At 59.8% G+C, this 55,128-nt stretch carries 57 protein-coding genes, 1 tRNA gene and 1 pseudogene (1 of these 59 only partly in view); 23 read left to right on the forward strand and 36 right to left on the reverse strand.

The window, feature by feature from the left end:
- Positions 1-266 precede the first annotated feature (266 nt).
- The 4 genes from HHJ18_RS00005 to HHJ18_RS00025 all read right to left on the reverse strand — a co-directional run bounded on the left by HHJ18_RS00005 (position 267) and on the right by HHJ18_RS00025 (position 2,926).
- Positions 267-698: a GNAT family N-acetyltransferase gene (locus HHJ18_RS00005; RefSeq protein ID WP_296910254.1), complete on the reverse strand. Its 432-nt coding sequence runs from the start codon at positions 696-698 to the stop codon at positions 267-269.
- Positions 699-805: 107 nt separating this feature from the next.
- A complete protein-coding gene (locus HHJ18_RS00010; RefSeq protein WP_296910256.1) occupies positions 806-1,180 on the reverse strand; it encodes a VOC family protein in 375 nt (124 codons plus the stop codon).
- Positions 1,181-1,225: 45 nt separating this feature from the next.
- Entirely contained in the window at positions 1,226-1,834 is a 609-nt protein-coding gene (locus HHJ18_RS00015) for an ankyrin repeat domain-containing protein (RefSeq protein WP_366558788.1), read from the reverse strand.
- A 723-nt stretch (positions 1,835-2,557) separates the two neighbouring features.
- Positions 2,558-2,926, reverse strand: coding sequence for a hypothetical protein (locus HHJ18_RS00025; protein WP_296910262.1), 369 nt, complete (start codon positions 2,924-2,926; stop codon positions 2,558-2,560).
- Between the two features lie 83 nt (positions 2,927-3,009).
- Here HHJ18_RS00025 and HHJ18_RS00030 point away from each other — a divergent pair, with 83 nt between their 5' ends.
- The 6 genes from HHJ18_RS00030 (at position 3,010) to HHJ18_RS20915 (ending at position 7,756) form a co-directional block, all read left to right on the forward strand.
- The gene (locus HHJ18_RS00030; protein ID WP_296910264.1) at positions 3,010-3,414 is read left to right on the forward strand and encodes an AbrB/MazE/SpoVT family DNA-binding domain-containing protein; all 405 of its coding nucleotides are present in this window, start codon (positions 3,010-3,012) and stop codon (positions 3,412-3,414) included.
- 121 nt (positions 3,415-3,535) lie between these two features.
- Entirely contained in the window at positions 3,536-4,225 is a 690-nt protein-coding gene (locus HHJ18_RS00035; protein WP_296910266.1) for a DUF2145 domain-containing protein, read from the forward strand.
- Between the two features lie 96 nt (positions 4,226-4,321).
- Positions 4,322-4,774, forward strand: coding sequence for a gamma-glutamylcyclotransferase family protein (locus HHJ18_RS00040; RefSeq protein WP_296910268.1), 453 nt, complete (start codon positions 4,322-4,324; stop codon positions 4,772-4,774).
- 165 nt (positions 4,775-4,939) lie between these two features.
- Positions 4,940-6,328: a CoA transferase gene (locus HHJ18_RS00045; RefSeq protein WP_296910270.1), complete on the forward strand. Its 1,389-nt coding sequence runs from the start codon at positions 4,940-4,942 to the stop codon at positions 6,326-6,328.
- 295 nt (positions 6,329-6,623) lie between these two features.
- Positions 6,624-7,451: a sensor histidine kinase gene (locus tag HHJ18_RS00050; RefSeq protein ID WP_366558781.1), complete on the forward strand. Its 828-nt coding sequence runs from the start codon at positions 6,624-6,626 to the stop codon at positions 7,449-7,451.
- On the forward strand, positions 7,451-7,756 hold the full coding sequence (locus tag HHJ18_RS20915; RefSeq protein WP_366558782.1) for a HAMP domain-containing sensor histidine kinase: 306 nt from the start codon (positions 7,451-7,453) through the stop codon (positions 7,754-7,756). Before HHJ18_RS00050 ends, HHJ18_RS20915 begins: the two co-directional genes overlap by 1 nt.
- Before the next feature lie 526 nt (positions 7,757-8,282).
- On the opposite strand, the gene HHJ18_RS00055 is transcribed toward HHJ18_RS20915, so the two are convergent.
- Positions 8,283-8,780, reverse strand: a complete 498-nt coding sequence (locus HHJ18_RS00055) for a hypothetical protein (protein ID WP_296910272.1) — start codon at positions 8,778-8,780, stop codon at positions 8,283-8,285.
- Between the two features lie 29 nt (positions 8,781-8,809).
- Between HHJ18_RS00055 and HHJ18_RS00060 the strand changes: the two genes are divergently transcribed.
- Positions 8,810-9,091, forward strand: a complete 282-nt coding sequence (locus HHJ18_RS00060; RefSeq protein WP_296910274.1) for a hypothetical protein — start codon at positions 8,810-8,812, stop codon at positions 9,089-9,091.
- Between the two features lie 301 nt (positions 9,092-9,392).
- On the opposite strand, the gene HHJ18_RS00065 is transcribed toward HHJ18_RS00060, so the two are convergent.
- Together HHJ18_RS00065 and HHJ18_RS00070 are read right to left on the reverse strand one after the other, a co-directional pair.
- Positions 9,393-9,469 (reverse strand) — tRNA-Pro (locus HHJ18_RS00065).
- A gap of 18 nt (positions 9,470-9,487) precedes the next feature.
- Positions 9,488-10,471, reverse strand: a complete 984-nt coding sequence (locus tag HHJ18_RS00070) for a polyprenyl synthetase family protein (protein ID WP_296910276.1) — start codon at positions 10,469-10,471, stop codon at positions 9,488-9,490.
- Between the two features lie 179 nt (positions 10,472-10,650).
- Between HHJ18_RS00070 and rplU the strand changes: the two genes are divergently transcribed.
- From rplU to proB, 4 genes are all read left to right on the forward strand, one after another.
- Positions 10,651-10,962, forward strand: a complete 312-nt coding sequence (gene rplU / locus HHJ18_RS00075) for a 50S ribosomal protein L21 (RefSeq protein ID WP_296910278.1) — start codon at positions 10,651-10,653, stop codon at positions 10,960-10,962.
- A gap of 28 nt (positions 10,963-10,990) precedes the next feature.
- Positions 10,991-11,248 (forward strand): 50S ribosomal protein L27, encoded by a 258-nt coding sequence (gene rpmA, locus HHJ18_RS00080; protein WP_296910279.1) that lies wholly within the window; start codon positions 10,991-10,993, stop codon positions 11,246-11,248.
- A gap of 108 nt (positions 11,249-11,356) precedes the next feature.
- The gene (cgtA, locus tag HHJ18_RS00085; RefSeq protein WP_296910281.1) at positions 11,357-12,442 is read left to right on the forward strand and encodes an Obg family GTPase CgtA; all 1,086 of its coding nucleotides are present in this window, start codon (positions 11,357-11,359) and stop codon (positions 12,440-12,442) included.
- 125 nt (positions 12,443-12,567) lie between these two features.
- A complete protein-coding gene (gene proB, locus HHJ18_RS00090; RefSeq protein ID WP_296910460.1) occupies positions 12,568-13,692 on the forward strand; it encodes a glutamate 5-kinase in 1,125 nt (374 codons plus the stop codon).
- Positions 13,693-13,718: 26 nt separating this feature from the next.
- On the opposite strand, the gene HHJ18_RS00095 is transcribed toward proB, so the two are convergent.
- A complete protein-coding gene (locus HHJ18_RS00095; RefSeq protein ID WP_296910283.1) occupies positions 13,719-14,231 on the reverse strand; it encodes a CNP1-like family protein in 513 nt (170 codons plus the stop codon).
- Positions 14,228-14,938, reverse strand: coding sequence for an RNA pyrophosphohydrolase (locus HHJ18_RS00100; protein ID WP_296910462.1), 711 nt, complete (start codon positions 14,936-14,938; stop codon positions 14,228-14,230). Before HHJ18_RS00100 ends, HHJ18_RS00095 begins: the two co-directional genes overlap by 4 nt.
- 190 nt (positions 14,939-15,128) lie before the next feature.
- On the opposite strand from HHJ18_RS00100, the gene HHJ18_RS00105 reads away from it, so the two are divergent.
- Positions 15,129-16,886: a proline--tRNA ligase gene (locus tag HHJ18_RS00105; RefSeq protein WP_296910286.1), complete on the forward strand. Its 1,758-nt coding sequence runs from the start codon at positions 15,129-15,131 to the stop codon at positions 16,884-16,886.
- 17 nt (positions 16,887-16,903) lie between these two features.
- The gene (locus HHJ18_RS00110; protein WP_296910289.1) at positions 16,904-17,557 is read left to right on the forward strand and encodes a lytic transglycosylase domain-containing protein; all 654 of its coding nucleotides are present in this window, start codon (positions 16,904-16,906) and stop codon (positions 17,555-17,557) included.
- 150 nt (positions 17,558-17,707) lie between these two features.
- Here HHJ18_RS00110 and HHJ18_RS00115 read toward each other — a convergent pair whose 3' ends face one another.
- From HHJ18_RS00115 to HHJ18_RS00135, 5 genes are all read right to left on the reverse strand, one after another.
- Complete coding sequence (locus HHJ18_RS00115) at positions 17,708-18,205, reverse strand: NUDIX domain-containing protein (RefSeq protein WP_296910291.1); 498 nt, start codon at positions 18,203-18,205, stop codon at positions 17,708-17,710.
- Between the two features lie 6 nt (positions 18,206-18,211).
- Positions 18,212-19,087 (reverse strand): ATP-binding protein, encoded by an 876-nt coding sequence (locus HHJ18_RS00120; RefSeq protein WP_296910293.1) that lies wholly within the window; start codon positions 19,085-19,087, stop codon positions 18,212-18,214.
- A 3-nt stretch (positions 19,088-19,090) separates the two neighbouring features.
- Entirely contained in the window at positions 19,091-20,332 is a 1,242-nt protein-coding gene (gene argJ / locus HHJ18_RS00125; RefSeq protein WP_296910294.1) for a bifunctional glutamate N-acetyltransferase/amino-acid acetyltransferase ArgJ, read from the reverse strand.
- A 97-nt stretch (positions 20,333-20,429) separates the two neighbouring features.
- On the reverse strand, positions 20,430-23,198 hold the full coding sequence (gene secA, locus HHJ18_RS00130; protein WP_296910296.1) for a preprotein translocase subunit SecA: 2,769 nt from the start codon (positions 23,196-23,198) through the stop codon (positions 20,430-20,432).
- Between the two features lie 208 nt (positions 23,199-23,406).
- The gene (locus HHJ18_RS00135; protein WP_296910299.1) at positions 23,407-24,378 is read right to left on the reverse strand and encodes a M23 family metallopeptidase; all 972 of its coding nucleotides are present in this window, start codon (positions 24,376-24,378) and stop codon (positions 23,407-23,409) included.
- 50 nt (positions 24,379-24,428) lie between these two features.
- On the opposite strand from HHJ18_RS00135, the gene HHJ18_RS00140 reads away from it, so the two are divergent.
- Positions 24,429-24,749: a hypothetical protein gene (locus HHJ18_RS00140; RefSeq protein WP_296910301.1), complete on the forward strand. Its 321-nt coding sequence runs from the start codon at positions 24,429-24,431 to the stop codon at positions 24,747-24,749.
- A gap of 96 nt (positions 24,750-24,845) precedes the next feature.
- Here the strand turns inward: HHJ18_RS00140 and HHJ18_RS00145 are convergent, their stop codons facing one another.
- From HHJ18_RS00145 to HHJ18_RS00155, 3 genes are all read right to left on the reverse strand, one after another.
- Positions 24,846-25,319 (reverse strand): hypothetical protein, encoded by a 474-nt coding sequence (locus HHJ18_RS00145; RefSeq protein ID WP_296910303.1) that lies wholly within the window; start codon positions 25,317-25,319, stop codon positions 24,846-24,848.
- Between the two features lie 162 nt (positions 25,320-25,481).
- Positions 25,482-25,709, reverse strand: coding sequence for a hypothetical protein (locus tag HHJ18_RS00150; protein ID WP_296910304.1), 228 nt, complete (start codon positions 25,707-25,709; stop codon positions 25,482-25,484).
- Between the two features lie 112 nt (positions 25,710-25,821).
- Entirely contained in the window at positions 25,822-27,480 is a 1,659-nt protein-coding gene (locus HHJ18_RS00155; protein ID WP_296910306.1) for an MFS transporter, read from the reverse strand.
- 348 nt (positions 27,481-27,828) lie between these two features.
- On the opposite strand from HHJ18_RS00155, the gene HHJ18_RS00160 reads away from it, so the two are divergent.
- From HHJ18_RS00160 to HHJ18_RS00170, 3 genes are all read left to right on the forward strand, one after another.
- Entirely contained in the window at positions 27,829-28,137 is a 309-nt protein-coding gene (locus HHJ18_RS00160; protein ID WP_296910308.1) for a DUF485 domain-containing protein, read from the forward strand.
- A 20-nt stretch (positions 28,138-28,157) separates the two neighbouring features.
- On the forward strand, positions 28,158-29,861 hold the full coding sequence (locus HHJ18_RS00165) for a cation acetate symporter (protein WP_296910464.1): 1,704 nt from the start codon (positions 28,158-28,160) through the stop codon (positions 29,859-29,861).
- A gap of 219 nt (positions 29,862-30,080) precedes the next feature.
- The gene (locus tag HHJ18_RS00170) at positions 30,081-30,377 is read left to right on the forward strand and encodes an EF-hand domain-containing protein (protein ID WP_296910310.1); all 297 of its coding nucleotides are present in this window, start codon (positions 30,081-30,083) and stop codon (positions 30,375-30,377) included.
- Positions 30,378-30,520: 143 nt separating this feature from the next.
- Here the strand turns inward: HHJ18_RS00170 and HHJ18_RS00175 are convergent, their stop codons facing one another.
- From HHJ18_RS00175 to HHJ18_RS00200, 6 genes are all read right to left on the reverse strand, one after another.
- A complete protein-coding gene (locus HHJ18_RS00175) occupies positions 30,521-31,177 on the reverse strand; it encodes a 3'-5' exonuclease (RefSeq protein ID WP_296910311.1) in 657 nt (218 codons plus the stop codon).
- Positions 31,174-33,000: a DUF294 nucleotidyltransferase-like domain-containing protein gene (locus HHJ18_RS00180; RefSeq protein WP_296910314.1), complete on the reverse strand. Its 1,827-nt coding sequence runs from the start codon at positions 32,998-33,000 to the stop codon at positions 31,174-31,176. Before HHJ18_RS00180 ends, HHJ18_RS00175 begins: the two co-directional genes overlap by 4 nt.
- Before the next feature lie 70 nt (positions 33,001-33,070).
- Positions 33,071-33,718 (reverse strand): 2-hydroxychromene-2-carboxylate isomerase, encoded by a 648-nt coding sequence (locus tag HHJ18_RS00185; RefSeq protein ID WP_296910316.1) that lies wholly within the window; start codon positions 33,716-33,718, stop codon positions 33,071-33,073.
- A 58-nt stretch (positions 33,719-33,776) separates the two neighbouring features.
- Positions 33,777-34,523, reverse strand: coding sequence for a YbaK/EbsC family protein (locus HHJ18_RS00190; RefSeq protein ID WP_296910318.1), 747 nt, complete (start codon positions 34,521-34,523; stop codon positions 33,777-33,779).
- Positions 34,523-35,443, reverse strand: coding sequence for a hydroxymethylglutaryl-CoA lyase (locus tag HHJ18_RS00195; protein ID WP_296910321.1), 921 nt, complete (start codon positions 35,441-35,443; stop codon positions 34,523-34,525). Before HHJ18_RS00195 ends, HHJ18_RS00190 begins: the two co-directional genes overlap by 1 nt.
- 232 nt (positions 35,444-35,675) lie before the next feature.
- Positions 35,676-36,623 carry a glyoxylate/hydroxypyruvate reductase A gene (locus HHJ18_RS00200; protein ID WP_296910323.1) on the reverse strand — a complete coding sequence of 316 codons (948 nt, stop codon included), beginning with the start codon at positions 36,621-36,623 and terminating at the stop codon, positions 35,676-35,678.
- Positions 36,624-36,782: 159 nt separating this feature from the next.
- Here HHJ18_RS00200 and HHJ18_RS00205 point away from each other — a divergent pair, with 159 nt between their 5' ends.
- A complete protein-coding gene (locus HHJ18_RS00205; RefSeq protein WP_296910325.1) occupies positions 36,783-37,547 on the forward strand; it encodes a metallophosphoesterase family protein in 765 nt (254 codons plus the stop codon).
- Entirely contained in the window at positions 37,544-39,013 is a 1,470-nt protein-coding gene (locus HHJ18_RS00210; protein ID WP_296910327.1) for a bifunctional serine/threonine-protein kinase/universal stress protein, read from the forward strand. The genes HHJ18_RS00205 and HHJ18_RS00210 overlap by 4 nt, the downstream gene beginning before the upstream one ends.
- On the opposite strand, the gene HHJ18_RS00215 is transcribed toward HHJ18_RS00210, so the two are convergent.
- Genes HHJ18_RS00215 through HHJ18_RS00235 form a run of 5 tightly spaced genes read right to left on the reverse strand, consistent with a single transcriptional unit; the run spans position 39,010 to position 45,852 of the window.
- Complete coding sequence (locus HHJ18_RS00215) at positions 39,010-41,001, reverse strand: acetyl/propionyl/methylcrotonyl-CoA carboxylase subunit alpha (RefSeq protein ID WP_296910329.1); 1,992 nt, start codon at positions 40,999-41,001, stop codon at positions 39,010-39,012. The genes HHJ18_RS00210 and HHJ18_RS00215 overlap by 4 nt on opposite strands.
- A complete protein-coding gene (locus HHJ18_RS00220) occupies positions 40,994-41,665 on the reverse strand; it encodes a DUF4126 domain-containing protein (RefSeq protein WP_296910332.1) in 672 nt (223 codons plus the stop codon). The genes HHJ18_RS00215 and HHJ18_RS00220 overlap by 8 nt, the downstream gene beginning before the upstream one ends.
- Positions 41,666-41,687: 22 nt before the next feature.
- A complete protein-coding gene (locus HHJ18_RS00225) occupies positions 41,688-42,470 on the reverse strand; it encodes an enoyl-CoA hydratase/isomerase family protein (RefSeq protein WP_296910334.1) in 783 nt (260 codons plus the stop codon).
- 3 nt (positions 42,471-42,473) lie between these two features.
- Positions 42,474-44,096 (reverse strand): carboxyl transferase domain-containing protein, encoded by a 1,623-nt coding sequence (locus tag HHJ18_RS00230; protein WP_296910336.1) that lies wholly within the window; start codon positions 44,094-44,096, stop codon positions 42,474-42,476.
- A 28-nt stretch (positions 44,097-44,124) separates the two neighbouring features.
- Complete coding sequence (locus tag HHJ18_RS00235) at positions 44,125-45,852, reverse strand: AMP-binding protein (RefSeq protein WP_296910337.1); 1,728 nt, start codon at positions 45,850-45,852, stop codon at positions 44,125-44,127.
- Between the two features lie 142 nt (positions 45,853-45,994).
- On the opposite strand from HHJ18_RS00235, the gene HHJ18_RS00240 reads away from it, so the two are divergent.
- The gene (locus HHJ18_RS00240) at positions 45,995-47,026 is read left to right on the forward strand and encodes an AraC family transcriptional regulator (protein ID WP_296910466.1); all 1,032 of its coding nucleotides are present in this window, start codon (positions 45,995-45,997) and stop codon (positions 47,024-47,026) included.
- A 45-nt stretch (positions 47,027-47,071) separates the two neighbouring features.
- Here the strand turns inward: HHJ18_RS00240 and HHJ18_RS00245 are convergent, their stop codons facing one another.
- From HHJ18_RS00245 to merT, 3 genes are read right to left on the reverse strand one after another with little or no spacing between them, the layout of a single operon-like run.
- Complete coding sequence (locus HHJ18_RS00245; RefSeq protein WP_296910339.1) at positions 47,072-47,293, reverse strand: GDCCVxC domain-containing (seleno)protein; 222 nt, start codon at positions 47,291-47,293, stop codon at positions 47,072-47,074.
- Entirely contained in the window at positions 47,290-47,586 is a 297-nt protein-coding gene (gene merP, locus HHJ18_RS00250; RefSeq protein ID WP_296910341.1) for a mercury resistance system periplasmic binding protein MerP, read from the reverse strand. Before merP ends, HHJ18_RS00245 begins: the two co-directional genes overlap by 4 nt.
- A 13-nt stretch (positions 47,587-47,599) precedes the next feature.
- Positions 47,600-47,956, reverse strand: coding sequence for a mercuric ion transporter MerT (gene merT / locus HHJ18_RS00255; RefSeq protein WP_296910468.1), 357 nt, complete (start codon positions 47,954-47,956; stop codon positions 47,600-47,602).
- A 57-nt stretch (positions 47,957-48,013) separates the two neighbouring features.
- On the opposite strand from merT, the gene merR reads away from it, so the two are divergent.
- Positions 48,014-48,433 (forward strand): Hg(II)-responsive transcriptional regulator, encoded by a 420-nt coding sequence (merR, locus tag HHJ18_RS00260; protein WP_296910343.1) that lies wholly within the window; start codon positions 48,014-48,016, stop codon positions 48,431-48,433.
- A 573-nt stretch (positions 48,434-49,006) separates the two neighbouring features.
- On the opposite strand, the pseudogene HHJ18_RS00265 reads toward merR, so the two are convergent.
- Positions 49,007-49,213: pseudogene (locus HHJ18_RS00265) on the reverse strand (integrase); the annotation flags it as partial.
- 229 nt (positions 49,214-49,442) lie between these two features.
- Here HHJ18_RS00265 and HHJ18_RS00270 point away from each other — a divergent pair.
- Positions 49,443-51,671: an OsmC domain/YcaO domain-containing protein gene (locus tag HHJ18_RS00270; RefSeq protein ID WP_296910345.1), complete on the forward strand. Its 2,229-nt coding sequence runs from the start codon at positions 49,443-49,445 to the stop codon at positions 51,669-51,671.
- 471 nt (positions 51,672-52,142) lie between these two features.
- Here the strand turns inward: HHJ18_RS00270 and HHJ18_RS00275 are convergent, their stop codons facing one another.
- From HHJ18_RS00275 to HHJ18_RS00290, 4 genes are all read right to left on the reverse strand, one after another.
- On the reverse strand, positions 52,143-52,934 hold the full coding sequence (locus tag HHJ18_RS00275) for a class III extradiol ring-cleavage dioxygenase (protein ID WP_296910470.1): 792 nt from the start codon (positions 52,932-52,934) through the stop codon (positions 52,143-52,145).
- Positions 52,935-53,000: 66 nt separating this feature from the next.
- Positions 53,001-53,495: a hypothetical protein gene (locus HHJ18_RS00280; RefSeq protein WP_296910348.1), complete on the reverse strand. Its 495-nt coding sequence runs from the start codon at positions 53,493-53,495 to the stop codon at positions 53,001-53,003.
- Positions 53,496-53,569: 74 nt separating this feature from the next.
- The gene (locus tag HHJ18_RS00285) at positions 53,570-54,124 is read right to left on the reverse strand and encodes an ester cyclase (protein ID WP_296910350.1); all 555 of its coding nucleotides are present in this window, start codon (positions 54,122-54,124) and stop codon (positions 53,570-53,572) included.
- A gap of 59 nt (positions 54,125-54,183) precedes the next feature.
- Entirely contained in the window at positions 54,184-54,813 is a 630-nt protein-coding gene (locus HHJ18_RS00290) for an NAD(P)-binding domain-containing protein (protein ID WP_296910352.1), read from the reverse strand.
- Positions 54,814-54,952: 139 nt separating this feature from the next.
- Between HHJ18_RS00290 and HHJ18_RS00295 the strand changes: the two genes are divergently transcribed.
- Positions 54,953-55,128, forward strand: the 5' portion of a protein-coding gene (locus tag HHJ18_RS00295; protein ID WP_296910354.1) for a LysR family transcriptional regulator. It continues 727 nt past the right edge of the window; the window shows 176 of its 903 coding nt (coding positions 1-176); the start codon lies at positions 54,953-54,955; its stop codon lies off the right edge, out of view.

Raw genomic sequence — 55,128 nt, forward strand, 5'->3', positions numbered from 1 at the left:
GCCCATCGGATACATTCCCCCTGCCGAGGCTGAAGAAAATTACTATCGGCAATTAGCCAGTCAAGTTGCAGTGTCTGCCTGACTTAACCCAACGGGCCTCCACGGAACCCGGGGCGATTCAACTGCTAGAGCAAGCCAATCTGCGCGCACCACAGTTGTAAACCCGATATTGAGGGAGCCGTCGAGACCATATCGTGGTGCAAAACATTGGGGTACGGGGTAACTGTGAGGTCTGACGTGCGAGCTAATCGGGCGCCAGCGAAGGGTTAGGCATCACTGAGGTGGCCACGCTCGATGGCCTTTGCTGGGTTCTCAAAGATGGCCATAGCGGTGAGCATGCGGAGAAAGCCAAACTTGCGATAGAAGTCTTCTTTGCCAGGCACCGAGTAGAGAATGATTTTCTTGTGCCCACTTGAAAGAGCAACTAAGCGTTTGACGACCTCTCCCCCAAGGCCGGTGCCTTGATGAGTTGGTAGTACTGCGACATCGCAGATGTATGAAGCGTCAGCTCCGTCAGCGAGTGCCCGACCTGCGGCAATTAGCTTGCCGTCTTCGTAGGCAAAGCAGCGGTATCTGCTGTTGGTGAACACTGTTTCCAGGACCTTGGCGTTCTTGATTCCAAGTGGCGCTGCTCGATATAGGGCTTCCAGTTCGGTCCAGTCGAGAGTGGTAATGGATTCGGACCACGAAACGGCCATAAGTGTTCCTTGTGTAATGCGTGACGTTCGAGCTGAGCGGGGCGACGACGGCAGGACGCAAGACCGGGCCTGGTGGCGTGCCGATGGCGCTCCGCCTGAGCGAGGCGTTAGGCCTCGGGTTCTTGGCAAACCACTTCGATGTTGTGCCCGTCCGGACCAATGACGAAAGCTGCATAGTAGTTCGCGTGATAGTGGGGGCGCAGACCAGGCGCACCATTGTCTTTGCCACCCGCCTCCAGCGCCGTGCGATAAAAAGCTTCGACTTGCTGGCGATTCTCGGCCGTGAACGCCAAGTGAAGATGCGCCGGCTTCTCTTCGGTTTGGTAAAGGCACAGTGAAGCCTTAGCCTTTGTGCACAGTTCGACACCGTACGTAGGCGGCCCTTCCGAGCCAGCGGATACGCCGAGCGGTTCGAGTGCCTTGAGGAAGAACGCTTTGCTGGCTGCATAGTCGCTGACTCCGAATTTGACGTGGTCAAACATGAGTTCTCCTAAAGTGTGTGAGCCTGCGCGAGGTCCGGCTGCCTGTTAGTTCGCGCCGGTAACGGCGCCGGCGGCGCGCAAGACCGCAACCATCTCGGAAGTGCCGCTTTGCAGTGCGAAATCAAGCGGCCGTCGCCCGTCGTCATCCTTGGCGTTGACATTGGAGCCGGCGCCAATCAGTATTTTAAGAGCTTCGGCGCTTTTGCTCTTTGCCGCATTGTGGATGGGCTGCTTGCCAGACAGGGCCAGCGTATGAATGTCGGCACCCGCGGCAATAAGCGCCTGGAGCATTGCCGTCTTGCCCCAAAGCGCGGCGAGCTGAATGGGCTGCACTCGGTAGTTGTTTGAAGCGTTGACGTTGCCCCCGGCAGCAATTACGGATGTGAGCAGTTCGACATCGCCAAAGGAAGCAACGGAATGAATCAACTGGTCGTTGTTCGAATCGCATGCGTTCACATTGGCGCCGCTGGCCAACAGCGCACGCACGATGGGCAGCGAATCGGCGTTGAACGCCCGGTCCATGGGCGTCCAGCCGTTTTTATTTGCCACATCTACCTTGGCGCCGGCCTTCAGCAAAGCCTGTACCGTTTGAACGCTGGCGATGTCAGTTGCCAAATGCAAAGGGGTGTTGCCAGCGTCGTCGGTCGCATTAATGCTCGCTTTGGCGGCCAGGAGCATTTGAACGATTTGCGTATGCCCCCCCCCCGCGCGGCCAGATGCAGCGGCTCGCTGCCATCGGTGTCTCGGTGCTTGACCGATGCGCCGCTGACAAGCAAGCGCTTGACGCCCTCGACGTCGCCCTGGTTGGCCTGTGAAGAGAGCGTTTCTGACAAGTCGTGGGTGGCCGAGGAAAAGCCGTATTGCTGACAAACCCAGGGCATGTCATCGAGCCCGCCAGGTCTGGCGGTCGATTCTTGTAATTCGAGCTGCATATTGCTCATGGCGGATTTGTAATCCGCACTCAGGCGGAGCGCGCGAATAGCTTTTCCCCCCTGCGCCGCCTCATAACTTTTTTTGCCCGCCGCGGCCCCGGCACGGTCGATTTTTAAGCAGGCCGAATATAAAAAATCCATGCGCGCGAGAATCAACTCGCTCGACTCTCCCGCGTCGGCCCGGGCACCCGCCGTGAGCGCCGCGCCGGCTGCAAGGAAAAGACAAAAAAGAGATTTTTTCATGAGTGGTGCGAAAAAATGTTTCAGTAATGCAGGGGTGCTAGTAATAAGTTAATTGTGCCGCAGCCGCAGGCGGAAAAGGCGCCACAGCGCTGCCAAAAAAGTTGCGCAAATAGCGTACAACTGGTGCGGAAATGCAACCTGCTTACTAGATGGCCTGCTGTACCCGGCATCGGACCTGCGCTCTAAGGAGCACTGCACCCACTCAGCTGGCTTCACCGACCATGTGTTCTGGCTCGATTCTCGCTAGGACCTCGACGTAAATGGATTTAGTTAGTTCCGTAAATATGGTGAGGCCCGATAGCTTTGCATTTCTACCAGGAGCGGTCATTCGCTCCCATAACTTGAACACGTCAAAAAACCGGTTGCGGTCTTTCGAATTCTGACAAGAGTTATTCAACATTGCCATTCTTGGAACTCCGAGGACGACTCCACTAGTTTCGACATCACGATTAATGCGGGTGAAGCGTCGCGGGAAATGTTGGGCAGAAAGAGTACGCAAGAGGGCACGCTTGCGAAATTTAATGATAAGGGTATCCCTCTTCAAAATACTTTCGGCGAGTAGCTGTTTCAAGGGTCTAGCCTGTATAGTTTCGCTGGCATTCGGTTTAACGCCGCAAGCTATACGAGAACTCAACAACCCCAAGGGACTAACCCATGAAAAAAATCGCCGCCGTTTTGCTTTCCGTATTCTTGCTCGCACCAACCATCGCGTCGGCGGACTCCGTGATAAAGGCCTCTGAGCTCAGCGCCCTGGGCGGCCTGTCCCTTGTGGCGGCCCCGCTCTACATGCTTTCCGGCGCTGCCGTACTGGTCACCGGCGTGGTCACCACCGTTGTTGACGCCAGCAAGGTCAACGTGCTGGTGACCACAGAAAAGGGTAAAGAAACCATCACCTTGCCAAAAAGCGTTGTCGACAAAGCCAACTTGAAGGCTGGCGACCAGCTAACGGTCAAGCCCTCCAAATCCGGCGCGCTGCTTTCCAAGAACGAAACACCCCTGGCCTTCTTGGTCACTCCGGAAAACGCCAAGCTGTCGCGCAGCCATGAACTGGCTAAATAAGTCCGCGCGGACGCTCATCGCCGCGTCCCTTTGCCTGGCTGCCGGTGCCGCAAACGCCGGCCGCGCTTGCGAAGAAACTGTCGTTGACCCGGCTAAGACTCAAATTGCTTTTGATACCGCGATGACTTTGGGCAACGTGCTCGATGCCAGCGGCCAAAAGCTGGTCATCCTGGCCAGGCGCGGCCAAGACCTCGAAAAGTACGGAGTCACGTTCTCGCATGCAGCATTTGCGGCCAGAGAAGCGGGCGGCTGGGCCATTTACCACGACCTTAACGTGTGTGGTAGTGCGCTGTCGAAGCTTTTTGTTCAGGGGCTGGCCGAGTTCTTGGCCGATGACCTGATTTCGCAAGACGTTGCAGTGGTCACGCCCGAGCCTTGGCTGCAAGACCGATTGATTCAGGTACTGGCATCAAAGCAAGAGCAGTTTCGGATGCACGAGTCGGCGTACAGCGCCGTGGCTTATCCTTTTGCCCTACGCTATCAGAACTCGAACGGCTGGATTCTCGAAACCTATGCCAGGGCTGCTTCCGAGACGCTGCTGCCCACGCGGGATGAAGCGCAAGGCTGGCTGAAGTCGCAGGGATACACCCCGAGCATTATTGAGCTGGGGACGCTGACGCGTCTTGGGGCGCGCATGTTCAAGGCCAACGTCGCGTTCGATGACCAGCCCGCAGAATTACGGTGGGCCGGCAAAATCACGGCCAGCACTGGTGACTCGGTGCTGAGGTTTGTTGCCAAAAATGGCATCAAGCAGCCCGGCTGCACACACGGGAAGTTTGCCGAGGCTGTTTGCCTGGTAAAAAACCAGTAGTCCAGCCCGTCGGACGCGTTACCCTGTGAGCTGACGCGGACCGACCAACAGCGGCCGTTGAGATGACCTTTGCAATGCCTCATGCTCAGGAGCCCGATGTCACAACTCGTCTTCGTTTTCGGAACCTTGAAAGAGGGCTTCCCTAACTTCGCCACCAACAAAGGCGCACGAGTCGGGGGGAGCTTCATTACCGTGGAGCGCTATCCGCTGTACCTGGTCGGAGAGCGCTTCTCGCCATGGTTGATTCACGCTGCAGGGGAAGGTGAGCGAGTTGTCGGCCAGGTCTTCAAAGTCGACCAGGTAACGCTCAAAGCCATGGACGTCCTTGAGCGAATCACCGAGCCCGATGGGTACCGACGGGTAGCGATTGACGTGGAGGAGCTGGAGGACGCATCGAAGGGGAGGCTCAGCGTCCATGCATACGTCAAGGACCGGGAGCTCTTTCGTCGTTCAGACGCACAGCTTGGGCCGCTGCGCGAATACGCACATGTGCACGCTGCGCTGTATCGAAGCAGAGCATTGCCGCCCCAGTGTGGCAGCCTTCAGTGAACCGCGCGGGGGCGTAGCATCGCACGGACCGACTACATTCGCTTGTACTGTCGGCATTCAATCTGCAATTATCTCCGTCCGCTCCAGGCACCGTACCGCCCGTCGATTTCCGGCCAGAAGCGGTCTTTTGATAAGCTCGACTATCGAGTGAAGAGCAGGACGTATATGAACCCAAGTGACATATTGCGGGACTTGTGGCAAGTCGCAGGACTACCGGCCGACGCGTTAGCTTTTGCCGCGCTACATGGCGCGGACCCTGTGTTTCCCTCGTCCTTTCGGGTCGGAGCTGCGGCGCAAAGCACCATCGCCGCAGCTGCTTTGGCTGCTTGTGAGGTCGCCCACCAACGCGGCACGGCTCGCCAGCGCGTGACCGTCGATTTGACACACGCGGCCATCGAATGCACTGGATGGTTCAGCATCGACGGGCGTGTGCCGGACCTCTGGGATACATTTTCTGGCTTATACCGCTGCGCTGATGGCCATGTAAGGATTCACGCTAACTTCTCTCACCACCGCGAGGGTGCCTTGCGCTTATTGGGACTCAATCCGGCAACATCACAGCGCAGTGACGCCGAGCAAGCTTTTCTTCGCTGGCGCGCAATCGATTTCGAGGACGCCGCCGCCAACATGAACCTTGTGGCCACCGCATTGCGCCGTTTCGATGAGTGGGATGCGACGCCGCAAGGACATGCCTTGGGCACCCAGCCACTTTTTACCATCGACCGCATTGGCGAACCCAAAGATGCGCCACCTCTTGTGTTGCCAGCGTTGCGCGACGACGAGTCTCCTTTGAGCGGCCTGCGCGTGCTCGACCTTACGCGCATTCTCGCAGGCCCTGTAGGCGGCCGCGTGCTTGCGGCCTATGGCGCAGATGTAATGCTCATTAACTCGCCAAATCTTCCAAACATCGCCGCCATTGCAGACACCAGCCGGGGCAAACTTTCGGCTCACGCGGACTTGCGAACTGACCAGGGCCGCGCCGCGCTTGAACACTTGGTCGGAAACGCACATGTTTTCGTGCAAGGCTATCGACCTGGAGGGCTCTCAGCCCTTGGTTACGGTGCCGAAGAAATCGTTCGGCTGCGCCCAGGCATCATCTATGTGACGCTTTCCGCCTATGGCACGCAAGGACCCTGGGTGGAGCGGCGTGGCTTTGACTCGCTGGTACAAACGGCTATGGGCTTCAACTATGCTGAGGGTGAAGCTGATGGTGACGGGGTGCCGCGACCAATGCCCATGCAGATTCTTGATGAAGCGACCGGATACCTGCTGGCCTTTGGTGTGGCGGCGGCGCTGTGTCGTCAGCAGCGTGAGGGCGGGAGCTGGCATGTACAGGTATCGCTGGCGCAGACCGGACAGTGGCTTCGACGACTGGGGCAGGTGGCTGGTGGGTTGGCTGCGGTGAGGCCCAACATGGCACCCTATCTTGAGATTTCCCAGTCTGGATTTGGCGAGTTGTGTGCGGTCCGCCACAGTGCCCAGCTCTCGCGCACGCCAGCCAACTGGAAGCGGCAATCAATGCCGCCCGGCAGCAGTGCTCCGGCCTGGCCTTAGAACTGGCTGATTCCGACCAAGAGCAGGCATTGCAGCCCATTCTCTGGCATGTGCACCTCTGGTTCAGTGCGCTTCAAGGCGGGTGCTGAAAGCCACTGGAAGCATAGCCCCTAAGCCCAACAATGTGTGGCAGCGTACAGATCACTTGGTTTGCAAGTGTTAACTTTCCAACCAGACATCAACCCGACAGGCCGATTTTTACCCATTTTGACGCGGCTGCGTGTTGGGCGATAGACAAATAGGTGGGATGGTCCATAGTCAGTGAATGGCCTGAAACGCTAGAAAAGTTGAACCTATGCTTCACCAGTTTTTAGCCAACAACCGCGCCATCCTGATTGCCAGGTGCATTGGAAAGGTCAACAAAAGACCGAAGCGGGCTGCTACCCCTGAGCAATTGAAAAACGGCATCCCGATGTTCATCGACCAGTTGACCAGAACACTGGAGGCCGAGCGAAGTAATGAAGACGCGACCAGCCTTCAGATTTCCGGCCCGGCAGGCGGGGACGCTGCTAATTTGTCTGAAATGGGGCTTAGCGCGGCGGCGCATGGCAAGGCGTTGCTGTACCTCGGCTACAGTGTGGACCAAGTCGTGCATGACTACGGCGACCTGTGCCAAGCCATCACGGACCTGGCCTTCGAGCGGGACGCACCTTTCAGCATCGACGAATACCGAACATTGAACCGTTGCCTGGACAATGTCATGGCCGACGCCGTGACCGAATTCAGCGCCCAGCGCGATGCAACCCTCACGGCCGAGCAAAGCCTGCATGAGACCGAGCAGCTCGGCTTTTTGATGCACGAGCTGCGCAATGCGCTTGGAACTGCAAGCCTTGCGGTCACCGCCATGGAGATGGGCAGCCTGACCCCGGCAGGAGCTACAGGCGCGGTGTTAAAGCGCAGTCATGCGTCCATGGCCAAGCTCATTAGCAACGCCTTGATTGAGGTGCGCGCCAAAAATAGAGGAATCGGGCATCCACAGCTGCTCTCGCTGGCGGGTTATATCGCCGAAGCCAAAACTGGCGCCGACTTGGATGCGACCACGAGAGGATGCCTTCTCGCCGTGGCCGAGGTGGACCCAAGTCTGGGCATCCAGGTCAACCACGAACTGATCTGGGGGCTTTGATGAATTTGCTGCACAACGCCTTCAAGTTCACGCACTCGCATACGCAGGTGTCGTTAAATGCCTACGCAGTGGGCGAGCGCATCCTCATAGACGTGAAAGACCAGTGCGGCGGCCTGCCGCCCAGTAGTACCGAGAAAATGTTCACGCCCTTCACTCAACACAGCCATGACAGGACGGGCATGGGGCTGGGCCTGTCAATTGCCCGAAAAAGCGTCGAAGCCGACGGCGGCACCTTGAGCGTTAGGGACGTGCCGGGCACGGGATGCATTTTCACAATTGACCTACCGCGCTATTCGCTGAGATAGCCACACTTGGCAGGCAGTACCTCGGCTGTGCGCAGAATGAATGACTGCTTTGGGCACAAAGCGGTCAGTCGCCCGCGTTCAGTCAATAAGCCTTCAGACCTCAATCACGCAAGCCCACCCAAAGTTCCTATTCTCAAAATCTAGCGCTCCAACCTTCGCTGCCGAGCCCACATTCCTGGCGTAGCCTTGCGGGTTGGCAACGACCCTGCATCCACGATTCAGGTCAACTCGGTAGTCGGTGCATAGCGTCGTGCCGAGAAACCTAACACCGCCAAAGTCGACAGAATCGTTATCCAAGAAACTGATGGGAGTTCCGGATGTCGCCTTGCGCAAATCAACGCGCATTTGCTCAATCGAATTTTCATAGAATTCATGGTTCCCGGCAAGGAGCAACACGAGTACGGCCGCCGGCCCTTGGAATCTCACCTAGTGATTCGAGAAGCGCAGAGCGCAGCGAGAGCTTGCGCGGCCGCCCATTTTTCGTCTCTGGCAAATATGCCGTCCCCGCAGCAAAATCCACGCGGTCTCAGGTCAGTGTGAGCGTCTTGCCGCGCCGCGCCGCCGTCATCAGCTGGAACTGCTCGAAGGTCTCAAAAATGGGTATCGGCTTGCACGTCTGTTCAGCTACGGGACGCAAGCGCTTACGCTCCTGGGCCAGACCCTTCTTGCGGGCACTGTTGCTGGAAAAAGTCATGCCTTCGAGGCCTTGGCCGGCCAGTTCTTGCAGGCGTTGTTCGGCGGCCCGCTCAAAGTCCAGCTGTGCCAACGCCTCAATCAGCCGCATCTCCTCGTCCGGGCTGATGCGCCGCTCGCGTTCGTTGAAGTATTTCGGCCGGCGCACGCCGTCCATCGGGTTTTTGTCCAGGTTGAAGCCCCAGACTTTAGTGGCAACGGTGAAGATGCTTCGAATGATGTAAAGCTCGCGGTCAACCGTGGCCGGCGCAACGCTCAGCAGGCGTTCGGCGATGAAGTCTTCAATGTCAATCGCCTCCACCTTCGACAGCCGCTTGTGTATCCACAGCAAGCGCGGTAGCGCTCCAGCAAGACCTGCCCATGGGCTTCACTGTCATCGAGCCAGCCTTCGAGCTTACAGGCTTGGATCTGGAAGCTCTTGCGCTTGGGCGCCTCCTTGAGCAGGAAGCGAACCATCAGGTCGGCATAGGTGATGCTGTGGGACTTGGTGTAGTCCGTGAACAAACCGCGACTGCGCTCGGCATCAATCTGCTGGCAGAAATCTTCTGCTTTTTTGGCGCGAATCGAAAGTCATCTGTTGCTTGCGATAACCCTTCTGCCGGATTCGAACGAAAAACTCGTCTTCCTCCTGCTTGGCACTGAGTTTGAGACTTTCCCCACGCAAGCTGTCCATGTAGGCCTCAGCCTTGGCGAGCTGGGTATGGGGAAAACTGCGAGTCTTGTCATCACGGTTTTTGACAGTGACGCATTAGCGCGAACGGTTCTCAAAGGTGGCCATGTGAAGCTCCAGGTTTTGGAGACTTCTGTAGCCACTGAATTTATACGGACGCTGCACCGTACCGCTCAAACTGCGCCAACTGGCACAGTTTTGGCACAGATTTAACTTTTTGACCCTTGGCACCGATGCCAAAAACTTCGTAAGCCATTGATTTTAAAAAAAAATTGGTCGGGGTGAGAGGATTCGAACCTCCGGCCTCTACGTCCCGAACGTAGCGCTCTACCTGGCTAAGCTACACCCCGCCACGACCACCAGCCCACTCAAGACCGCCGCTGCAGCAATTGGGAAGCCAGTTGCCGCAGAGCATTACTGTATGGGTTTTGGGGCAAAGCTTGCAAGGCATTCAGTGCGCACTGGGCCTCGGCGGCGGCGGCGGCGCGAGTGGCCTCCAAGGCGCCACTGCGCTGCACGATTGCAATAATTTTTGCCATCTGCTCGGTTCCGCCGGTTTCAATGGCCTGCCGGATGGTGGCACTCTCAGCCTCAGTGCCGCGCTGCATCGCAATGATCAGCGGCAGCGTGGCCTTGCCTTCGCGCAGGTCGTCACCCAAATTTTTTCCCATTTCCGCTGCGTTGCCGTCATAGTCCAGCACATCATCGATGACCTGAAAGGCGGTGCCCAGGGCCTGCCCGTAGTCCGCGCAGCTTTGCTCAAGCGCTGCACTGGACTGCGCCAGCAAGGCAGCCAGACGGGCGCTGGCCTCGAACAGCTTGGCTGTCTTGGAGCGGATCACGCGCAGGTAATCGTCCTCGGACAGCGTCGCGTCGTGCATGTTCATGAGTTGCAGGACCTCCCCTTCGGCAATCACATTGGTGGCCTCTGCCAGGGTCTGCATGATGCGAATATCGCCCGCATCGACCATCATCTGGAAGGCCCGCGAATACAGAAAATCACCGACCAGCACGCTGGCGGGATTGCCAAAGGCTTCGTTAGCGGTGGCTCGGCCGCGGCGCAGCGTGGAATCGTCCACCACGTCGTCATGCAACAGAGTTGCGGTATGAATGAACTCCACCACGGCCGCCAGATTGTGGCGCTGCTCGCCCCGATAGCCCAGCGCGCCGCACATCAGCAGCAACAAGGCGGGGCGCAGGCGCTTGCCACCGGCAGCGACAATGTAATGCGACACCTGACTGACCAGTGGCACCTCTGACTTCAGGCGCTGCACGATCACCTTGTCCATTTCGCGCATATCGTCGGCAATCAGGGCCAAGGCGGCGGCGGTACTTGAAGAGTTGACTGACAAAAGGCTATCCAGACATTGAGTTTGACCCGATTATAGGAAGCTGGCTTGCCTCCGCTTCCGGCTTCGGGTCCGGCCCGACAAAGACCTCTATCCTGCGGCACTGGTCATTTTGCCCCTCCGTGCTAGAATGAAAGGCTCTGTGGAAATACGTCCGCAGAACTCAATTTACGAGGTCTTACATGTACGCGGTCATAAAAACCGGTGGCAAACAATACAAAGTTGCTACTGGAGAAAAAATTAAAGTAGAACAGATTGCTGCGGACGTAGGCCAAGAGATCGTTATTGACCAGGTTTTGGCTGTCGGAGAAGGCAGCACGATTACGGTTGGTACGCCCTTGGTTCTAGGTGCAACAGTCACAGTCACGGTAGTGGCTCACGGCAGGCACGACAAAATTCGCATTTTCAAAATGCGTCGTCGCAAGCACTATCAGAAACGCCAGGGTCACCGGCAAAACTTCACGGAACTGCAAATCGGCGTTATCGCTGGTTGAGCAGGAACGTCACAGGAGTAATTGAAAAATGGCACAGAAAAAAGGCGGCGGCTCTACGCGAAACGGGCGTGATTCACAGCCCAAGATGCTGGGCGTCAAGAAATTTGGCGGCGAAGTAATCAACGCAGGCAGCATCATCGTGCGCCAACGCGGCACCAAGTTCCACCCGGGCGTCAATGTCGGCATCGGCAAGGACCATACCCTGTTTGCACTGGTGGACGGTCACGTTTCCTTTCGCATTAAGGGCACGCTGAACAAGCACACCGTCAATGTGACGCCAGCGTAAGCTGCATCACTTCGATGGCATCGAAGCCCCGACCAGTCGGGGCTTTTTTGTTTGTAAACTAGTCTTTCGTTCCCCAAGCAAGCCGCTCAACCCGCGCTCGATCCCATCATGAAATTTGTCGACGAAGCCTATATTGACATTGCCGCTGGCGATGGCGGGAGCGGCTGCGTCTCGTTCAGCCACGAAAAGTACAAGGAGTTCGGCGGCCCGAACGGCGGTGATGGCGGACGCGGCGGCCATGTGTATGCGGTGGCCGACCTTAACCTGAACACCCTGGTGGATTTCCGGTTCTCACGCCGCCATGAGGCCCGCAATGGCGGACACGGCATGGGCTCTGACATGTTTGGCGCCAAAGGCGACGACATCATCCTGAAAATGCCCGTCGGCACCATTCTTACCGACGCCGAAACCGGCGAGGTGCTGTTTGAGTTGCTGACGCCTGGCGAGCAAATCCTGATAGCCAAGGGTGGCGATGGCGGTTTTGGCAATTTGCGCTTTAAAAGCTCCACCAACCGTGCGCCGCGCAGCAAGACTCCAGGCTGGCCCGGTGACCGCAAAAGCTTGAAGCTTGAGCTCAAGGTGCTTGCAGATGTCGGGCTGCTGGGCATGCCCAACGCAGGCAAATCGACCTTCATCTCGGCCGTTTCCAATGCCCGGCCGCGCATTGCCGACTACCCTTTCACCACGCTGCACCCCAATTTGGGCGTGGTGCGGGTCGGCCCAGAACAAAGCTTCGTGGTTGCTGATTTGCCCGGCCTGATCGAAGGCGCGTCAGAAGGCGCTGGCCTGGGTCACCTGTTTTTACGGCATCTGCAGCGCACTCGCCTGCTGCTGCACATTGTGGATATGGCACCGTTTGACGAGAACGTCGATCCGGTGGCCCAAGCAAAGGCCATCGTGGGCGAACTCAAAAAATACGATGAAGCGCTATACAAGAAACCCCGCTGGCTGGTCCTCAACAAACTGGACATGGTCGATGCGGACAAGCGTGAAGCGCTCGTCAAGGATTTTGTCAAGCGCTTCAAGTTCAAGGGCCCGGTCTTTGAAATTTCTGCGCTGACGCGTGAAGGCTGCGAACAACTCGTCAAGACGATTTACCAGCATGTCAAGAAAGTCCAGAAAAGCGAGCAACCCGAGGAAGAAATCGATCCGCGATTTGTCGAGTTGCCGCCGGAAGCACCGGTTTCCGGCTAATCTGCGGGCATGGGCTGGGCATGGGCATCGGCGCCAGCCAAGCTTCACTTGCTATATTAATAATAGCTGCTTGCGCCCGTATTCATTGGGCTAGAGCCTGAAAAGCACTGAACATGGACGACTACATGGGCTCTCCGGTACTGCGCAACGCCAAACGTCTGGTGGTGAAGGTAGGCTCCAGCTTGGTCACCAACGAGGGCCGGGGGCTGGATGCCGACGCCATCGGGCAGTGGTGCGAACAGCTGGCGACGCTGGTCAAAGAAGGGCGCGAAGTCATCATGGTGAGCAGCGGCGCCATCGCCGAAGGCATGAACCGGCTCGGCTGGAGCGCCCGGCCCAAAGCCATCCACGAACTGCAGGCCGCTGCTGCGGTCGGGCAAATGGGCCTGGTTCAGATGTATGAAACCAAATTACGCGAAAACGGCATAGGCAGCGCGCAAGTCCTGCTGACCCATGCCGATCTTGCCGACCGCGAGCGCTACCTTAATGCCCGCTCTACCTTGCTCACCTTGCTGCAGCTAGGCGTCGTGCCGGTCATCAACGAGAACGACACTGTCGTTAACGACGAGATCAAGTTTGGCGACAACGACACGCTGGGCGCGCTAGTGGCCAATCTGGTCGAAGCCGATGCGTTGGTCATCCTGACCGACCAGAAAGGCCTTTACACCGCCGATCCGCGCAAGGACCCCGCGGCCCGCTTTGTGCGTGAGGGAAAAGCCGGCGATGTGACACTGGAAGCGATGGCGGGCGGCGCCGGCTCCAGCATAGGCAGCGGCGGCATGATCACCAAGATACTGGCGGCCAAACGCGCGGCGCGCTCGGGCGCATCGACCGTCATCGCCTGGGGCCGCGAACCGCGGGCGCTGATCCGGCTGATGCAGGGCGAATCGATTGGCACCCTGCTGGTGGCGCAAACCCAGAAACTGCAGGCGCGCAAGCAATGGATGGCCGATCACCTGCAAATGCGCGGTTCGGTGACGGTGGATGCGGGCGCCGCCAGCAAGGTGCGCGACGAAGGCAAAAGCCTGCTGCCCATCGGCATGACCCGGGTCGACGGTGAATTTTCGCGCGGCGATGTGATTGCGGTCAGGGACGCCGGCGGCGCAGAGATTGCACGCGGCCTGGCCAACTATTCAAGTTCCGAGGCCAGGCTGATTTGCCGCAAGGCTTCGTCTGAATTTGAGAAGTTGCTGGGCTACACCGGTGAACCCGAAATGCTGCACCGGACCAATCTGGTGCTCAGCCGATAAGTCCCTCGCGGGGCTAGAAATAGCCTTTATTCGGCAATCTTAAAGTTCTGGTTTTTCAGCCGACTGACCAGCACCTTGACTGAGGACGGCGCCGTTGCGTTGTCGCAGCCACCGGCCTGGGCAAAGCGCAAGGCGTGTCTGGACGGCATGTTTCCAAACAGCGAGCGCCACTCCGGCTGGCTTACGGCACTCCAATGGCCATCGGCTGAATAGCGCGCATAAGTTTTGAACTCACCGGTCGAGCAGCGCAAACCCTCGTACATGACGTTTCTTGCGCCGCTGGCACTGGTGGCCACCATCACGTAGCGCACCACGCCGTCGTTGTGGGTGATGCGAATCGACGCCGGATCCACACCATAGACCAGCGAAGAGCTTGCTGCCACCTCAAAAATGACGAGCTTGCTGACGTCAAAGGCCGGCGGGGGTGGCACTTCGGATTCTTGCCAGTCAGGGGCATCGACCAAGTTCTGGGCCCCTACCGCGCCGCTCAGGCAAAACAAAAGCGCCCAACAAGCCAGAAAAACCGGTTTAAATTTCATGTTTTGAAGATAGGGGGCACCACATCCAGACTGGTTTGTGGATCAGGCTCAAAGGTGGCGCCAGGCGGTAACTCAAACGAAGGACCGAGCCGGCTGGCATAGGAATGCTGAGGGTTACCGCCGCTCGTATGCGAATTGGTCGCTGCGGCAGGGCTGGCAAGCTGATCACGTTGGTGCAGGCCGCCACGCAAGTATCGGTTGTGGTGGTCCGGGCGCGGCTCGTAGCGAGCATCAAAACGCGGCACATAGCGCGACAGTTCCGTCAGCGCCATTTCGTAGACGCCGCGCTTGAACTCGACCACTACGTCGAGCGGCACCCAATAGTCGTTCCAGCGCCAAGCGTCGAACTCCGGATGATCGGTGGCGCGCAGATTCAAATCCCAGTCGTGACCGACCAGTTGCAGCAGGAACCAGATTTGTTTCTGGCCTTTGTAATGTCCGCGCGCATCGCGGCGAATAAACCGGTCAGGCACCTCATAGCGCAACCAGTCTCGGGTTCGGGCCAGCACTTGTACATGCTGTGGGTGCAATCCGACCTCTTCGTGCAATTCACGGAGCATGGCCTGCTCGGGATTTTCGCCCCGGTCAATGCCACCCTGCGGAAACTGCCAGGAGTGTGTTCGGATACGTTTGCCCCAAAAAACCTGACTTCTCTGGTTGAGCAAGATGATGCCGACGTTGGGCCTGAAGCCATCCCGGTCGAGCATAATCAAACCTCAATTTTTTAAACTGAGTCCATTATGCACAGCGGTAGCCCGGCGCGGCGCTTATGGCCTGATGACATCTTTAAAAATGATGGTTTTCGGTGGGCGCGAGCACGCAAATCACGCCGAATCCATCCATCCCCCAGCGTCGCAATCCCCAAAAACCCTCTCCAAATCTAGAAAAAAGCAACCCATGAAAGCTTCCCAGTTCTTCATCTCCACCTTGAAGGAAGCGCCTGCCGACGCTGAAATCGTCAGCCATCAGTTGATGATGCGCGCCGGCCTGATCAAAAAGCTTGGGGCGGGCATTTACAACTACATGCCCATGGGCTTGCGCGTGATCCGCAAGGTCGAGGCGATTGTGCGCGAGGAAATGAACCGTGCCGGCGCCGTGGAAATGGCTATGCCGGTGGTCCAGCCGGCCGAGTTCTGGCAGGAAACCGGCCGTTTTGAAGCCATGGGACCCGAGTTGCTGCGCATCAAAGATCGCCATGGCCGGGATTTCGTGGTTCAGCCCACCAGCGAAGAAGTCGTTACCGACGTGATGCGTCAGGATATCCGCAGCTACAAACAGCTGCCGAAAAACCTCTATCAGATTCAGACCAAGTTCCGCGACGAACGGCGTCCGCGTTTTGGCCTGATGCGAGGCCGCGAGTTCATCATGAAAGATGCCTACAGCTTTGACCGCGACCAGGCCGGCGCTAAAGCCAGCTACCAGAACATGGCGCAGGCCTACCGGCGAATTTTTGACCGCTTTGGCCTGACCTACCGCGCCGTCGCCGCCGACAGCGGGGCGATTGGAGGCGACCTGAGCGAAGAGTTCCAGGTGATTGCAGCCACTGGCGAAGACGCCATCGTCTACTGCCCGGACAGCGATTACGCGGCCAACATGGAAAAGGCCGAGGCGCTGGCGCCGCCGGGCGCGCGCCCGGCACCCGCGCAGGCGCTGAAAAAAACCGCTACGCCCGGCAAAGCCACTTGCGCCGAGGTCGCCGAACTGCTGGGCATCCCGCTACGCACCACCGTCAAGTCGCTGGTGCTGGCGACCGACCAGAGCAACGAGGCCGGCGAAGTAGTCAAGACCCAGGTCTGGCTGCTGCTGCTGCGCGGCGACCATGAGATGAACGAAGTCAAGGTCGGCAAGTTGCCGGGTCTGGATGCCAGCTTTCGCTTTGCCACGCTGGCCGAGATTGATGCGTACTTCGGCTGCGAGCCCGGCTACCTCGGCCCGCTGAACATGAAGCAAGCCGTCAAACTGGTAGTGGACCGTGAGGTTGCCGTGTTGGCTGACTGGGTCTGCGGCGCCAATGAAGTTGACTTTCACTACACCGGCGTCAACTGGGGCCGCGACTTGCCAGAGCCTGATCTGATAGCAGACATCCGCAACGTGGTGGCGGGCGACCCGTCGCCAGATGGCAAGGGCGTGCTGGTGATAGAGCGCGGCATCGAGGTCGGCCATGTGTTCTACCTCGGCACCAAATACAGCCGGGCCATGAATGCGACGTTTCTCGGCGAAAACGGCAAGCCGCAATTCATGGAAATGGGCTGTTACGGCATCGGTATCACGCGCCTGCCGGCAGCGGCGATCGAGCAGAACCACGACGAGCGCGGCATTATCTGGCCCGATGCGATTGCCCCGTTCACGCTGGTGATCTGCCCCATCAGCCCGGACCGCTTTCCCGAGGTCAAGGCCGCTGCCGACAAGCTGCATGACGAACTGCTGGCGGCCGGCGTGGACGTGATGCTGGACGACCGCGGCGAGCGCCCCGGCGCCATGTTTGCCGACTGGGAACTGATTGGCGTGCCGCACCGCGTCACCATAGGCGACCGCGGCCTGAAAGAGGGCCAGTTTGAGTACCAGCACCGCCGCGACACCGCAGCGACTTCCATAGCAGCGGCCAGCGCGCTGGATTTCCTCAAAGGAAAACTCGGCTTGGCGACGGCGCAATAGGGGGTTGGCGATTGTCCATGCAGCCCCGAGCGCCCGAAGCCCTGACGGCAACGCGAATTTCCAGAAGAAAGTGCCTGCAGACCATAGCCTGCTTGTGCAGTCCGCTATTATTTTCAGAGCAGGCAAGGGCCGGTTCACAACTCGAAGAACCGCTCATGGACTCGGTTCGAACGACGCTGGGTTCTGCCATTGCCAACCGCGCGCCACCGCTTCCCGAGTTCAGGGACACCGAAAGCAAACTGGTCTACCTACGCTGGCTGGGCGCCATGAGCGATCGCCTCAAGAAGAAAAGCCCGGAATGGCAAATCCGCAAGGAATTTCTGCAAACCGTCTGGTACGAAAGCAAACGCGCCGGGCTGGACGTGACGCTCGTGATGGGGCTGATCCAAGTTGAAAGCAATTTTCGCAAGTTTGCCGTGAGCAACGTGGGGGCGCGCGGCTACATGCAGGTGATGCCTTTCTGGACGCGCGTGATTGGCGATGGCGACCCTGGCAAGCTGTTTCACATGCAGACCAACCTGCGCTTTGGTTGCGTCATCCTGCGCCACTACCTGGACCGCGAACGCGGCGATGTCTTCATGGGCCTGGGCCGCTACAACGGCTCGCGCGGCAAGGCACCCTATCCCAACGCCGTGCTGGGGGCGAGCAAGCAGTGGGAATTTGGCAGGTGACTGGCGCAAGGGGCGCGACAATTTTTTGCTATGAATTTCATAGCTACTTGCGCCCGTTCTGATTGGGCTAGAGGCCTATTTGATGCCTAAAATGGCGTTGGAGGCTGTTTCAAGCGGGCCAGGGCCGCCTCAAGCGGCTGCGCGCCAGCTCTATGTGCCGGGTCGGTGCGTTGCGGCGGAAAACCCGCGCTCAGCGGCAAACCAGGCCAGCACCGGAACAGTGCCGGGCAAAACGGGCTGGACGCAGACCGGCAAAGACTGCCAGGCAAAGGTTTGGCCTTCGTGCATCTGCAACTCGCCAGTCCAGGCAAACACCTTGCAAAAATGCAGCCGCACCAGCGCGTGGGGGTAGTCCACCATCTCGACTTTCCAGGGGTGCACGGCAGCGATAACAATGCCTATTTCTTCGTGAAGCTCGCGGCGCAAGGCCTGCTCCACCGTCTCGCCCGCCTCCAGCTTGCCGCCCGGGAATTCCCAATAACCTTCGTAAACCTTGCCGGGCGGGCGCGAGGTCAGCAGAAACTGGCCGTCGGGCCGAATCAGCACGCCGACGGCGACATCAACGAACGGGCGATCAGCGCCACCTTCACGCACCTGATCCGCATCAGCGACCAATACCGGAGTTGTCGACCCCGTCGGAACCGTCATCGCCGTTCAGTTGCCTGCGTGCGTGCCGGCATAGTCGCGCGCAAACTGGTAGGCGACGCGGCCGCTGCGCGAGCCGCGCTCGAGCGCCCATACCAGCGACGCAGGTCGGGCCGCCGCGATGGCAGGCAGACCCACACCGAATGACGACAGCCACTGCGCCACGATGCTCAGATACTCGTCCTGGCTGAACGGGTAAAAACTCACCCACAGCCCAAAGCGCTCGGACAGCGAAATCTTTTCCTCGACGACTTCACCAGGATGCACTTCACCATCATCGGTGTGCGTGTAGGTGAGGTTTTCCGTCATGTACTCGGGCAGTAGGTGGCGCCGGTTGCTGGTAGCGTAAATCAGCACATTCGGGGTGGCGGCGGCGATGGAGCCGTCCAGAATGGATTTGAGCGCCTTGTAGCCGGGCTCTCCTTCCTCGAAACTGAGGTCGTCACAAAAGACAATAAATTTCTCGGGCCGGCCGGAGACCACGTCGACGATGTCCGGCAGATCCGTCAGATCGGTCTTGTCCACTTCAATCAGCCGCAAGCCGCGCGCCGAATATTCATTCAGGCAGGCCTTGATCAGCGACGATTTTCCGGTGCCGCGCGAGCCCGTCAGCAACACATTGTTGGCCGGCCTGCCGCTGACAAACTGCTCGGTGTTTCGGCGAATTTTTTCTTTCTGATCGTCAATTTCTTTCAAATCATTCAGGCCCATTGCACCAATGTGCCGGACCGGCTCCAGCGCACCGTGACCCGAACTGCGCTTGCGGTAACGGTAGGCGATGGACGCCGCCCAGTCGGGGGCGGACAAAGGTTGCGGCAACACCGATTCAATGCGCTCCACCAAGGATTCAACCCGCGCCATCAGGCGTTCGAACTGTGCGTTCATGCTTCAGCTTCGGTAATCTGCATTGATCTTGACGTAGTCGTAGGAAAGGTCGCAGGTCCAGACCGTGTCGCTGGCCGCACCGCGACCGAGCAGCACGCGCACGCTGATCTCGCTTTGCTTCATGATGCGCTGGCCCTCGGCTTCCAGATAGTCCACATGCCGGCCGCCGTTTTTGGCCACCAGCACATCGTCCAGGTACAAATCGATCCGGGTCTGGTCGAGGTCGTCGATGCCGGCATAACCGACTGCGGCCAGGATGCGGCCAAGATTCGGGTCGCTGGCAAAAAAGGCCGTCTTGACGAGGGGTGAATGGGCAATCGCGTAGGCCACCTGGCGGCATTCCTCGCCGGTTTTCCCGCCTTCGACTGCAATCGTGATGAACTTGGTGGCGCCCTCGCCGTCACGCACGATGGCCTGCGCCAGTTTTTGCGCGATGGCCAGCATGGCAGCCCGCAAGGTCTGGCCGTCGGGGCTGTCCAGCGAGGTAACAGTGGGGTGTTTGGCCTGGTTGGTGGCGATGACCACAAAGGAGTCGTTGGTGGAGGTGTCGCCGTCGACGGTGACGCGGTTAAACGAGCCTTCCGCCAATTCTTTGGCCAGTTGCGCCATCAACGCAGGGGCCACACAAGCGTCGGTCGCCATGAAGCCCAGCATGGTCGCCATGTTGGGCCGAATCATGCCGGCGCCTTTGCTGATGCCGGTGATGGTGACGCTGGCGTTAGCCAGTGTGATGCGGCTCGAAAAGGCCTTGGCCACCGTATCCGTGGTCATGATGGCCTCGGCGGCCTGGGCCCAGTGGTCCGGCCCGGCATCGGCCAGTGCGGCGGGCAGCCCGGCCACAATTCGCTCATGCGGCAAGGGCTCCATAATCACGCCGGTTGAAAACGGCAGGATTTGCTCTGGCGCCAAATTCAGCGCAGCGGCCAGCGCCAGACAGCTGGCGCGCGCGCGGCTCAAGCCATCGGCGCCGGTGCCGGCGTTGGCGTTGCCGGTGTTGATCAACAGGGCACGAATCCCGGCGCTCTGGCCCGACTGCCGGGCCAGGTGTTCGCGGCAGATTTGCACCGGTGCGGCGCAAAACCGGTTTTGCGTGAAGACGGCACCTACCGAGGCGCCTTCGTCCAGCAGCAGCACGGCCAGGTCTTTGCGATTGGCCTTGCGAATGCCAGCCTCGGTAATACCCCAGCGCACGCCAGGCACCGGGTAAAGGTTCGCGGCGGGCGTGGCAACCAGATTCACGGGCATGGTCTTGACTCCAGAAAACCGGGGCAGAAAAGGAAGGGCAAGGCTGTCAGGTTAAAACAGGCTCAGGCGACATTCGGGTGCAGCGGGCTCAGGGTCTTCAGGTTAAGCGGCCGTGGCACAGCTTGAACTTTTTACCCGAACCGCAGGGACACGGGTCGTTGCGGCCGACGCGCAGCATGCCGGCGCCCAGCGCGGACTGCGCCTGCCGATGCGACTCTTCATCGAGCGTCGTTTCCACGTCGCCGGTTTCGGTCGGCGCGGTGTAGGTGACGTTGCTGATCCTTTCGGCGCGGCTTCCCATTTCGTCAGCAACCTGCTCAAGCTGTTCGCCTGACTGGATCTTGACAGTCATCAGTATTTTCGTGACTTCGTTTTTCACGCTGTCAAGCAGCTGGCCAAACAACTCGAAGGCTTCACGCTTGTACTCCTGCTTGGGCTGCTTTTGCGCATAGCCCCGCAGATGGATGCCTTGGCGCAGATAGTCCAGCGCGCTCAGGTGTTCGCGCCAGTGGCTGTCTATGCTCTGCAGCAAGACAACGCGTTCAAACTGGGTGAAATTTTCTTCGCCAATTTTCTCGACCTTGTCGGCGAACGCGGCGTTGGCGGCGGCGAGGACTTTCTCCAGCACGTCCTCGTCCGTCATCGCGGTGGCGGCCTCCATCTGCTGGTGCAGCGGCAACTCGAACTGCCACTCGTCACGCAGCACTTTTTCAAGGCCCGCCACATCCCACTGCTCCTCGACGCTTTCGGCGGGCACATACTGCCGCGTCAAATCGGTAAAGCAGCCTTCGCGCAGCGAGGCAATCTGCGCCTGCAGGCTGCTGGCATCCATGATGTCATTGCGCTGCTGGTAAATCACCTTGCGCTGGTCATTGGCCACATCGTCGTACTCAAGCAGTTGCTTGCGCATGTCGAAGTTGCGCGCTTCGACCTTGCGCTGCGCCGATTCGATGCTGCGCGTCACGATGCCGGCTTCTATCGCCTCGCCATCGGGCATTTTGAGCCGCTCCATAATGGATTTGACGCGGTCGCCGGCAAAAATGCGCATCAGTGGATCGTCCAGGCTCAGGTAAAAGCGCGATGAGCCGTTGTCGCCCTGACGGCCCGAGCGGCCGCGCAACTGGTTGTCGATGCGGCGCGACTCATGGCGCTCGGTCGCGATGATGCGCAAACCGCCCAGCGACTTCACCTGCTCGTGCTCCTGCGTCCACTGGCTGCGCAGTCGCGCTATTTCGGCTTCTTTCGCCGCGGCATCGAGCGATTCATCGGCTTCAACCGCTTCAATCAGTTTTTCAACGTTGCCGCCCAGCACGATGTCAGTTCCCCGCCCGGCCATGTTGGTGGCAATGGTGACCATCCTGGGGCGACCCGCCTGGGCCACGATGTCAGCTTCACGGGCGTGTTGCTTGGCATTGAGCACCTGGTGCGGCAGGTCTTCCTTGACCAAGAGCTGGTCGATGATTTCGGAGTTCTCTATCGAGGTGGTGCCGACCAGCACCGGCTGGCCGCGCTCATAACATTCGCGAATGTCCTTGATGGCGGCTTCGTATTTCTCGCGCGTGGTTTTGTAGACGCGATCCAGCTGGTCGTCGCGCTGGCTCAGCCGGTTCGGCGGAATGACGGTGGTTTCCAGCCCGTAGATTTCCTGGAACTCGTAGGCTTCGGTGTCAGCGGTGCCGGTCATGCCGGCCAGTTTGCCGTAGAGGCGGAAATAGTTCTGGAAGGTGATGGACGCCAGGGTCTGGTTCTCGGCCTGGATCTGCACGCCTTCCTTGGCCTCAACGGCCTGATGCAGGCCATCGCTCCAGCGGCGACCCGACATCAGCCGGCCCGTGAACTCGTCAACAATCACCACCTCGCCGTCTTGCACCACGTAGTGCTGGTCGCGGTGATACAGCAGATTGGCGCGCAGTGCCGCATACAGATGATGCATCAGCAAGATGTTGGCCGGATCGTAAAGCGTGGCGCCTTCGGCGATCAGACCCAGATTGAACAGCAGGCGTTCTGCATTCTCGTGGCCCTGCTCCGTCAAAAACACCTGCCGTGTTTTTTCATCGATGGTGTAGTCACCCGGCTTGGTCACGCCCTCACCGGTGCGCGGATCAGCTTCACCCTCTTGACGGGTCAGCAGGGGGACCACCTTGTTCATGGCCACATACATCTCGGTGTGGTCTTCGGCCTGGCCGCTGATGATAAGCGGCGTGCGTGCTTCGTCGATCAGGATGGAATCGACCTCATCGACGATGGCGTAGTTCAGGCCGCGTTGAACCCGGTCAGCCACCTCGAAAACCATGTTGTCGCGCAGGTAATCAAAGCCAAACTCGTTGTTGGTTCCGTAGGTGATGTCGGCGTTGTAGGCCTCCTGCTTTTCCTCACGCGACATGTTGGGCAAATTGATTCCGACGCTCAAGCCCAGAAAGTTGTAGAGCTTGCCCATCCAGCGCGCATCGCGGCTGGCCAGGTAATCGTTGACCGTCACCACATGCACACCCTTGCAGGTCAGCGCATTGAGGTATACCGGCAGCGTCGCCGTCAGGGTCTTGCCCTCACCCGTGCCCATTTCGGAAATCTTGCAGTTATGCAACGCCATACCGCCGAGCAGTTGCACGTCGAAGTGACGCATCTTCATGACGCGTTTGCTGCCCTCGCGCACCACAGCAAAGGCCTCGGCCAATACGGCGTCGAGTTCCTCACCACCAGCTACCCGGTCTTTGAGCGCCTGGGTCTTGGCGCGCAGCTGGTCGTTGTCCAGCTTTTCGTAGTCAGTTTCCAGCGCATTGATGCGGTCTATGGTTTTGCGGTAAGTCTTGAGCAACCGGTCGTTACGGCTGCCGAAAATTTTGGTGAGGATATTGTTGGATGCCATAAATGCGAGGCCGCTCCGCCTTCTCACGCGAGCTGGCAATGCGGCCGAAATCCCTTATTGATTATGGAACTCGGGTGTGGGCGTCAACAATTTGTTCAACTGTGCGCAAACCCCGGATTTTAACTCTGCCTGCGCGCCCTTGGCCGGGCTCCTCTCGGCGGCCAGCGCGCGCGCAGTAACTGGCGCGGCGCAAGAGTGGAAAAAGCCTTCAATTGACAGGCCCTTGCCGCAATGACGGCGCACGAGCCGCAGCCGTGGCGGCGAGCTGGGGCAGTTTGCGCCCAGCTGTCAGGAATTTTTGCGGATCCTGGTAAACCCCTTCAACCAGCACCTCGAAATGCAAATGCGGGCCGGTGGAGCGCCCGGTGGTACCGACTTCAGCTATTTTCTGCCCGCGCTTGACCAGATCGCCTTTTTTGACAAGCACCCGCGACGCATGGGCGTAACGCGTGATGAGTTCGTTGCCGTGGTCCACTTCCACCATGTTGCCGTAAGCTGGGTGGAATTCCTGAGCGACGACGATGCCGCCCGCCGCGGCGAGAATGGCAGTGCCGGTATCCGACGGAAAATCCAGGCCAGTGTGCAAGGCAGATCGCCCATTAAGCGGGTCAATGCGCCAGCCAAACGAGGAACCGAGGTTACCGCCGGCCACCGGCTCCTGGGTCGGCACCATCATTTTCTTGATCTTCTGATCAAACAGGCGCGACTCCATCACGGTCATCAAATCAACGCGCTGATCAGTCAGCCGATCCAGATCTGCCAGAGTGGCCTGAAGCTCCTGCATGGTCAACGAGTGGCCGCCCACCAGAGCACCGCCGCGACCGGGCGCTACCTTGATGTCATTGGGACTGACGCCAGCCAGCCCAGAGACGCGTTCACCCAGCGATTCGAGCTGCACCATCTTGGCCTGCATTTCGCCCAGGCGCTTGGCCATGGCATCGAGGTTCTCGCGCATAAAGCGGTCGCGCTGATCAGCCTCGTCCTTCACCACCAGTTGGACCAGCGCGCCAATCACTGGCCAGCCTTCGCGCGCTCCTTTAAGAAACACCCAGTGATACAGGCCGGCGGCCACCAGCATCAGTGCCAGCGCAGCCACCAAGCCGGCCAACACCAGTTGGTTGCCGTTTAAATAGATCGCGCGACTTTTCGCCAGCCACGCATCCGTGATAATCAAATGCACATGTCTACCTCAATAAATGTTGGTGCCCGTCTGGCTCGGGCCGGCCAAGCGTGACCACGAATCGGCGCCTCCCGCAAGCGCTTAGCGCCCATCAAGCCGCCGGAAACTCCCCCACCCTGGCGCGGCTGGCCGAACTCATTAAGGACTCCAGCGCCAGGTTCAAGGCGATTGAACCGCTGCTTCCCGAAGCCCTGCGTCCAGCCGTCAAGCCCGGACCGATAGAGGGCGAGAGCTGGTGCCTGCTGGTGAGCAGCAACGCAGCAGCTGCAAAAATCCGGCAGCTGGTTCCTCTTCTCCAGACTCACTTGCTGGACAGAGGTTGGAAGGTTACCTCAATTCGGCTGAAGATACTAATAGCTAAAAAGTATTAGCTAAGCCGCTGGTCCAGCATCTGTACCCGAATCTTTTGCAGGGTGCCTTGCTGACACTACAAAATTTGTGGCGAGCGCATCAGTTCACCTGAGGACTCAGAAATGCAGGGCGCTCTCAAACTCCTTGAATTTTTCGGGACCGACGGCTTCCTTGATTTTCGGCGCCAGCTCTTGCAGTTTGATCACGTCAGCCGCAGCCTCAACAGCCAGATTGAGCCGGAAGCCGCGCAGACCCAGACCCGCAGTAAGCCGGGTGGCAATCGGATAAAGCTTTAAATAATGTTCTTGTGCGCTCAGGCTGGGTGCTCCGGCAAGACTGGGGGCGGAAACGGGATGCAACTGATGTGCAAGTTGGGTGAACGTCACGCTTGAGCTGACCTCGATTAATCCGAGCGACAGCAGATGATTCACGTCATCGGTCGTCACACCCAATACGCCCATGGCCTGCACAACCTCGTCGGTAGTGCGTTTGCCATCGAACATGATAAATACGGAGCGCTGGTGGCGTGTCAAGCCCGGGGAGCGGTCCTGCAAGGCAGATTTACCCAACTCCGTCTTCTTATAGATCATCGGTTTAACCTGGAGGAGCGCTGTGAGCTCGACTGGCCTAGCGTCAGCCAGTAATCAGAGACTTGTAACGCCGTAACAAACTTTCACTGCAACAGAATTTTACTCACTTCCACCTGCTACCCATTATTTTTTTCAACTCCTATCATTTCTGTCAGTTGCCTGTCAAATTTCGACCGACTCTTTCTCTGCGGCCCCCAAGTTCACGACGGCTGACACCCCGGAAAAATTTGAGCTCGACGCCTTGGATCCGCTGACGGCTCCTGCCGTGACGACAACAGGCGCCTTGAATACACCATGCTTTTCACCCCCCATATCAATGTCGCCACCCTTGCTAAGCATATACAGAGCCAGCCCTGCAAACACAATAAATCCGACCACAATTTTCCACATTTTCTTTCTCCCAAAAAAAAGCCCTCGGCAAATGCTGACGAGGGCCTAAGAACTCTTACAAGGCCGTTAGGATCATCGCGGGCGGTTGGCGCCTGCGCTGACCCAAGGTCTGTCAGTCGTTGGCGTAAATATCAACGTCCTTGGTTTCCTTGACGAACAGCGTGCCAACCACCAAAGTCATGGCCGCCACAATGATGGGGTACCACAGACCGCTGTACATGTTGCCGGTCTGCGCCACGATGGCAAGCGCCGTTGCGGGCAGCAGGCCGCCAAACCAGCCGTTACCAATATGGTAGGGCAGGCTCATCGAGGTATAGCGGATACGGGTCGGAAACATTTCTACCAGCATCGCAGCAATCGGTCCGTAGACCATGGTGACCAAAATCACCAGGTAGGTGAGAATCAGGATGATGGTGACCTTGTCCACCTTGGCAGGGTCGGCCTTAGCGGGGTAACCGGCAGCCTTCAACGCGTCAGCCGTCGCTTTCTTGAACTCGACGTCTTTCTTCTTCGCTTCATCGGCGGACAATCCAGTAGCCTGGTAGCCGGTGATCACGGTTTCACCAATTTTGATGGTGGCTGGGACGCCCGCAGCACCGGCCACATTGTCATAGCTCACCGAGCCGGCCGACAGCACCTGTTTGGCGATGTCGCAAGAGCTGGTGAATTTCTGAACGCCGGTCGGGTTGAACTGGAACGAGCATTCCTTGGGATCGGCAGTGACCACGACCTTGTTTTTAGCCTGGGCAGCTGCCAGGTCAGGATTGGCAGCCTTGGTCAGTGCGGTGAACACCGGGAAATAGGTCAGGATAGCTAACAGGCAACCGGCCATGATGATGGGCTTGCGACCAATTTTGTCCGACAGCGCGCCAAACAACACGAAGAAAGGCGTGCCGATGACCAGCGAGGCGGCGATCAAAAGGTTGGCGGTGGGGCCATCGACCTTGAGTGCGCCGGTGAGGAAAAACAGTGCGTAGAACTGGCCGGTGTACCAAACCACCGCCTGGCCAGCCGTCAAGCCAATCAGCGCCAGAATCACGATTTTCAGGTTCTTCCACTGTCCGAAAGACTCGGATAAAGGCGCCTTGGAGGTCTTGCCCTCAGCCTTCATTTTTGTGAAAGCCGGTGATTCGTTCATGGACAGGCGGATGTAGACCGACACGCCCAGCAGCACGATGGACACCAGGAAGGGAATGCGCCAGCCCCAGTCAGCAAAGGCGGCTTCGCCGATTGCGGTGCGCACGCCAAGAATCACCAGCAGCGACAGGAACAGACCCATCGTCGCCGTGGTCTGGATCCAGGACGTGTAAAAGCCGCGCTTGCCGTGCGGCGAATGCTCTGCCACATAGGTTGCAGCGCCGCCATACTCACCGCCCAGCGCCAGGCCTTGCAGCATGCGCAGTGCAATCAGGATCACCGGTGCAGCCACACCAATCGAGGCATAGTTAGGCAGCAAACCCACGATGAAGGTGGACAGGCCCATGATCAGGATGGTGACCAGGAAGGTGTACTTGCGGCCGATCATGTCGCCCAGACGACCGAACACCAGCGCGCCAAACGGACGCACGATAAAGCCGGCGGCAAAAGCCAGCAGCGAGAAGATGGTGCGGGAAGCGGGATCGAGTGCCGAGAAAAACTGATTGCCGATGATGACGGCAAGGGTGCCGTAAAGATAGAAGTCGTACCACTCGAAAACGGTACCGAGTGATGACGCAACGATCACCTTCCTCTCTTCGCGCGTCATAGGCCGGTTGGGCGCTGCTGTAGCCATGTGTCTATCTCCTTTTATGAAATTTAATCTGGCCACCCAGAGCGGGTGACAGGCCACACTATCTGGCTGCCTCCTGACCCGGTTCTGACACGATTCCGACAGCGACCTGCGCAAAACTGAACGCCAGCTTACATACCAAGCACTAACCCTGAGCCTTTATTTCTCATGGCAGGAAATTTAGAAGAAACAGGCAGTAACCGCATATTTGAGACCACCGATCGCCTAGGGAAAGTCCTATGCCTGCGAATACAACGTAAGGGCGTGGTCAGTAGCTCCCCACAAAATCCACCCCCTGCGACACCCGCCCCGGGCTGTTGTCAATACTGATTCACCCAGTAGGAGATACATATGAGTGACCCTGTCGTGGCCAAAATCGAGGCCAACCCCAAGTACCACGAGCTTCGCAGAAAACGCAACTCGTTTGGTTGGCTGCTAACCATTCTCATGATGGTGGTGTATTACGGCTACATCGCGCTGATTGCGTTCAACAAACCCTTTCTGGCGCAGCCCATCAGCGCTGGCGTCACGTCACTGGGTATTCCCATCGGCCTGGGCGTTATTGTTTTTACCATTGTCATCACTGGCCTTTATGTTCGCCGTGCCAATGGCGAGTTCGACAGGCTGACCGCCGAAATTCTGAAAGAGGCTTCCAAATGAAGGCTGGACTCCAATTCCTGATGGCCTTGACGGCACTGCTTTCAGTTGCTGCAGCGCAAGCCGCCGGGGCTGACCTGGGACAAGTTGAAAAGCAACCGACCAATTGGGTGGCCATCGGCATGTTCGCAACTTTTGTCGTGGCCACGCTGTTCATTACCAAATGGGCCGCTGCAAAGACCAAGTCTGCCGCTGACTTCTATACCGGCGGCGGCGGCATCACCGGCTTCCAGAATGGCTTGGCCATTGCCGGCGACTACATGTCGGCCGCATCGTTTCTGGGCATCTCTGCCGCCGTGATGGCGTCAGGCTATGACGGCTTGATCTACTCCATCGGGTTTCTGGTGGGCTGGCCTATCATCACCTTCCTGATGGCCGAGCGCCTGCGCAATCTGGGCAAATTCACTTTTGCCGACGTAGCCGGTTACCGCTTCCAGCAAACACCCATCCGCATTTTTGCGGCCTCCGGCACGCTGGTGGTGGTGGCTTTCTACCTGATCGCACAAATGGTAGGCGCAGGCTCGCTGATCAAACTGCTGTTTGGTCTGGACTACTGGATGGCGGTGGTGATCGTCGGCGCGCTGATGATGATTTACGTGATGTTTGGCGGCATGACTGCGACAACCTGGGTGCAGATCATCAAGGCCTGCCTGCTGCTGGCCGGCGTGACCTTCATGGCGTTCATGGTGATGGCGCAGTTCGGCTTCAGCTTTGAAGCGCTATTTGCCAAAGGCGTGGAAGTCAAAACACAACTTGCGGTCAACGGCGGCAAAACGTCTGAAGAAGCCGCCAATATTGGCTTAGCCATCATGGGACCCGGCGGCTTTATCAAAGACCCGATTTCGGCCATTTCATTCGGCATGGCGCTGATGTTCGGAACCGCCGGCCTGCCGCACATCCTGATGCGCTTCTTCACGGTGCCTGATGCGAAGCAAGCCCGCAAATCAGTATTTTGGGCCACGACCTGGATCGGCTACTTCTATGTGCTGATTTTCATCATCGGCTTCGGTGCTATCACGCTGGTATTGACCAACCCCGAGTTTTCCAACACGATTACAGGCGTCATCAAGGGCGGCGGCGGATCGTCCAACATGGCGGCGGTTCTGGTGGCCAAAGCAGTCGGCGGCAACGTGTTCTTCGGTTTCATCTCGGCCGTCGCATTTGCCACCATTTTGGCTGTGGTGGCGGGCTTGACGCTGTCCGGCGCCTCTGCCGTATCGCATGACATTTATGCCACCGTGATCAAAAAGGGCAAGGCTGACAGTGCTTCGGAGCTGAAAGTTTCCCGCATGACGACGCTGGCACTCGGCGTGATTGCCGTGCTGCTGGGCATTGCCTTCGAAAAGCAGAACATCGCCTTCATGGTGTCGCTGGCTTTTGCGATTGCTGCGTCGGCCAACTTCCCGGTGCTGTTCATGTCTGTGCTGTGGAAAGACTGCACCACGCGTGGCGCCGTGATTGGCGGCTTTTTGGGCCTGATCTCTTCTGTCGGCCTGACGGTGGTTTCGCCATCGGTGTGGGAAGCCGTGCTGAACAATCCCAAGGGCTCAGCGCTGTTCCCCTACTCCTCACCGGCCCTGTTCTCCATCACCATCGGCTTTGCCGGCGTCTGGCTGTTCTCAATGCTGGACCGCAGCCCGCAGGCAGCCAAGGAACGCGCGCTGTACAAGGCGCAGCAGGTTCGTTCCGAGACGGGTCTGGGCGCCTCGGCTTCTTCGGGTCACTGAACCTCGAGGTTGATGCCTCCATCAAAAAGGCCGGGCGCATGCCCGGTTTTTTTTCGCCCTAATGAAAGCCCCAGTCGAGTCGCTTTAAAACCTGTGGGGCCATGGCTGGAAGGCCGCGCTGACCGGTCTATCATCCAGTTTGAAATGAGAATTTCCTGGCCTTAAAGCCAGCTTTCGGTTTGCACCAGATTCGGGACACCCTTTTAACGGGAGAAAAGCATGCGCCATCTTGCGTTGTTAGTCACGGCTGCTGCCGCACTGAGTGCAGCGAACGCCCAAACCATCGTGCCGCGCCTTGATGAAGCGGGTCACCGGGGTGAAGTTGCGCGGCAGATGAAAGCCAAGTCAGCCGCCCAGTTCGATGCCGCTGATGTCAATAAGGATGGCAAACTGTCCAAGGAAGAGGTCAGCAAGGTCTCCGACTATTTTGCAGCCAACTTTGACAAACGCGATACCGACAAGGATGGTTTCCTCAGCTGGGAAGAGTTCGTCGGACACAAGCGCTGGCCGAAGTAGCGGGCAGGCAAGGCTGATTGGCTTCTTGCACGGCACGCGACGGCTCAAATCAGATCACGAGGCCAGTTAGGGGAAAGAATAGTCCCACAGCCCATACTCAACGGGCGCATTCAGCTATTTTTTTATAGCATCAGCGCCCCCGTCTACACCCCCTTCAACTGCCGCAACTTCAAAAAAGCCAGCGCCGCCATTACCGCGTCATTCAGCGCATCATGCGCAGGCCGCATTGGCAAACCCAAGTCCTTCATGAGGCTGTCGAAGCGCAGGTCAATTGATCCGGTGTCGCGCGCATCGGCAGGCAGGTGCAGGTACTTGTAGTCGTAGTACAGCGCAGACACTTCGATTTTGGGCTGCGGCAAGCCCATGCCAAGCATGGGAAACAACACCCGCTTGATCATGGCCAGATCGAACTCCAGGTAGTAGCCCACCAGCGGCCGGCTGCCGATGAAGTGCATGAGCTGCATCATCGCGTCATCCGGGCTGATGCCCTGCGCCACATCCTGCTCGCGCAGGCGGTGTACCCGCACGCTGTCGGCTGACACGCGCTTGTCCGGACGCACCAGCAACTCCAGGCGTTCACTGGTCATGATCCGGTTGCCGCGGATGCGCACCGCGCCAATCGAAATGATGTCATCGGTCTTGACGTTCAGCCCGGTGGTTTCGCAATCCAGCGCCACCCACTCGTCGTCCGGTGGCGCGTCCCACATGAAGCGAAAGCGCGGATCGCCCAGGTGATACAGCAGCCATTCGCGCTTGAGCGCCGCCGCCCAAGCCATGGGCGACAGGCTAGCCGCCCTCACAAGGCCTCCAGGTGAAAGCGCTGGTTCAGCAAAACCTTGAACTGCTTGACCACGCCCAGCGTGTCCTTGAGCAGGTCACGGTCCAGGCTGCTGAGCCTTTCCATTTGAATGCCGCCCGAGGCCGCGTGCCCGGTTTCCAGAGCCTGCAGGCCGACCTTCAGCTTCAGACCCATGAAAAAATGCAGGCTATCCATCAGGTCGCCCGCCAGTTTTTCAGGCAGTTTCCCCGCCGCCATCAGCGCTTCGACACGCTCTGCCGTCGAGGTGACGCGGATGCGCTGGGCCAGCGCCAGGCTGCGTATGCCGTGCACCAACGGGAAGGTGCCGAGCTTCTTGATGTCCAGCGGCTCCTTGCCTTGGTCGCCCATCAAAAATAGCCGATTCCACCAGGCACCGTTGCCCCCAAACAGATTGATGGCCGAAGCAAAGCGCGCCAGCATGGCGTCGTTGTCGGCCGCCAGCTCGAACACCGCCGCGCGCACCTGTTCAAGCAGCGCCGTGTCGCCGCAGACGGCGTGGGCATCCAGGAAAATAGCCAGGGCCATCAGGCTGTCGGGGCTGGCCGTCATCCACCACAAACGCACGGTCTGGCTGAAGTCCGTCACGTTCTGGCACCACTGCGGATTGCTGACCATGATGTGGCCCGGGCAGGCCGGGTAGCCAAACTCGGCCAGCGCTTCTGAAAACTTGTCGCAGACCTCGGCCACGTCGACCGAGCAGGCATAGCCGTCGCGCAGCACCAGGCCGTTGTCCTGATCAGTCTTGAGCAGCTGCTCGCCCCTGCCCTCGCTGCCCATCACGAACAGACAGCTGTTGGCAAGCAGATCGGGCGGTGCGATCAGCTGCCAGGCGCGCTCGAACAGCTTGGCGTTGAGCTCCTGCACCAGCCGGGCGATCAGATTGACTTTGGTGCCGTTGCGGTTCAGCAGCGCAATGAGCCGGGTGATTTGCCCGGCCGCCAGCTTGAGGGTTGCCACATCCTGGGCTTCCAGGATCTGGATGTTGATCTGGTAGGACTGGTTGGCCAGAAAACTGAACAGGTCCAGCGCCTCCAGCACGCCCATGATCTGCTCGCCATCGGCCACCACCAGGCGGTGCACCTTGTGCTTGAGCATGACGGCCAGCGCCTCCCCCAGCTGGTCGTCGGGCCGCACCCGGATCAGCGAAAAATTGGCCAGCTCGCCCACCAGCAAGCGGTCCAGCGGCGTGCCATGCAAGATGGCCCGCTGCAGCCCCGTCGCGGTAAAAATACCCAGCGCGGGCGGATCGACACGGCGGTCGCGCACCAGCAGGGTGGCCGTGCGCAGCGCGTGAAACTGCTTGACCACGTCCATTATGGAAGTGTCCGCCTCAACAAAATGCGCCGGGCGCAGCAGCGCCTCGTCGACCCGCGCCATCGTCAGCGACTGCAGCTCGTGCCGGCTTTGCCGCTCGGACAGGGCGCTGAGCTTGTTGGACAAATCGGAAAAAAGCAGAGCGCCAAAAGTGGCATTGCCGGCAATCAGCTCACTGACGGCGTGCTTGGCGAGCTGGTAGGCCACCACTTCTTCGACCGCCACAAAACGGCTGCTGACTCGACCGGCCACCAGCCCCCGGCCATCAAAGCAGTCATCCGGACGGTAGGTGGTGACCACGTCGCTACCATCAAACTGCTGGACAAAGCCTTTGATGATGACAAACAGGTGGGTCGGCTGTGCGCCCATGGCCAGAATGGTTTCACCCTGCGGAAAGTAGGCAATGTCCACACTGTCCTGCACCAGGCGCTGTTCATCCAGCGTCAGGCAGTCGAAGGGCGAGGCCGAAAAATTGAAGGCGCTGGGCATGCGGAAGTCCCCTGAAGAAAGCGTGGGTTACCCACTTGCTCACGCCATTCTCACATGCGCACGGCCCAGATTACTGACGTTGAACCCCCGTGCGCACGCCGGCAACGCCCTGCCACTCGGGGCCCTCAAACCAGGCGTCGCCCAGCAGATAGGCGCGCAACATGGGCAGGCAATCGAGTCCCCAGAAAAGCTTGTCATCGACCGCAAACGCCGGCACGCCGAAACCGCCCTGCGCTATCGCCTCGTCGGTATTTGTTTTCAGCCGCGCCTTGACTGCGGGGCCCTGCATGTCGCTTGGTGGCGCCAGTTGCTGCGCCAGCGATTGGAAACGCTGCGCGTCGGCAGCCTCGGCCCCGCCGCGCCAGACATGGCGAAAAATGCTTTCGCAGACGTAGCGATTGGGCGCGCCAGGCGTTGCCTGGGAGCTGCACGCCAGCGCCAGCCGCAACAGCGACAAGGGGTTGAACGGATGGCTGGCCGGCATTTGCAAAGGAATGCCCAGGTTGTGCGCCAGCCACAGCACCTGACGATAGGTCCAGTCACGCTTGGGCGCGATCTCTGCCGGGCCAAGCTGGCCATGGTGTTTGAGCATGCCGGCAAATAGCACCGGCCGGTAACTGACGCTGTAGCTCAGCCCCTGGAGTGCTTCGGGCAGCTGCTCGAAGGCCAGGTAGGCATAGGGCGAGATGAAATCGAGATAAAACGTGATGTGTTTCATGAAGGACCGCGGCTGGAGCGAAGGCGAAGGCGAAGGTAAAGGCGCAAGGTCCATGGAATCAGCCCGCCATGCGTTGCTCTATGGTCTGCCAAAGCCTGCGCTGCGCGTCGGGGCCAGAGCGGCTCCAGGCCGAAATTTCGCCAAGCGTGCGAAAACAGCCCTCACACCAGCCGGTGTCAGCGCTGATGCGACACACAGAAATGCACGGCGAAGGAACAATATCGCCTGAAGCCTTTACAGTACGTGCGCGAGCAGCTATTAATTTTATAGCATCATCATGGCGTTCAGGTGGCTCCACGATGTCCTGCGCTACGTTCACCACGGGCGCTCCGGTCAGCTGTTCGAGCTGCTGCGCCGTGAGTCTGAAGACCGCGTGCGGGTGCCCGGCTGCCGCCCACACTTCATCAAAACGCTGCAAGCTCAGGTCTATCAGGGTGACAACGGCCGACGCATGCGCCAGCGGGGACACGCCGCCAATCGAAAATCCGGTCTTGCCTTTCACAAACCGGGCATCGGCCCGGCCTATCCGCTGGCCGCTCTGGCAGACCAGGGCCTCGACCTTTTTTTCGTCGACCCGCTGGTCGCCTGACATGATCACCAGCACGGCGGCATCGTCGGACTCGCGGCGAAAGACGACGCTCTTGGCGATCTGCCCGAGCTCGACGCCCAGCGCGTCCGCCGCCTGCTGCGCGGTACGGGCCGCGTCGTCCAGCATCACGGGGGCATGCGCGTGGCCCTTGGCCTTGAGCACGTCGGCTACCCGCTGCACGCTTTCAGGAAGTTCCTCGATCTGAACACGGCTCATCAGTTCGCCCTTTTATTCAGCAGTGCGGTGGCGGCGCGTGAATTGGGTTTGCGGGCCAGAAAATCACTGATGAATTTCCCCGCGTCTATCAGTTTTTCCAGGTCAATGCCGGTTTCAATGCCCATGCCGTGCAGCAGGTACACCACGTCTTCCGTCGCCACGTTGCCCGTGGCGCCCTTGGCGTACGGGCAGCCGCCCAGGCCGGCGGACGAGGTGTCGAACTGCCACACGCCCATCTGCAGGCACACCAGCGTGTTGGCCAGCGCCTGCCCGTAGGTATCGTGGAAGTGGCCCGACACGTCGTTGATGTCGTAGTGCCTGAGCGTGGCCTCCATGGCGCGCTGCACCTTGAGCGGCGTGCCGACGCCAATGGTGTCGGCCATGCCGATGTGCTGCACGCCTATGCCTTTCATGAGGCCGGCCAGATAGTCCACCCGCGCGGGCGCAATCTCGCCCTCGTAGGGACAGCCGACGGCGCACGACATGGCGCCGCGCACATAGATGCCGGCCGCGCGTGCCGCCTGCACCACAGGCGCGAAGCGTTCAATGCTCTCGGCAATCGAGCAGTTGATGTTGCGCTGGCTGAAGGCCTCGCTGGCCGCGCCGAACACCACGATCTCATCGGGCCAGAGTTCGCGCGCCGGCGCCATGGCCGCTTCCAGCCCCTTCATGTTGGGCGTCAGCACGGAATAACGCACGCCCGGCTTGCGCTGGATACCGGCCATCACCTCGGCGGCGTCGGCCATTTGCGGCACCCATTTGGGCGAGACAAAACTGGTGACTTCGATTTCAGTCAACCCGGCATCCTGCAGGCGCTGCACCAGCTCGATCTTGACGGCCGCGGGCACCGGCGCTTTTTCATTTTGCAAGCCGTCTCTGGGGCCGACATCGACCAGCTTGACTTTGGAAGGAAGGTTCATGGGGCTCTTTCAGAAGATAGGGTGGTCGTGGGCCGATGACTGGTTGTCAACCAAGCAGGGGCCGCGGAACCGGCTTTGCCGGGCCGCAGGCGCAGCGGCCCCCTCGGGGCTGGTGGCTGCGGCTCCGAACCTGCATGAGCAGGTTTGGACAGGCACCAGAAGCGAAGCCTCTGGCGAGCGGCGGCCTGCAAGGTGCAGGGAGTTACGCGAAGCGAACGACCGTGGGGCAACATCAGTATCCTTTTTTTGGGTCAACCACACCGGCCAGGCTGGCAATCGGTGCGCCATTTTCAAGTGCCTTTATTTTCCCCGCAATCTGCGCAATGCTTTCATCACGCAAAGTACGCGCCGAGGTGTGCGGCGTCACGGTAATTTTGGGGTGCAGCCAAAACGGATGCGCCGCCGGCAGCGGTTCGGTGCGAAACACATCGAGCGTCGCGCCCGCCAGCTGGCCGCTGTCCAGCAGCGAAATCAAATCTTCATCGACCAGGTGGCTGCCGCGCGCCACATTGATGACATAGCCACCCGGCTGCAAGCGGGCCAGCGTGTCGCGGCGCATGATGTTTTCGGTATCCGGCGTCAGCGGCAGCAGGCACACCAAAATGCGCGTGGCCGCCAGAAAATCGTTGAAGCCGTTGAAGCCGTTGGAGCTGGCGTTGCCCGAAAAGCATTGAACCCCGGCTATGGATTTGGCGCTGCGGCTCCAGCCCGTCACGGGAAAATCAAACTGCGCCAGCGCCCGGCTGACGCGCTGGCCCAGCACGCCCAGGCCCATCACGCCGACCGGAAAATCCTGGCGCCTGCGCGGCTTGCGGTACGACCACTTGCCAAGCGCCACATCCGCCTGGTAGCCATCAAATTCACGGAAATGCCGAATTACCGCATGGCATACATATTCGGCCATCTGCACCGACATGCCCGCGTCGTCCAACCGCACCACCCGAGTCTGGGGCGGCAGGCGCAGGCGCAACAGCGCATCAACCCCGGCACCTATATTGAACAAGGCCTTGAGGCCGGTTTGTTCGTCCAGAAACTGCTGCGGCGGCGCCCATACCACGGCGTAGTCGGCTACTGCCGCACCGGGCTGCCAGAGCTCCAGCGTGGCATCGGGCAAGGCGGCGCGCAGGCCTTGCAGCCAGGGTTCCGGGGTCGTGTCGGTGCAACAAAAAGAGAGGCGCATGGGGTGTCGGTGGTTGGGGTCGATGATGCTTGAACGACTGTAGCAGCCAAACCGCCCTCGCTGATCGCCGGGGGCCAGCGGATCGGTTAAGGTTCTGTCCTTGCCTTGCCCTTTGCCTTACTCTTGCAACGGCGGCCATCCACCAGGAAACTTCCCCTCATGAAACTGGCCTTGCTGTCAGACATTCACGCCAACAGCCGCGCGCTAGACGCCTGCCTTGCGCATGCCGCTGCGCTGGGGGTGCAACGGCTGGCGCTGCTGGGCGACCTGGTGGGCTACGGAGGCGAGCCCGCGCAGGTGATGCAAACCGTGATGACGCTGGCCAGCCAGGGGGCCGTGGTGCTGCAAGGCAACCACGACGCGCTCGCGGTCAGCCCGCCCGCAGCGGTGAACACTGACGCGGACGCCGGCGCCCAATGGACGCACGACCAGCTCAGCGCGGCGCAGCGCCAGTTTCTGGCCCGGTTGCCGTTGACGCACAGCGAGGGCACGCTGCTGCTGGTGCACGCCAGCGTCGATGCGCCCGAGCGCTGGCGCTACGTCAACAACGAGCGCGCCGCCGCCGCCAGCCTGGACGCTGCCGTGTTGCCGCCTTACGGCAATGCCCAGGTGCGCCATGTCTTTGGCGGACATGTGCACCAGCAGACGCTGTACTACCGCGGCAGCGGGCGCAGCCTGATGAGCTTTTTGCCGACGCCCGGTGTCAGCATCCCCACGCCACGGCACCGCAGCTGGATCGCCACCATCGGGTCGGTCGGCCAGCCGCGCGATGGCCGCACCGAGGCCATGTATGCGGTGTTCGATACCGAGGCCATGCAACTGACTTTCTACCGCGTTCCCTACAACCACCAGGCGGCGGCCGACAGCATACGTGCGGCCGGCCTGCCGGAATTCTTCGCACAACGACTGGAGACTGGACATTGAAACTGATTGCACCGGGCACCGACATCGACGGTTTTCTGGTCGAGGACTGCATCCACACCGGCGGCATGGCGCTGATCTACCGGGTCCATTACGCCGGTGGGCGCGAACCGAACTTCGAGATGGTGATGAAGGTGCCGCGCATGACCTCGGGCGATGGTGCAGAGAACATCGTCGGCTTCGAGGTCGAGCACCAGATCATGCAGGTGCTGACCGGCCCGCATGTGCCGCGTCTGGTGGCGGCGGGCGACCTGGATGTGGTGCCCTACCTGGTGATGGAATACGTCAGGGGCAACACGCTGGACCACTGGCTGGAACTCGATCAACAGGGCCAGCGCCCTGATCCGGCCACGCTGGCCAGCCTGGGCGCCGCCGTGGCGACTGCTGCGCACAGCCTGCACAAGCAAAACGCCGTGCACCTCGACCTGAAACCGGCCAATGTGCTGATACGCCCTGACGGCAGCGCGCTGTTGCTCGATTTTGGTCTTAGCTTTCACGCGCACTACCCGGATCTGCTGGCCGAGGAGCTACGCCACGCGGTGGGCTCGCCAGTCTACATGGCGCCAGAACAGGTGGTGGGCATGCGCGGCGACCCGCGCAGCGACATCTTTGCCATCGGCGTCATGCTGTATGAGCTGGCGACCGGTGAGCTGCCCTTTGGCAACCCGCAAACCAATGCCGGTCTGCGCCAGCGCCTTTGGATGGACCCGCCGCCGCCGCGCAAGCTGCGCCCCGATCTGCCCGAGTGGCTGCAGGAGGTGATTTTGCGCTGCCTGGAGCCGGTGGCCGAGCTGCGCTACCCCTCGGCCGCGCACGTTGCCTTCGACCTGATGCACCCGGAGCAGATCACGGTGACGGCTTTGGGGCGCAGCCTGAAAGGTACCGGCTTTCGCACCCACTTCAAGCGCTGGATCAAGGCGGCCGGCATGCACTACCAGCCCAGCCCGCTGCCGGTTCGGCAGATCGACGAGGTGCCCATCATCATGGTGGCCGTGCCGAATCACGACGTCAGCGACGCCACGCTGTATTCGCTGCGCCAGGCGGTGCAACGTTCGCTGGGCATTCGGCCGGGCGCCCGGCTCGCCTGCGTGACAGTGAGTTCGCCCAGCGCCACCAGCACCACCAGCGATGCCAACAGCGAAACCACCGTGCACCGCAACCTGCTGGCGATGCTGCGCCAATGGACCCAGGGGCTGGGCCAGATCGAGCATCAAACGTCCTACCACGTCATTGAATCGGGCGACGTGGCGCAGGCCCTGCTGCGTTACGCCGAAGGCAACAACGTCAACATGATCGTGATGGGCGCCGCCACCCACGGCCTGCAGATGCAGCGCTTCGTCGCCACCGTGCCTATCCGGGTGGCGATGGAGGCGCCCTGCACGGTGATTCTGGTCAAGCAGACGCTGCCGTTTGAGCAACTGGGCAAGGCCAGCGAGCCGGCAGCGCCGCGTGGCGCGCAGCTGTCTTAGACGGCCAGCCGCAGCAGCTCGGCCCCTTCAACCACCTGATCGCCAGGCGCATACAGCAGCTCTTGAACCACGCCGTCCGCGGGCGCTGCGATGGTGTGCTCCATCTTCATGGCCTCCATCACCGCCAGCGGCTGGCCCTTGCTCACCTTGTCGCCGGCCTTGACGGCGAAGGACACCACCTTGCCGGGCATGGGCGCGCTCAGGCGCCCGGTCTCCGCCTGGCCCTCACCGGCGTGGGCCAGCAAATCAATGGCGGTGATTTGCGTCGCTCCGCGCGCCGTGAAGACGTGGTCCACCTCGCCGCGCGGGTAAACCGCCACGCTCAAGCGCTGGCCGGCAAACTCGATGTCCATGCCCTGCCCGCTTTTTGTAAACCACAGCGGACCTGACAGCTCACCCACCTTCAACTGCAAAGCGCCGTCATGCAGATAGCGCAGCTCGGCCTGCGCCGGTGCGCCCTGGAATTCAAACTCAAAACGCCGCTGCGTCACGCCATGCGTCTGCCAGCCATCGCGGCGACTGAAGGGGTCGCTGCCCTCGGCGGCCTTCTCGGTCAGCAGCGCCTGCGCAATCGCGGCGGCAGCAGCCAGCGCCAGGCCGACCGGCTCCTGCTTGAACAGCAGCGCCTCTTCACGCTGAATCAGTGCGGTGTCCAGATTGGCCTGGGCAAACGAGGGCGTGCGCAGCACATAGCGCAGAAACTGCACATTGGTGCTCAACCCTACGATATGGGTTTGCGCCAGCGCCTGGTCGAGCCGGGCCAGCGCTTCTTCACGCGTCTGGCCGTGCACGATCAGTTTGGCGACCATGGAGTCGTAGTAAGGTGAAATGGTGTCGCCTTCACGCACGCCATCGTCAATGCGTACCGCACCCCGCTCAAAGTTGGTGCAGACCGGCTTCTGGTAGACATGCAGGGTGCCGGTGGCCGGCAGAAAATTGTTGTCGGGGCTTTCGGCGCAGATGCGCGCCTCGATGGCGTGGCCGCAGATAGCCAGCTGCTCCTGCGCCAGCGGCAGCTTCTGGCCTGAGGCCACGCGCAACTGCCACTCCACCAGGTCCAGCCCGGTAATGGCCTCCGTCACCGGATGCTCGACCTGCAGCCGCGTGTTCATTTCCATAAAAAAGAAATTCATGCTGCCATCGGCGCGCTGTTCAACGATGAACTCGACCGTGCCCGCACCGACATAGTTGACGGCACGCGCCGCCGCCACGGCGGCTTCGCCCATTTGCTGGCGCATGGCCTGTGTCATGCCGGGTGCCGGTGCTTCTTCCAGCACCTTCTGATGCCGGCGCTGTACCGAGCAGTCGCGCTCGAACAGGTAAACGTAGTTGCCGTGGCTGTCGCCAAACACCTGGATTTCGATGTGGCGCGGACGCTGCGCGTATTTTTCGACCAGCACCGCGTCGTCGCCAAAGCTGCTGATGGCTTCACGTTTGCACGAGGCCAGCGCCGCCTCGAAATCTTCTGATTTTTCAACCGCCCGCATGCCCTTGCCACCTCCGCCCGCACTGGCCTTGATGAGAACCGGGTAGCCAATGCGATCAGCCTCGCGCTTGAGCAGCGCCGGGTCCTGGTCGCTGCCGTGGTAGCCGGGCACCAGCGGCACGCCGGCCTTTTCCATCAGCCGTTTCGACTCGGCCTTCAGGCCCATGGCTTTGATGGCCGAAGCCGGTGGGCCGATGAAGACCAGCCCGGCGTCCAGACAGGCCTGCGCAAATTCCTCGTTCTCGCTGAGAAAGCCGTAGCCCGGGTGTATCGCCTGCGCTCCGGTGGCTTTGGCCGCCTCGATGATGCGCTCCCAGCGCAGGTAGCTGTCTTTGGGGGCGCTGCCGCCAATGTGAACCGCTTCATCGCAAAAACTTACATGCTTGGCGTTGGCGTCGGCATCCGAATACACGGCCACAGTCCGGATGGCCATGCGCCTTGCGGTAGCAGCCACCCTGCACGCGATCTCTCCACGGTTTGCAATCAGTATCTTGTTAAACATGCGGTTGTTTCTTTGAAAAAGGAGACTTGAAGGTAAAGGCCGGCGGCAAGCCGGGATCTGCCCGGCCGCTAAAAATACGCGTGACGCGTACAAACAGCTGCCGCAAAAAGCGCCAGCACAGGCGTATCAGCCAGATGCTGAGCGCCAGCACCAGCAGCAGCACGGGGATAAAGACAAAAGGATGGGCAATCGCCAGCCACAGGCCCGCCGGGACCAGGCTGTCCTCGACCAGAGAAGTCCCGATGTTGCTGAAAGGCTCGGGCGAAGTGTTGATGGCGGCGCGGGTCGTCGCCTTGGCGGCATGGCTGGTGGCGGCCAGCGTGCCGCCCAGCAGGGCAGCCACCAGCCCCATCAGGCTGCTGTCGGCGCCGAACACGCCAGCCGCCAGCGCCGCACCGGCCGGGATGCGAATCACCGTATGCACCACATCCCAGAGCGAATCGAGCCCAGGAATCTTGTCGGCAAAAAACTCGACAAACACCATGAAACCGCTGGCGCCCAGCACCACCGGATGCGCCAGCAGGTGCAGGCCCTGCGGCAGCGTGACCCAGCCCATGAAGCCGGCCAGCCCGGTCAACAGCACCACCAGGTAGAGGCGCACGCCGCTGGCCCAGCCAAGTGCGCCGGCCAGGGCAATCAGTTGAGCCGTATCCAATGCTTGCATGGTGGAGCCCCTTTACGGTGAATCAGACCAGCCACGACGGCTTGCGCTTTTGCAGGAAAGACTGCACGCCTTCCCGGCCCTCGCTGCTGGTGCGAATGTCGGCAATGCCTTCGACGGTGCGGGCGATCAGGGCTGCCTCAATGGCGCGCCCGGCCACCTCCTGCACCAGCGTTTTACACGACCGCACGGCGTTCGGGCTGGCGCTGACCAGGGCGTTCGTCATTTCCGCCACCTTGGCATCAAGTGCGTCGGCGTTCACCACCGCATGCACAAAACCGATGCGCAGCGCTTCCTGCGCGTCAAAGCGCTCTGCCGTCAAAAAGTACCGATGCGCCGCGCGTGCGCCCATGGCGCGTAGTACGTAAGGGCTGATGGTGGCGGGAATCAGCCCCAGTTTGACCTCGCTCAGGCAGAAGTTAGCCGTATCCACGCTCACGGCCATGTCGCAGGCCGCCACCAGCCCCATGCCGCCGGCATACACATCGCCCTGAATGCGGGCGATGGTCGGCTTGGGGCACTCGTACATCACGCGTAGCATCTCGGCCAGCGCGCCCGCGTCAGCCAGGTTTTCGGCGCGGCTGTAGTCGGCCATGCGGCGCATCCAGTTCAGGTCGGCGCCGGCGCAAAAGGCCGGGCCCTGGGCGGCCAACACCACGGCGCGCACCTCGGCGCGGCTGGCGGCATCCTGAAAGGCGGCGGTGATCTCGGCAATGACTTCGTCGTTAAAGGCATTGCGTATGTCGGGGCGGCAGAGTGTCAGCGTCAGCACGGCGCCCTGCTGGGTGGTTTCGATGGCGTTCGTCATGCTTTACATCCTGAACAGGCCGAATTTTGTCTCGGCAATCGGCGAATTGAGCGAAGCGCTCAAGCCCAGCGCCAGCACGCGGCGCGTGTCAGCCGGATCAATCACGCCGTCGTCCCACAGGCGCGCCGTGGCGTAGTAGGGGTGGCCCTGCACCTCGTACTGCTGGCGTATCGGCGCCTTGAAGGCTTCTTCTTCCGCTGCGCTCCAGGCGCCGCCCTTGCCTTCAATGCCGTCGCGCCTGACGGTTGCCAGCACGCCGGCGGCCTGGTCACCGCCCATCACGCTGATGCGCGCATTCGGCCACATCCAGAGAAAGCGCGGCGAAAACGCACGGCCGCACATACCGTAGTTGCCGGCGCCAAAACTGCCGCCAATGATGATGGTGAACTTGGGCACGGCCGCCGTGGCGACGGCCGTCACCATCTTGGCGCCGTTGCGGGCGATGCCTTCGTTCTCGTATTTGCGGCCGACCATGAAGCCGGTGATGTTTTGCAAAAACACCAGCGGGATCTTGCGCTGGCAGCACAACTCGATGAAGTGCGTCGCCTTCAGCGCCGACTCGCTGAACAAAATTCCGTTGTTGGCAATGATGCCTACTGCCATGCCCTCGATGTGGGCGAAGCCGCAGACCAGCGTGGTGCCGTAGCGTGCCTTGAACTCGTCAAACGCGCTGGCGTCGACGATGCGGGCGATGATCTCGCGCACGTCAAAGGGCTTGCGCGTGTCCGTCGGAATCACGCCGTAAAGCTCTTCTGCTACAAATTTAGGAGCTACTGGCGCACGTCCCATATGGGCTGCAGCCTTTATTTTATTCAAATTCTTGACCGAGGAGCGGGCCAGCGCAAGCGCGTGCATATCATTGGTCGCGAGGTAGTCGGCCACGCCGGAAAGGCGCGTGTGCACGTCGCCGCCGCCCAGGTCTTCAGCACTGACGACTTCGCCGGTCGCCGCCTTGACCAGTGGCGGCCCGCCCAGAAAAATCGTTCCCTGGTCCTTCACGATGATGCTTTCATCGCTCATGGCCGGCACATAGGCGCCGCCCGCCGTGCAGGAACCCATGACCACAGCGATCTGCGAGATGCCCAGCGCACTCATGTTAGCCTGGTTGAAGAAGATGCGGCCAAAGTGCTCACGGTCCGGAAACACGTCGTCCTGGTTCGGCAAATTGGCGCCGCCCGAATCGACCAGGTAGATGCAGGTGAGGTTGTTCTGCTGGGCAATTTCCTGCGCGCGCAAATGTTTTTTCACCGTGAGCGGGTAGTAGGTGCCGCCCTTCACAGTGGCGTCGTTGCACACAATCATGCAGTCGACGCCGCTGACGCGCCCTATGCCGGTAATCAGCCCGGCGCAGGGCGCGCTGTCGCTGCCGTCGCGGTCGGGGTACATGCCCAGCGCGGCCAGCGGCGCCAGCTCCAGAAAGGGCGTACCGGGATCGAGCAGCATCTGCACCCGATCGCGCGGCAGCAGTTTGCCGCGTGCCGTGTGCTTGGCTCTGGCCGCTTCTCCGCCGCCTGCGGCCACCTTGGCCAGCTGCACATGAAGATCGTCCACCAGCGCGCGCATGGCGGCGGCATTGGCCTGAAAGTCGGCAGAGCGGGCGTTGAGTTTGGATTCGAGCGTGGTCATAGTTGGGTGCCGATTTCTGTCAAGCGATTCAGGCGGTTGGGTCTTCTTCCAGCCCAAGCTGGTTTTTCATTTCGTCGCGGATCTTGAACTTCTGGATCTTGCCGGTCACCGTCATGGGGAAACCCGCCACGAAGCGAATGTAGCGCGGCACCTTGTAGTGCGCAATCTTGCCCTTGCAGAAACTGCGGATGTCATCCTCGCTCAACGTCTCGCCGGGGCGGGTGACGATCCAGGCGCAAAGTTCTTCGCCATAACGCTTGTCGGGCAGCCCCACCACCTGCACGTCCTGCACTTTCGGATGGCGGTAGAGGAATTCCTCGATCTCGCGCGGATAGATGTTTTCGCCGCCGCGAATCACCATGTCCTTGATGCGGCCGACGATGTTGACGTAGCCCGCAGCGTCCATGGTGGCGAGGTCGCCGGTGTGCATCCAGCCGTCTGCGTCAATCGACTCCTGCGTGCGCGCCGGGTCATCCCAGTAGCCGTGCATCACCGAATAGCCGCGCGTGCACAGCTCGCCCGAGACGCCGGGCAGGGCGATGGCGCCGCTCTCGGGGTCGATGATTTTCACTTCGAGGTGCGGCTGCACCAGCCCCACGGTGGAGACGCGCTTGTCCAGCGGCGTATCGATGGAGCTCTGGCAGCTCACCGGGCTGGTCTCGGTCATGCCGTAGGCAATCGTGATCTGGCCCAGATGCATGTCGGTCATCACGCGCTTCATCACCTCGGTCGGGCACGGCGAGCCGGCCATGATGCCGGTGCGCAGCGTGGACAGGTCGAACTCGGCGAAGCGCGGATGCTCAAGTTCGGCGATGAACATGGTCGGCACGCCGTGCAGGCCAGTGCATTTTTCATCCTGCACGGTCTGCAGCACGCTTAAGGGCTCGAAGCCGTCGTTCGGATAGACGATGGTGGCGCCGTGCGTGAAGCACGCTAGGTTGCCCAGCACCATGCCAAAGCAGTGGTACAGCGGCACCGGAATGCACAGGCGGTCGGCCGCAGTCAGCTTCATCGCCTCGCCGATGAAAAAGCCGTTGTTCAGTATGTTGCGGTGCGTCAGCGTGGCGCCTTTGGGAAAGCCTGTGGTGCCACTGGTGAACTGGATGTTGATCGGGTCAGTTGCCTTGAGCGTTACCGCGATCTGCGCCAGCCGGGGGTCATCCGGGTTGCCGCTGGCCAGCAAGTCGGAAAAGCGCAGCATGCCCGGCTGCTCTTCGCCCTGCCCCGCTACGTCTATCCAGACCACGCTGCGCAGATGCGGCAGCGTGCTGGATTCCAGCTGGCCCGGCCGGGCATGCGCCCACTCGGGCGCCAGCTCGCGCAGCATGGCCAGGTAGTCGCTGGTCTTGAAGCTGGCCATGGTCAGCAGCGCCTTGCAGTTGACCTTGTTCAGGGCGTACTCGACTTCGGCCGTGCGGTAGGCTGGATTGATGTTCACCAGGATCAGGCCGATCTTGGCCGTGGCCAGCTGGGTCAGCACCCATTCTGCGTTGTTGTGCGACCAGATGCCGACGCGCTCGCCCGGCAGCAGGCCCAGGCCCAGCAGCGCGCTGGCCAGGCGATCGGCCTCGCGCTGCAATTGGCGGTAGCTGTAACGGCGGCGCTGGTGCACGCTCACCAGCGCTTCGTGATCGGGCTGGCGCGCCACCACGGCGTCAAAAAAGGCACCCAGGGTCTGCTCGATCAGCGGTGCGTCGGTGGCGCCACGGGCGTGGCTGCTGGTCAGCGGGGGCTGTGCGGAAAGGTCTTCGCTCATGTCTGTCTCCTGGCGGCAGCCTGCGCGGGCGGGCGCGGGCAGTGGGGCGATGGGGCAATAAGCCCCAAGCATAAAACTTTCTGAAAGTGCCGAGTCGCCATGAAGGTTGCAAATCGTGCCAACTAAGGTCACACTTCAGGCCATGAAAACCCGCTGGAGCGCGCCCGCCGTGACACCCATTGCCTTCGTTCACGCAATGGTGGCGGCCTATGAGCGCCGCGGCATGAACCCGGCCGGGGCACTAGCACAGGCACAAATTGCGCCAGCAGCGCTGCTTAATTTGGCATCTCGCATCAGCGCCTGGCAAATGGAGCGCATTTCCGGCGCCGCCATGCAAGAGCTCGACGACGAGGCACTGGGTGCTTTCAGCCGCCGCCTGCCCTGGGGCAGCTACGGCATGCTGGCGCGCGCCTCGCTCAGCGCACCCAGCCTGGGCGTGGCGCTCAAGCGCTGGTGCCGCCACCACGCGCTGCTGGCGGACGACATTCACCTGAAGCTGGTGAGCAGCGGTGACAGCGCAGCCATCGTGATCGAGGAGCGCGCTGAACTAAGCCAGCTTGGCCAGGGCGCGCGCGAGTTCTGCCTGGTGCATGTGCTGCGCAACATTCACGGCCTGGCCTGCTGGTACATAGACTCGCGCATCCCGCTGCAGGGCACGCGCGTCCCCTTTGCCGCGCCGCCGCACGCCGACGCCTACGCGCTGATGTTCCCCGGCCCGCTGCGCTTTGGCGCCGCGCAGGCCGAAATTCGCTTTGATGCGCGTTACCTGAACCTGCCGCTGCGCCGCGACGAAAAGGCGCTGCAACAAATGCTGCAGCGCGCCCTGCCGCTGACGGTGCTGCAATACCGGCGCGACCGGCTGCTGGTGCAACAGGTGCGCCAAGCACTGGCCGCCCACCCAGACAAAGCCCACAAGGCAGACGGCGTGGCCGCGTTGCTCAATATCTCGGCGCGCACGCTGCATCGGCAACTGAAGGAGGAAGGCGCGTCGCTGCAGGGCTTGAAGGACGAGGTGCGGCGCGAGCGAGCGCAGGAGCTACTCAATCGCAGCGACAAGCCGGTCAAGCAGGTGGCTGCGGCGGCCGGGTTTCGCAATGAAAAGAGTTTTATCCGGGCGTTCCGGGAGTGGACTGGGGTTTCCCCGGGGGAGTTTCGGAGGGGGGTGCAGGCCTGAAGATGGCCTGCTTGCGATCACTGTTGCGGGCCCGACCAATCAAAGTCAGCCGCAAAAACCACTTGGCTTGCCGCTTTCCTGAATAGGCGGGCAAGGGTTTGTTCCGTACGAGCAGTACACACAACAGTCACCCGGCAGCGGTTTGAGCACGGCGTGGCATTGTGTGCATTCATAAAACCATTGGCAAGCGTCGGTAGGCATGGTCTCAGTCCTTGAATAGCCGCACTCCGGACATGTCAGCGTGGACTCCAGCGTGACGGTGGTCAATTGGCGGCCCCCACCAGCGTTGATGGATAGCCCGCGTTTTTCGTGGATTCGGTCAGCGCGTCCAGATTGGTTGTTGCATCGTCGAATGTGACGATAGCCTGCCGTTTGTCAAAGCTCACGCTAACCTGGCTGACGCCGGGTACTTGCGACAAGGCCTTTTTCACCGTGATGGGGCAGACCGAGCAGTCCATTGACGGGATGACCAGAGTCACCGTTTTGGGTGCGGCGCTGGCAGCCTGGGTAGAACCGGCCAGGATGATGGCGATGCCTGTAGTGGAAATCAGATTTTTCATTAGGGAAGTCTTTTCAATAAAACTGCGGAGCAATCAGCGGGAAGACCAGCGCCATGAGCAGCAGCGCACAGACCCCGACATACAGCAGTTGATAAGCGCGCCTGACCCGTGGCAGGGCGCACACTTCCCCCGGCGCACACCGGCCAGCGGGACGCCAAATGCGCTTGCCGGCAAAGAACAAAGCCACCAATGCCGCGCCAATGAAAATCGGCTGATAGGGCTGCAAAACGGTTAGCTGGCTGATCCACGCACCCGAGAATCCCAAGGTAATCAAGACCAGCGGACCCAGGCAGCAAGTGGACGCCAACAGTGCGGCAAATCCTCCGGTCAGCAGTGCGCGCAGGCCAGTTTTGTCGCTGGTTTTTTCCATTTGAACTGCATTCATGAACTAAGCTTATCTCCGTACTCAAGTACGGAGTCAAGGACCATGAACACCTCTCCTGAAAACCTGACTATCTGGACTATTGGCACGCTGGCCACCGAGGCGCAGGTCAATGTGGAAACCATACGTTTTTACCAACGCAAAGGCCTGATGCACGAGCCAGGTCGGCCCCAGGGCAGCGTGCGCCGCTATGGCGCGGCTGATCTGGGTCGAGTCCGTTTCATCAAGTCGGCACAGCGACTGGGTTTTAGTTTGGACGAGATTGCTCAACTGCTCAAGCTGGAAGATGGGGCGCATTGCGATGAAGCGCGCGCGCAGGCGCAGCACAAGTTAATTTATGTGCGTGCAAAGCTGGCTGACCTTCAACGCATTGAGACTGCACTTGCCGACCTGGTTGAGCGTTGCTGCGCCGTGCGCGGAAGTATCCGCTGCCCTCTGATCGCAGCCCTGCAGGGCGAAAATTGAAGATCCATGGAAATGAGCAAGAGATCGGGTTCTAAACCGTCCTTGCGGGCTGAGCTTTCAGCCGCGCTCTTCCAGCATGTAGCGCAACGCGCCATCGCAGGCACACAACACGGATTCAAACCTCGTAAATACTATCTTTTTGATAGCTGCTTGCGCCCGTATTATATGGGCTACAGGCATATTTGATACCTAAAACTGCCCGCCATCCAGATGCCATCAGCGCAGCTGCTCGCGCACGAAGCGGCTGCGCTCGTCAAGGCAAACAGCGGCCGTGCCCGGGCTTTTCGGCCCGGCGAAAAATCGCAGCGACAAGCCGGTCAAGCAGATGGCTGCGGCTGCTGGGTTTCGCAATAAGAAGAATTTTCTCCGGGCGTTCGGGAGTGGACTGTCTCCTGGGAGTTTCGCCGGGGGGTGCCGGCTTGAGGGACTTCCGATAATGGTTATCTGGCCGTGCAACCGATCGACATGTTCGGCTTGCGTGTCTGCAATGCAGCGAAACCCGACGGCCGTCGGTACCCGCTTTCTGGCAGGCCAGCAAACAGGCGGTTTTTGTTGCTGGGCATCTACTACCGATCAAATTTCCGTTTGCTCGGCCATCTCCAATGCATCATCAACTTCAATTCCAAGGTAGCGCACAGTGTTCTCCAGCTTGGCATGGCCAAGAAGCAATTGAACTGCCCAAAGATTTTTTGTTCGCCGGTAAATCAAGGAGGCCTTGGTTCGCCGCATTGAATGGGTCCCGTATTCGGACGGATTCAGCCCAATCTCTGAGACCCAGTATGTTGGCGGAACTCGCGGAGATTCAGTTTTGTGAATGGTGCTACCGTGGATATCGCCATGGCGCATGGAAGCACGCCGGTCCCAACCACGTCCTGCGCAATGGCGTTAGTCTGTCAAATTATCCGTATGCGGCAGCGTTTGTAGAAAGCATCGATGTATCACAAGGCGCCGGCGTGGCGAAGGATAATAACGGCCACCTCATTTTGTACACCATTTTTGAAATTCTCTCATGGAAATCAAGGTCAATTTTCTCGATAAGCTTCGTCTTGAAGCCAAGTTCGATGACTTCACGGTGGTGGCCGACCAGCCTATCCGCTACAAGGGCGATGGCTCTGCGCCTGGTCCGTTTGATTACTTTTTGGCTTCATCGGCTTTGTGTGCGGCTTACTTTGTGAAGTTGTACTGCGACACTCGCAATATTCCTACCGAGAATATCCGACTGTCGCAAAATAATATTGTCGATCCGGAAAACCGTTATCAGCAGATATTCAAGATTCAGGTTGAGTTGCCGGCGGATATCTCTGCCAAAGACCGCCAAGGTATTTTGCGCTCCATCGACCGTTGTACGGTGAAAAAAGTGGTGCAAGCCGGGCCCGAGTTTGTGATTGAAGAGGTAGAGAATTTGGATGCCGATGCCCAGGCCTTGCTGACCTTGACTCCGGCTTCTGAAGCGAGCACCTATATTGCGGGCAAGGATCTGCCGCTGGAGCAAACCATCGCCAATATGTCGGAGGTGTTGGCGGGCTTGGGCATGAAGATTGAAATCGCTTCGTGGCGCAATCTTGTCCCCAATGTGTGGTCGCTGCATGTCCGCGACGCGCACTCGCCGATGTGTTTTACCAATGGCAAAGGATCGACCAAGGAAAGCGCGTTGGCGTCGGCGTTGGGCGAATATATCGAGCGCCTCAATAACAACCATTTCTACGCCGGTGCGTTTTGGGGCGAAGACATCGCCAACGCGGCGTTTGTCCATTACCCGAACGAGCGCTGGTTCAAGCCTGGCAAGAAAGATGCGTTGCCGTCGGGAATTCTGGATGAGCATTGCCTGCAAATTTACAACCCCGATGGAGAATTACGTGGCTCGCACCTGGTCGACACCAACTCCGGCAATGTGCAGCGCGGTATCTGTTCGCTGCCGTATGTGCGGCAGTCGGACGGCGAGGTTGTGTATTTCCCGTCCAACCTAGTCGAAAACCTCTATGTCAGCAATGGCATGAGTGCCGGTAATACGCTGGCCGAAGCGCAAGTGCAATGCCTGTCCGAAATTTTCGAACGGGCGGTAAAGCGCGAAATACTGGAAGGCGAAATGGCACTGCCCGATGTGCCGCACGAAGTGCTGGCGAAATACCCTGGCATTCTGGCCGGCATTCAGGGGTTGGAAGCGCAAGGCTTTCCTGTGCTGGTGAAGGATGCGTCGCTGGGTGGAATCTACCCTGTTATGTGCGTCACTTTGATGAACCCACGAACCGGCGGTGTCTTTGCTTCGTTCGGCGCGCACCCAAGCTTTGAGGTGGCGCTGGAACGGAGTCTGACGGAATTGTTGCAGGGCCGCAGTTTCGAAGGCCTGAACGATCTACCTCGGCCCACCTTTGCAAGTGAAGCAGTGACTGAGCCAAACAACTTTGTCGAACACTTCATCGATTCCAGCGGTGTGGTGTCGTGGCGCTTTTTTAGCGCCAAAGCGGATTTCGATTTTGTTGAGTGGGATTTTTCGGGCCAGGGCGAGAATTCCAATGCCGAGGAAGCCGCGACCTTGCTCGGCATTCTTGAAGACATGGGCAAAGAGGTGTACGTGGCGGTCCATGACCAGCTAGGCGCCGTTGCTTGCCGGATTTTGGTGCCCGGCTATTCAGAGGTTTATCCTGTAGAAGATTTGATTTGGGATAACACCAACAAGGCGCTGTTGTTCCGCGCAGATATCTTGAACTTGCATCACCTGGACGCCGCCAGCCTGGAAGCGCTGCTTGAGCGTTTGGATAATAGTGAGCTGGATGATTACGGCGACATCGCCACGTTGATCGGCATCGAATTTGACGAGAATACGGTTTGGGGGAAGCTGACAGTTCTCGAGTTGAAGCTGCTCATTCAACTCGCCTTGCAGCAACTTGAGGCGGCGCACGAGCTGGTGGGCGCCTTCTTGCAGTACAACGACAACACGGTCGAGCGCGGATTGTTTTATCAAGCCTTAAACGTGGTGCTGGAGGTGCTGCTCGATGACGACCTGGAACTGGACGATTACGTGGCCAATTTCCGCCGGATGTATGGCAATCCGCGGATGGACGCGGTGTTGGGCTCCGTGGACGGCAGCGTGCGCTTCTTTGGCTTGACGCCAACCAGTATGAAACTGGAGGGGCTCGACAGGCACCGCCGCCTGATCGACAGCTACCAAAAAATGCATACGGCGCGGGCCAATGTGGCGGCTACATCCAGTTCAGGTTACGAGTCATGGCTGCGATGATGCCGGTCATCCCCCGGCACAAATGTACGTTCGATACCAGCACGACCATCTGTGCCGGCGTGTATCAGTTCTGATGTCGCCAGCGTCGGTGGTCAGATACTAAGGACAGATCGAGGGCCCTCAATATGAGTGCACGTGCCGAGCAGATTCCTAACATTTAGGGACGATTTTGCCTGCCTGTCGGGGCTTTCGCACTGGAGGAGACGGTTCCGTCTACATCACCATGAAATTGTTGCAAGGCATATCGCCAACATTGATCGCGCATCAATGCAGCACCAGCGCGGAAATGATCCGACTGCATTACTGCCATTTGACCGCGCAGATGTTCAAGAAGGAACACCGTTGTACAACACGGGGTTTATCGAGGGCGAATTCGAGTTTAGGGGGCTAGCTACGTTGAAAGTGGCGCGTGAGGGAAGGTAGCCTACGTTAATTCTTAATTGGCTCGAATAGACACACAATTGCTTGACGTTACCCAAAGCAAAATGCGGAAACCGTGGTGTCCATGATACGGTCAGAGAACACCTTGCGACCTGCATCTTCGCCAGCAGCACCCGCAATGAACATCAGTGGGAGCAGGTGTTCTTCAGCGCGCGGCGGGTGGCACTGCCTGGCGCCAGGGGCCTGCTCCCAGTTGGCGAGCAAGCGATAACGCTCTTGCGCACTGGACTCGACAGCCTTGGTAAGCCAGTCGTCGAAAGCATCGGACACCGGGCCGTATTGCGGGTTGCCGTAGGCGCGCATGTTGTGAAAACTCATGCCGCTGCCAATGATCAAGATATCTTGATCGCGCAAAGTTCCCAGCGACCGTCCTGCTTCCAAATGCTGCTCAGGGTCAAGCGAGTTGTGGAGTGACAGTTGTACCACCGGGATATTGGCCTGCGGAAAAATCAGCTTGAGTGGAATGAACATGCCATGGTCAAAGCCGCGATCCGCGTCAGAAGCGCTGGTTATGCCAGCGGTCGTGAGGGTCTTCACGACCTGCTCCGCCAGGACGGGTGCACCGGGGGCGGGGTACGTCAGTTCGTAGGTGTGGGGAGGAAAACCGTGGTAGTCGTAAATGAGCTCCGGCTGCGCAGCGCTGGTCACGGCAAAATGCGGCTTCAGCCAGTGCGCCGACACCATCACAATGGCCTTGGGCCTGCGCGGCAGAGTGGCTGCCACGTTCTTCAAAAAATCGGCCATGCGATTCCACTCGTCGGGCGGGTTCCAGTCCATGAAGAAGCATGGTCCGCCGCCGTGGGGGATGAACCACGTTGGCATTCTTGCGCTGGCGTTTGCGGGTGCATTGGACACGGTGTTGATTCCTTCAGATGTGAATAGCAAGTTTCAAGTTGGCCCATCCCGGCTGGTCTGAAGCGTGACTTGCGTAAACCCCAGATGGTGCATGAATTCCCGCAGAATGAGCAGGCTGGCAAATAGGCATTTGTCGATCGGCAAGGATTCCTGACTGGCCGGCCGTCCCGCGCTGACAGCCACCAGCCGGTTGAACAGCGACTCCACCATGTCAAGGGTGAGCGTGGTCTGCACCAGCCCGCCGGCCTGAATGGCCTTTGAGATCACCTGGGCACCCATGCCCTGCAACACCAGCAACGGGCTGGTGGCAAACTGTGACGCAAGCGGCATGACCACATCCTCGGTCAGCTCAATGGCATGCTCAAGTTCAATGGGTGAGGGCGGCTGGTGCAACAGGCATTGCTGCACCAGTGACTCAACGCCCAGCTTGAACTCTTTGGCCGCAGGTGTTGCTCCTTCGCCGCTCCGGACCGCGCTGGTGTTGCCACCCAACTCCAAAACCGTTGCGCCGATCAAGCCTGATTCCATGATTGCGTCTCCTGATGGCACGGTGTTTACCTTGTCCCTTGCCGACCGTCTGTCAGCAAGGAGGCCAGGATTGCTTATTTCCCCAGACCGAGTTGCTTCATGAAGTCCTGGTTGTCCCAGAACAACCATTCGTGGTCCATGGTCCCATCCTTCCAGTGACCGGTGGTAGCCATTCCGATGGCAAAGCGCTTGCCGGTAGGGGCGATGGTCTTGCCGTCACCGGTAGGCATGGGCTTGGTAAAGGTACCCGTCATCACACCGGTGACGGAGGTCCACGTACCGGAACCAAAACGGATCGGGTGTTCCTTGATGGTGATGTCTGGCGCAAACACAAACATGGCTTTGAGGTCGTCGATGTGGCGGCCAATGCCCTTGGTTTCGTGGCCATCTGGCCAGGTCACCACGATGTCGGCCGAGTGGCTCTCGTGCAGGCGATCCCATTTTTGGTTACTGAAAACATCGAAGTCCAGTGTGTCAAACAATTTCAGATTGCGCTCGACCTCGGGTTTTTGCTTCTCGTGTTTGGGAGGTGGCGTGGTGGGGTTTTCAGCCAGGGTTTGTGCGCTGACCAAACTGAAGACGCTAAACGCCAGGGTCGCGACGATGGTGTTACGGTAAATGCGGTTCATGGTGAATTACGGTTGTGAATGAAATGAAATGAAATGAAATGGAATGAATCAGGGTTCACTTAAATGCCTTGCCACGCTGGGGCAATGGCGGTGCCGCGCCCGGCGCCGTAGGCGAAGTAAATGTTCAGAGCGGCCACGGGCTCCAGGTAACGCGCATTCTTCAGGCCGCCCGCATCTGCCGTGACAAAGCCCAGGCTCTCGGCGAGATCTTTCACGGTCCCCTTGGCGGCGTCGCTGTCGCCGGCGTAAAACACCGTGACCTTGCTGCCGTCGCCCAGGCTCGAGCCCTGGCCCAGCACCTGTGCGAGCACTGTGTTGAAGGCTTTGACCACTTGTGCGCCGGGAATTGCCTTGGCAATTTCTTCCGCCGCCGAGGTACTGTGACCCAGCGTCAGGCCCATATAGTCGGCGGTCAGCGGGTTGGTGATGTCTACCACCACTTTGCCTCGCAGGTTGCCCACAGATTGCAGTGCGGACACGGCATCGCCAAAGCCAGTGGCCAGAATGACGACATCTTGACCTTCGGCAGCACCGGCGGCGGGGACTGCCGTGGCATTGGCGTTCTGGGATGCGACGGCGGCAGCTTTGGCGGCGTCACGGGCAGTGACGCTCACGCTGTGACCTGCGGCGGAGAGTTGCTTGACAAATCCGGAGCCCATGTTGCCGGCGCCAATAACGAGAACTTTCATACGATTTCCTTTCAAGGGTTTAAGGGAGCCCTTCCTGGCAATTTTCCAGTTGCGTTCAAGGCATAGGTCAACTGTATTTGTTGCACAATAAAAGATAAATATGTGTTTCTGTAATTAATAGTTCCTTGGATTGAGATAAATGGATAGATTTCTTGAAATGCAAACCTTTACCGCAGTGGTGGATGCCGGCAGCTTTGTGCGGGCGGCCGAGACGCTGGACATGTCCAAGGCCGCGGTATCGCGCTACGTAGCGGAGCTGGAGGCGCGACTGGGTGTGCGCCTCTTGCACCGAACCACGCGCAAACTCTCGCTCAC

Origin of the sequence: Polaromonas sp., from assembly GCF_012927455.1 — a bacterium.
Taxonomy (GTDB): domain Bacteria; phylum Pseudomonadota; class Gammaproteobacteria; order Burkholderiales; family Burkholderiaceae_C; genus Polaromonas.

What these genes read in the sequence shown, in the direction of transcription:
- HHJ18_RS00150 (WP_296910304.1), bottom strand. Translation starts at nt 25,709, where the DNA reads ATGTGGAAAATTGTGGTCGGATTTATTGTGTTTGCAGGGCTGGCTCTG.
- HHJ18_RS00185 (WP_296910316.1), bottom strand. Translation starts at nt 33,718, where the DNA reads ATGAAACACATCACGTTTTATCTCGATTTCATCTCGCCCTATGCCTAC.
- HHJ18_RS00060 (WP_296910274.1), top strand. Translation starts at nt 8,810, where the DNA reads ATGGGCTTCACTGTCATCGAGCCAGCCTTCGAGCTTACAGGCTTGGAT.
- proB (WP_296910460.1), top strand. Translation starts at nt 12,568, where the DNA reads ATGGGCTCTCCGGTACTGCGCAACGCCAAACGTCTGGTGGTGAAGGTA.
- HHJ18_RS00235 (WP_296910337.1), bottom strand. Translation starts at nt 45,852, where the DNA reads ATGAGCGAAGACCTTTCCGCACAGCCCCCGCTGACCAGCAGCCACGCC.
- HHJ18_RS00030 (WP_296910264.1), top strand. Translation starts at nt 3,010, where the DNA reads ATGAAAAAAATCGCCGCCGTTTTGCTTTCCGTATTCTTGCTCGCACCA.
- HHJ18_RS00010 (WP_296910256.1), bottom strand. Translation starts at nt 1,180, where the DNA reads ATGTTTGACCACGTCAAATTCGGAGTCAGCGACTATGCAGCCAGCAAA.
- HHJ18_RS00095 (WP_296910283.1), bottom strand. Translation starts at nt 14,231, where the DNA reads ATGAAATTTAAACCGGTTTTTCTGGCTTGTTGGGCGCTTTTGTTTTGC.
- HHJ18_RS00215 (WP_296910329.1), bottom strand. Translation starts at nt 41,001, where the DNA reads ATGTTTAACAAGATACTGATTGCAAACCGTGGAGAGATCGCGTGCAGG.
- HHJ18_RS00155 (WP_296910306.1), bottom strand. Translation starts at nt 27,480, where the DNA reads ATGGCTACAGCAGCGCCCAACCGGCCTATGACGCGCGAAGAGAGGAAG.
- secA (WP_296910296.1), bottom strand. Translation starts at nt 23,198, where the DNA reads ATGGCATCCAACAATATCCTCACCAAAATTTTCGGCAGCCGTAACGAC.
- HHJ18_RS00120 (WP_296910293.1), bottom strand. Translation starts at nt 19,087, where the DNA reads ATGAACGCACAGTTCGAACGCCTGATGGCGCGGGTTGAATCCTTGGTG.
- HHJ18_RS00180 (WP_296910314.1), bottom strand. Translation starts at nt 33,000, where the DNA reads ATGCCCAGCGCCTTCAATTTTTCGGCCTCGCCCTTCGACTGCCTGACG.
- HHJ18_RS00170 (WP_296910310.1), top strand. Translation starts at nt 30,081, where the DNA reads ATGCGCCATCTTGCGTTGTTAGTCACGGCTGCTGCCGCACTGAGTGCA.
- HHJ18_RS00275 (WP_296910470.1), bottom strand. Translation starts at nt 52,934, where the DNA reads ATGCCAACGTGGTTCATCCCCCACGGCGGCGGACCATGCTTCTTCATG.
- HHJ18_RS00240 (WP_296910466.1), top strand. Translation starts at nt 45,995, where the DNA reads ATGAAAACCCGCTGGAGCGCGCCCGCCGTGACACCCATTGCCTTCGTT.
- HHJ18_RS00225 (WP_296910334.1), bottom strand. Translation starts at nt 42,470, where the DNA reads ATGACGAACGCCATCGAAACCACCCAGCAGGGCGCCGTGCTGACGCTG.
- HHJ18_RS20915 (WP_366558782.1), top strand. Translation starts at nt 7,451, where the DNA reads ATGAATTTGCTGCACAACGCCTTCAAGTTCACGCACTCGCATACGCAG.
- HHJ18_RS00220 (WP_296910332.1), bottom strand. Translation starts at nt 41,665, where the DNA reads ATGCAAGCATTGGATACGGCTCAACTGATTGCCCTGGCCGGCGCACTT.
- HHJ18_RS00160 (WP_296910308.1), top strand. Translation starts at nt 27,829, where the DNA reads ATGAGTGACCCTGTCGTGGCCAAAATCGAGGCCAACCCCAAGTACCAC.
- HHJ18_RS00190 (WP_296910318.1), bottom strand. Translation starts at nt 34,523, where the DNA reads ATGAGCCGTGTTCAGATCGAGGAACTTCCTGAAAGCGTGCAGCGGGTA.
- HHJ18_RS00005 (WP_296910254.1), bottom strand. Translation starts at nt 698, where the DNA reads ATGGCCGTTTCGTGGTCCGAATCCATTACCACTCTCGACTGGACCGAA.
- HHJ18_RS00035 (WP_296910266.1), top strand. Translation starts at nt 3,536, where the DNA reads ATGACTTTGGGCAACGTGCTCGATGCCAGCGGCCAAAAGCTGGTCATC.
- HHJ18_RS00285 (WP_296910350.1), bottom strand. Translation starts at nt 54,124, where the DNA reads ATGAACCGCATTTACCGTAACACCATCGTCGCGACCCTGGCGTTTAGC.
- HHJ18_RS00230 (WP_296910336.1), bottom strand. Translation starts at nt 44,096, where the DNA reads ATGACCACGCTCGAATCCAAACTCAACGCCCGCTCTGCCGACTTTCAG.
- HHJ18_RS00205 (WP_296910325.1), top strand. Translation starts at nt 36,783, where the DNA reads ATGAAACTGGCCTTGCTGTCAGACATTCACGCCAACAGCCGCGCGCTA.
- HHJ18_RS00045 (WP_296910270.1), top strand. Translation starts at nt 4,940, where the DNA reads ATGAACCCAAGTGACATATTGCGGGACTTGTGGCAAGTCGCAGGACTA.
- HHJ18_RS00100 (WP_296910462.1), bottom strand. Translation starts at nt 14,938, where the DNA reads ATGCTCGACCGGGATGGCTTCAGGCCCAACGTCGGCATCATCTTGCTC.
- HHJ18_RS00165 (WP_296910464.1), top strand. Translation starts at nt 28,158, where the DNA reads ATGGCCTTGACGGCACTGCTTTCAGTTGCTGCAGCGCAAGCCGCCGGG.
- HHJ18_RS00195 (WP_296910321.1), bottom strand. Translation starts at nt 35,443, where the DNA reads ATGAACCTTCCTTCCAAAGTCAAGCTGGTCGATGTCGGCCCCAGAGAC.
- HHJ18_RS00270 (WP_296910345.1), top strand. Translation starts at nt 49,443, where the DNA reads ATGGAAATCAAGGTCAATTTTCTCGATAAGCTTCGTCTTGAAGCCAAG.
- HHJ18_RS00145 (WP_296910303.1), bottom strand. Translation starts at nt 25,319, where the DNA reads ATGATCTATAAGAAGACGGAGTTGGGTAAATCTGCCTTGCAGGACCGC.
- rpmA (WP_296910279.1), top strand. Translation starts at nt 10,991, where the DNA reads ATGGCACAGAAAAAAGGCGGCGGCTCTACGCGAAACGGGCGTGATTCA.
- argJ (WP_296910294.1), bottom strand. Translation starts at nt 20,332, where the DNA reads ATGCCCGTGAATCTGGTTGCCACGCCCGCCGCGAACCTTTACCCGGTG.
- HHJ18_RS00200 (WP_296910323.1), bottom strand. Translation starts at nt 36,623, where the DNA reads ATGCGCCTCTCTTTTTGTTGCACCGACACGACCCCGGAACCCTGGCTG.
- merP (WP_296910341.1), bottom strand. Translation starts at nt 47,586, where the DNA reads ATGAAAAATCTGATTTCCACTACAGGCATCGCCATCATCCTGGCCGGT.
- HHJ18_RS00290 (WP_296910352.1), bottom strand. Translation starts at nt 54,813, where the DNA reads ATGAAAGTTCTCGTTATTGGCGCCGGCAACATGGGCTCCGGATTTGTC.
- HHJ18_RS00105 (WP_296910286.1), top strand. Translation starts at nt 15,129, where the DNA reads ATGAAAGCTTCCCAGTTCTTCATCTCCACCTTGAAGGAAGCGCCTGCC.
- merT (WP_296910468.1), bottom strand. Translation starts at nt 47,956, where the DNA reads ATGGAAAAAACCAGCGACAAAACTGGCCTGCGCGCACTGCTGACCGGA.
- HHJ18_RS00040 (WP_296910268.1), top strand. Translation starts at nt 4,322, where the DNA reads ATGTCACAACTCGTCTTCGTTTTCGGAACCTTGAAAGAGGGCTTCCCT.
- HHJ18_RS00050 (WP_366558781.1), top strand. Translation starts at nt 6,624, where the DNA reads ATGCTTCACCAGTTTTTAGCCAACAACCGCGCCATCCTGATTGCCAGG.
- cgtA (WP_296910281.1), top strand. Translation starts at nt 11,357, where the DNA reads ATGAAATTTGTCGACGAAGCCTATATTGACATTGCCGCTGGCGATGGC.
- HHJ18_RS00115 (WP_296910291.1), bottom strand. Translation starts at nt 18,205, where the DNA reads ATGACGGTTCCGACGGGGTCGACAACTCCGGTATTGGTCGCTGATGCG.
- rplU (WP_296910278.1), top strand. Translation starts at nt 10,651, where the DNA reads ATGTACGCGGTCATAAAAACCGGTGGCAAACAATACAAAGTTGCTACT.
- HHJ18_RS00280 (WP_296910348.1), bottom strand. Translation starts at nt 53,495, where the DNA reads ATGGAATCAGGCTTGATCGGCGCAACGGTTTTGGAGTTGGGTGGCAAC.
- HHJ18_RS00110 (WP_296910289.1), top strand. Translation starts at nt 16,904, where the DNA reads ATGCAGCCCCGAGCGCCCGAAGCCCTGACGGCAACGCGAATTTCCAGA.
- merR (WP_296910343.1), top strand. Translation starts at nt 48,014, where the DNA reads ATGAACACCTCTCCTGAAAACCTGACTATCTGGACTATTGGCACGCTG.